Genomic DNA, 55,302 nt, shown 5'->3' with positions numbered 1-55,302 from the left:
GGTACGGCGACATCGTGCCGGGATCGACGTTGAGATAGGGATCGAACTTGCGGATGCGCACGCGATAGCCGCGCGCTTGAAGGAGAGCCGCGAGGCTCGCCGCCATCAAACCCTTGCCGAGCGAGGAGACCACGCCGCCGGTGATAAAGATAAACCGCGCCATGGGAGAAAAGGCCTAGCGTCATCATGGGTCGCGCGACAAGCGCGCGACTCCAATATCGTTACAAAAAAGTGGCGAAGGGGCCCGCGCTTACTGCGCGAGCGGGACCGCGCTGTTCCCGGCCGGTGCGCCGGGTGCGGGTGCCGTCGTCGGCTGGGGCGCCGGCGGGGCGAGCTGACCGGCTGCCGGGGGCGTCCGGGCCAGGCTGGGATCGATCTTGGCCGTGCTGTGGCCCATCGAGGCAATCACCGCGAGCAGGATCGCCAGGCCGACGAACAAGGTCGCGAGGACCGAGGTGGCGCGCGTCAGGAAATCCGCCGCGCCCCGTGCCGACATCAGTCCGGAGGGGCTGCCGCCCATGCCAAGCCCGCCGCCTTCCGAGCGCTGCATCAGGATCACGGTCACCAGGCTGGCGGCGATGATCGCGTGGACGACGAGGAGGAACTTGAACATGAAAAGGCGCAACCTGTGGCTTGGGAAGGCGGGCACATAGGCGAGCCGGCGCTTCCGATCAACCGCCAGAGGGAACGCCGTGCCGGACATTTCGCTTCCGCACTGAAACCAGCCGCGATTATGAACGTTATGTGTCCAGGTGCCCCAACGTGCGGGGCCTGGGCAAATCGTGGAATTTTTCGTGGCCACACTACCTGATCGATCGCTGGGCGGCTGGATGCGGACGCTGGTGGATTATGTGCGATCGGGCGAGCCCGATCTGACCAATCGGCAGATGGCGCTGTTGCTGGTGGTATATCTCAATCCGGGGCCGCATACGGTGCGCGGGCTCGCTCGTGTGCTGAACGTTTCCAAGCCGGTTGTGACGCGCGCCTTGAACAGGCTCGGTTCGCTCGGCTATCTGCGCCGACAGCGCGACGAAACCGACAAGCGCAACATATTCGTCGCGCGCACGTCTGAAGGGGCAGAATTTCTTGAAGAGTTTGGCCAGTTTATCGGCGACGCCGAGCAGCCAGTCGCCAGGCGGGCCTCCGCGTAGGAGCTTCGCGCTTCTCGGCCCGTCCGCCGTCCTGGATCCGCGGCATGACGCCGTAAGGCGCGACGTGGCGGACATCCGCCTCGCCGACCGCGTTTTCGCGCCTCATTATGCTGCGCCCATGCCGCGCCGAATCGCGAGCCAGGCGTTGCTGCTCGCCACCGATGCGGACGATGCGCCGATCCTTGCCGAACTTCGCTCAGGCGAGGTTTTCGAGGTCCTGGATCTCGCCGGCGGCAAGGCCTGGGGGATCGCGGTCGGTCACAATCTGGTTGGTTATATCGACGCAGCGGCGCTAGAGCCGATCAAATGACGGCAAAGGTCTTTATCGATGGTGCTGCTGGCACCACCGGCCTCGAGATTCGGGAGCGGCTGACCGGTCGTGACGATATCGAGCTGCTGAGCCTGAGCGAGTCGCGCCGCAAGGACGCGAAGGCGCGGGCCAAATTGCTCAACGACGCGGATTTCGTGATTCTGTGCCTGCCCGACGACGCGGCGCGCGAAGCGGTCGCGCTGATCGAGAATGACCATACGCGCGTCATCGACGCCTCGACCGCCCACCGCACCGGTGACGGCTGGATCTATGGTTTTCCGGAGCTGGAACCAGGTCAGATGGCCGCGATCGCGGAGGCGAAGCGTGTCTCCAACCCGGGCTGCTACCCCACCGGTTTTCTCGCGCTCGTCCGCCCGCTGGTGCGCGCGGGGCTGATTCCGGTCGACTGGCCGATCACCGTCAATGCCGTTTCCGGCTATTCGGGCGGTGGCAAGTCGATGATTGCGGAGTTCGAGGGCTCCAATCCGCCACCCGCCGCGCGGCCCTATGCGCTCGGCCTCGCCCACAAGCATGTGCCGGAGATGCAGAAGCATGCGCGCATGGAGCACCCGCCGATCTTCATGCCCTCAGTGGCCAACACCTATCGTGGCATGATCGTCGAGGTGCCCCTGCCCCTCCACATGTTCGTAAGGCGCCCCACGCTCGTCGCCCTCGAGACGACCTTGCGCGAGGCCTATAAGGATTCGCCGATCGTGCGGGTCGTCGATGCTGACGTGGATACCGTCGCGATCGAGGACGATGCCGGTACCGACCGGCTGACCCTGCGCGTCTGCGGCAATGCCGAGACCGGTCAGACCCGCCTGATCGCGACACTCGACAATCTCGGCAAGGGCGCCGCCGGCGCGGCGGTCCAGAACCTCAATATCATGGCGGGATTCGATCCCGTGGCCGGATTGACGCTTTAATCGTCAAGGGCGACTGCGTATTGGCCTTGGCCCGGCGCACCCACGTCTGTTAGTCGCACGGGCGACATCGCCATCCAGGAGACATTATGCGCGATCCGGTAGGCAAGCTGCTGCTGTTCGGCGCGACGGGAGACCTCGCGCAACGCATGTTGCTGCCGTCGCTGTACGGGCTGCATGCCGACGGGCTGCTGCCCGAAGGCCTGACGATCACCGGCACGGCCCGGTCGGAGCATGACGATGCGAGCTATCGCAAATTCGCCAAGCACGCGCTCGACGAATTCCTGCCCGAGGACCGCAAGGACGAGAAGGCCATCAAGACCTTCCTCGAACGCCTCGGCTATCAGGCACTCGATGCGACCGACCTCGCGCATTATAATCTGCTGGCGAAGAAGGTCGGCGATGTCGCGGGCGGCCTCGCCATCTTCCTGTCGACGGCGCCTTCGCTGTTCGAACCGGTGATCCGCGGGCTCGAAGCGGCCGGACTCGCCGGCGACACCGTCCGCATCGGCCTGGAAAAGCCGCTGGGGTATGATCTGGCGTCGAGCCGAGAGATCAACGACACGGTCGCGAGCGCCTTTCCGGAGAACCGCACCTTCCGTATCGACCATTATCTCGGCAAGGAGACGGTCCAGAACATCCTGGCGCTGCGTTTCGGCAACAGCTTCTTCGAGCCGGTATGGAATGCCCAGGGCATCGACAACGTCCAGATCACGATCTCGGAAACGGTCGGGCTGGAAGATCGCGCCGGCTATTACGACACCGCGGGCGCGCTGCGCGACATGGTCGCCAACCATATGCTTCAGCTGCTCGCGCTGATCGCGATGGAGCCCCCTGCCCGCTTCGACGGCACCGCGATCCGCGACGAGAAGGCGAAGGTGTTCCGGTCGCTCCGCAAGATGAAGCCCGAGGATGTGCCCCATGTCACCGTCACCGGCCAGTACACCAAGGGCGCGGTCAACGGCGAGATCGTGAAGGGCTATATCGAGGAACTGGGCAAGCCCTCGACCACCGAGACCTTCGTCGCGATCAAGGCGCATGTCGACAATTGGCGTTGGCAGGGCGTGCCCTTCTATCTCCGCACCGGCAAGCGCATGCCGAACCGCCATTCGGAGATCGCGATCCAGTTCAAGGCGGTACCGCATTCGATGTTCGCCAGCCGCGGCGGCCTGCTCCAGCCCAACATGCTGATCATCCGGCTTCAGCCCGAGGAATATGTCCAGCTGCTGGTGATGGCGAAGGAGCCGGGCCTCGACCGCGAGGGCATCCGCCTGCGCGAGGTGCCGCTGAACCTCAGCCTCGACGCCGAATTCGCCGGCACCCGCCGCCGCATCGCCTATGAAAGGCTGCTGCTCGACCTGATCGAGGGCGATCCGACCCTGTTCGTCCGCCGCGACGAGGTGGAAGCGCAATGGGAGTGGATCGACGCGATCCGCGCCGGCTGGGTAGCGAACGACGTGAAGCCGAAAGGCTATGGCGCCGGCACCTGGGGCCCTTCGGCCGCAATCGCGCTGACCGAACGCGACGGGGTGACCTGGCAGGACGATTGAGCGACCGGATATGGACCGAATAAACACCTGTCCGTTCGTGCTGAGTAGGGGCTGAGCTTGTCGAAGACCCGTATCGAAGCATAAGCGCTTGGGGCGCTGTCCTTCGATACGCCATTTCGACAAGCTCAATGGCTACTCAGGACGAACGGCATATCGAATCAAGGACGAGACATGAGCGAAGAAATCGAATGGTGGGATTATGACGACGCGGCCGAAATGGCCGCTGCCGTCGCGGGCGATATCGGCTTCGTGATCGAAAGCGCGATCGACGCGCGCGGCGGATGCGTCATCGCGCTCGCCGGCGGCAAGACCCCGCTGCCGATCTACGAGAAGCTCGCCGCGACCAAGCTCGACTGGAAGCGCGTGACGATCATCCCGACCGACGAGCGTATCGTGCCGCTGGGCGATCCGCTGTCCAACATCACCGCGATCGGCAAGACCTTCCTGCCCAAGGGTGCCCGGGTCATCCCGATCGTCAGCGAAGCCGCGAAGGATTATCGCGCCGCCGGCAAGGCGGCCGATGCCAGGCTCGCCGACCATCACTGGCCGCTCGATCTCTGCCTGCTCGGCGTCGGCGAGGACGGCCATACCGCTTCGATCTTCCCCGGCCCCGATTTCGAGGAAGCCATCAACGGCCCGCGCGAGCGCCGCGCGCTCGGCGTGATGCCCGATCCGATGCCCGCCGACGCCCCCGTCGCGCGTATCACCCTCAGCCGCGCCGCGATCGTCTCGGCCAAGGCGCTGATGATCGCCGTCACCGGCGACAAGAAGCGCAAGGTGATCGAGCAGGCGATCAAGCAGGGCCCTTCGTCCAGCTACCCGATCGGCCGCGTGCTCGCTGACGCCGAGCTGCCGGTCGACATCCATTGGAGCCCTGCATGACCCTTCATGCCGATGTGAGCGCGGTTACCGACCGGATCATCGCCCGGTCGAAGCCGACCCGCGACGCCTATCTGGCGCTGATCCGGCGCGAACGCGACAACCATATCCACCGCCCCGCKCTCGGCTGCGCCAACCTCGCGCACGGCTATGCCGGCACCGAGGAGGACCGCGACACGATGAAGGCCGGCGGCGGCATGAACATCGGCATCGTCACCGCTTACAATGACATGCTCTCGGCGCACGCGACCTATTATCGCTATCCGGAGCAGATGAAGGTCTGGGCACGCGAGGCCGGCGCCACGGCGCAGGTCGCAGGCGGCGTGCCCGCGATGTGCGACGGCGTGACCCAGGGCTATCCGGGCATGGAGCTGTCGCTGTTCAGCCGCGACACCATCGCATTGTCGACCGCGGTGGCGCTCAGCCACGGCATGTTCGAGGGCGCGGCGCTGCTCGGCATCTGCGACAAGATCGTGCCCGGCCTGTTGATGGGCGCGCTGCGCTTCGGGCATCTGCCGATGATCCTGATCCCCGGCGGCCCGATGCGCTCCGGCCTCGCCAACAAGGCGAAGGCCGCGGTGCGCGAGCAGTTCGCCGAGGGCAAGGCGACGCGCGAGGATCTGCTCGAGGCGGAGATCTCCGCCTATCACTCGAAGGGCACCTGCACCTTCTACGGCACGGCCAATTCGAACCAGATGATGATGGAGGTAATGGGCCTCCACATGCCCGGCGCCGCCTTCGCCAACCCGGGCACCAAGCTGCGCCAGGAACTGACCCGCGCCGCCGTCCATCGGCTCGCCGGGATCGGCTGGGACGGTGCCGATTATCGCCCGCTCGGCGAATGCGTCGATGAAAAGGCCATCGTCAATGCAGCCGTCGGGCTGCTCGCGACCGGCGGATCGACCAATCACCTGATCCACCTCCCCGCCATCGCGGCGGCGGCGGGCATCGTGATCGACTGGGAGGATTTCGACCGCCTCTCCCGCGCGGTGCCGCTGATCGCCCGCGTCTATCCCAATGGCTCGGCCGATGTGAACGGCTTCGAGGATGCGGGCGGCATGCCCTATGTCATCCGCGAGCTGCTTGACGGGGGAATGCTTCACCGGGACTTGATGACCGTCGCCGGGGATGACATGACAACGTACGCCAAACGCCCGGCCATCGAGGATGAGGCGCTGGTTTGGGGGGACGCCGGTGCCAGTGGTGACGAAACGATTCTCCGCCCGGTCACTGCGCCGTTCGCGCCCGAGGGCGGCTTTCGTATCCTCACCGGCAATCTCGGCCGGGCCTGTATCAAGGTGAGCGCCGTCGACCGCGATCGCTGGACGATAGAGGCGCCGTGCCGCGTCTTTGCCGACCAGTCCGAGGTCCAGACTGCGTTCAAGGCGGGCGAGCTCGACCGCGATGTCGTCGTGGTGGTACGCTTCCAGGGCCCGCGCGCGAACGGCATGCCCGAGCTGCACAAGCTTACCCCGCCGCTCGGCGTGCTTCAGAATCGCGGCTTCCGCGTCGCGCTCGTTACCGACGGGCGCATGTCCGGGGCGAGCGGCAAGGTGCCATGCGCGATCCATTGCTCGCCCGAGGCGCTCGGCCAGGGCCCGCTCGCGAAGCTGCGCGACGGCGACGTCATCCGCATGTCGGCCGATACCGGCGAACTCGCCGCGCTGGTCGATCCGGCGGAATGGGCCGCACGGTCCTTTGTCGAGGCGCCACCGGCGGCCGAGGGCATGGGCCGCGAATTGTTCGGCCTGTTCCGCGGCCGGGCGAACGAAGCCGAAAAGGGCGCATCGGCCATATTGGCCGCAATGGGGTGGTAAGCATGGAAGTTGTGGCGGTCGATATCGGCGGAACGCATGTGCGCTTCGCCATCGCCGAGGTTGCGGACGGCCGCGTCGTCACCCTTGGCGAACCCGAGACGCTCAAGACCGCCGAATATGCCAGCCTGCAGACCGCCTGGCAGGCGTTCGGCGCTTCGCTCGACCGGCCCCTGCCTCGGTCCGCCGCGATCGCGGTCGCATCGCCGATCGGCGGCGAGATCATCAAGCTGACCAACAATCCCTGGATCATTCGGCCGGCGCTGGTGCAGGAGCGGCTCGAGGTCGACACCTTCTCCCTGATCAACGATTTCGGCGCGATCGGCCATGCGGTGGCGCAGGTCGGCCCGGACTATTTCCAGCATCTCTGCGGGCCCGATACCGCGCTGCCCGATCACGGCTCGATCACCGTCTGCGGGCCGGGCACCGGCCTGGGCGTCGCGCAAGTCCTGCGCGTGCGACACGGCTATCATGTGATCGAGACCGAGGGCGGCCATATGGACTTCGCGCCGCTCGACAATCTGGAAGACGCCCTGCTGAAGCGCCTGCGCAAGGCCTATAATCGCGTGTCGGTCGAACGGATCGTGGCCGGCCCCGGCATCGTCGCGATCTATGAAACGCTGGGCGAGATCGAAGGCCGCGCGCTGCAGCGGCTCGACGACAAGCAGATCTGGAGCCTCGCGCTCGACGATGGCGACAGTCTGGCCCTCGCCGCGCTCGATCGCTTCTGCCTCAGCCTGGGCGCGGTCGCCGGCGATCTGGCGCTGGCGCACGGCCCGAAGGGCGTGGTGATCGCGGGCGGACTCGGCCTCAGGCTCAAGGATCGGCTGCTTCAATCGGGCTTCGAGCAACGATTCACCGCAAAGGGCCGTTTCCAGTCGCTGATGAAGTCGATACCGGTAAAGCTCATCACCCATCCCCAGCCCGGCCTGTTCGGCGCCGCGGCCGCCTTTGCCCAGGAGCATGCCCGATGAGCGGTATCGAGACGATCATGCGGACGAGCCCCGTCATTCCGGTGCTCGTGATCGAGGACGCCGCCACGGCCCGGCCGCTCGCCGAGGCGCTGGTCGCCGGCGGCCTCAAGGTGCTCGAAGTGACGATGCGCACCGCCGCCGCGATCGACGCGATTCGCGAGATGAAGCAGGTGCCGGGCGCGATCGTCGGCGCCGGCACGGTGGTCACGACCGAGCAGTTCGAGCAGGTGATGGACGCGGGCGCCGAGTTCATCGTCTCGCCCGGCCTGACCGAGCGGCTCGCCCAGCCGATCATCGCCAGCGGCGTGCCCTATCTGCCGGGCATCGCGACGGCGGGCGACATCATGCGCGGGCTGGATCTGGGGCTGGAGCATTTCAAATTCTTCCCGGCCGAAACCTCGGGCGGGATCAAGGCACTCAAGGCCCTCGCCGCGCCCTTCTACCAGTGCACATTCTGCCCCACCGGCGGCATTACCGAAGCGAGCGCACCCGACTGGCTCGCGTTTGGACCCGTGCTGTGCGTCGGCGGCAGCTGGGTGACCGGCGGCACCATGGCCGAGGTCGAAGCCAAGGCACGCGCCGCAGCGGCGCTGGCGCGATAGGAGCGCCTATCTCCGAATCGTACGCGCACGCACCGGACCGCTCAGCACGGGAGCGGGACTTTTCCATGATTGAATCGACGACAGCGCGGCGTCACATCTCGCCGCGCGCGCGCCTGATCGCATACCATTTCTGGACGTTCGCATTGTGCTGCTGGAGCGTGTCGGCGAACACATGGCCGCCCGTCCCGTCGGCGACGAAATAGAGCGCGTTGGACTGTTCCGGATCGAGCACCGCGTCGATCGACGCGCGGCCGGGATTGCAGATCGGGCCCGCGGGAAGGCCCGCCATCGCGTAGGTATTGTAGCCGTTATTGGCCTGGAGTTCCGAGCGGAGGATTCGCCGGCCGAGCGGCCGCCCCTTCGTGACCGGATAGATCACGGTCGGATCCGCCTGGAGCGGCATGCCGCGCTTCAGCCGGTTGGAATAGACCGCGGCGACCAGGCGCCGCTCGCTGGGTTTGCCGGTTTCCTTCTCGACGATCGAGGCGAGGATCAGCGCCTGCCGCGGCGTGCTCACCGCGATACCCGGCTTGCGTTTCTCCCAGGCGCCAGCGAGGTAGCGAGTCATCGCCGTCTGCATGCGCCCGAGCATGAAGGCCTTGGTGTAGCCGCGCTCGAAGCTGTAGCTGTCGGGCAGCACGCTGCCTTCCTCCGGCACGGCGACCACACCCTGCAGCCCGGACGTCTTGTCCAGCGCGTCCTTGACCATCACTGACGGCCATCCCTCCGGCACCGTCACGAAGCGCTGCAGCGTCTTCCCGCCCTGGAGCACCTTCAGGATATCCGACTGGCTGAGACGCGGCGGAAGGCGATATTCGCCCGCCTTGATCGGATCGTCCGAGCCGAGGAAGCGCGCGAACAGGCGGAATTGCCGGGCGGACCGAATCGCCCCCGCCTTTTCCAGCTGAGTCGAAGCGGTCGCCAGGCTGGTGCCGGATGCGATCTGCACCGTGGTGGTCCGCGCCAGCGGCCCCGGCCCGGCCCATCGCTGCAGCCCGATGAACCCCGCGATGACCGCCGCTAGGACGATCAGCAGGCCGAGACAGCCGAGCCTGCGCACGACTCCCTAGACGGCCCGCATGACGAGGCTGGCATTGGTGCCGCCAAAGCCGAAGCTGTTGTTGAGCACTGCCTTGATCGACCGCTTCTTGGCGACATGCGGCACCAGGTCGACGCCGGCGCAATTCTCGCTGGGATTGTCGAGATTGAGCGTCGGCGGCGCGATCTGGTCGCGCAGCGCGAGGATGCAGAAGATGCTCTCCACCGCGCCGGCACCGCCGAGCAGATGCCCGATCGCCGACTTGGTCGAGCTCATCGACAAGGTATCGATATTGTTGCCGAACAAACGGCGCACCGCGTTCAACTCAAGCTCGTCGCCGAGCGGCGTCGAGGTGCCATGCGCGTTGATGTAATCGATGTCCGACAGCGCGAGACCCGATTTGCGCATCGCCATTTCCATCGAGCGGAACGCGCCCGATCCTTCGGGATGCGGCGCAGTGACGTGATAGGCGTCGCCCGACAGGCCATAGCCGATCACCTCGGCATAGATTTTCGCGCCGCGCGCCTTGGCCCGCTCATATTCCTCGAGCACGACCACGCCGGCGCCTTCGCCCATCACGAACCCGTCGCGATCCACGTCATAGGGGCGGCTACCCTTTTCGGGCGAGTCGTTGAAGTTGGTCGACAGCGCGCGCGCCTGGGCGAAGCCAGCGATGCCGAGCGGGCAGATCGCGCCCTCGGCGCCGCCCGCGAGCATCACGTCCGCATCGTCCATCGCGATCATTCGCGCGGCGTCGCCGATCGAATGCGCGCCGGTCGAGCAGGCGGTGACGACGGCGTGATTGGGGCCCATCAGGCCATATTTGATCTGTACCTGACCCGTGATCAGGTTGATCAGGCGGCCGTGCACGAAATGCGGTGACACGCGGCGCGGGCCCTTTTCATGGAGCACAATCGATTCGCTGGCGATGCCCGGCAGGCCGCCGATTCCAGCACCGATCGAGCAGCCCGCGCGGAAGCGCTCTTCCTCGGTCATGTCGGTCAGGCCGGCGTCCTCGAGCGCCTGGCCGGCCGCATCGATGCCGTAGATGATGAAGGGATCGACCTGGCGCTGCACCTTGTGATCGACACGCTTGCCGGGGTCGAAGCCATATTCATGCTCCGGCGGCTTCACTTCGCAGGCGATGCGACAGGCATAGTCGGTCGCGTCGAAACGCGTGATCGTGCCCGCGCCCGATTTGGAGGCGATGATGTTCGCCCATGCGGTTTCCACATCGGCACCCAGCGGTGTCACGAGCCCGAGCCCGGTTACGACAACACGGCGCATGGCCATCTCCGTTCTTCATTCGTCAAATTGGGTTCGTCAAATAGGAACGGCCCCCCGCCCCTGTTGGTTGCCCTGGGACGGGGAGCCGTTCATGCATTCCTGCCCGAAAAGGGCCAGGCGGGGCGCCGGAGCGCCTTCCGCCAGATCAGTCCCATCAGATCAATCTTTGTGCTCGTCGATGAAGGTGATCGCGTCCTTGACGGTCGTGATCTTCTCCGCGGCGTCATCGGGGATTTCGACTTCGAATTCTTCCTCGAAGGCCATCACCAGCTCAACGATATCGAGGCTGTCCGCGCCCAGATCGTCGATGAAGCTGGCGTCTTCGGTGACCTTGTCGGCTTCGACGCCGAGATGCTCGACGACGATCTTCTTAACCCGGTCTGCGGTCTCGCTCATTGTTATCGTCCCTCTATCGCTGGGGGTTTCATTTCCTGAACGCACGTAGAACGCGCTTGGTGCCCTTGCAAGGGGGAGCAGCCCCGGGAAAGAGCACCGACCGCGATCAGATCATCGCCATGCCGCCATTTACGTGCAGTGTCTGACCAGTAACATAGCCGGCCTCGCGGCTGGCGAGATAGACCACCGCCGCGCCGATATCCGCGCCTTCGCCCATATGGCCGGCCGGGATTCGGCCGTTCAACGCATCCTTCTGCGCATCCGGGAGGATGTCGGTCATGGCCGTGCGGATAAAACCCGGCGCCACGCAATTGACGGTGATGCCGCGGCTGGCGAGTTCCTGCGCCAGGGCCTTGGACATGCCGACCAGCCCCGCCTTCGACGCGGCATAATTGGCCTGACCGGGGTTGCCGGTCGTGCCGACCACCGAGGTGACCGAGATGATCCGGCCGAACCGCGCCTTCATCATCGGCCGCGCGGCGGCGCGCGCGATGCGGAACGCCGCCTCCAGGTTGACGCGGATCACCTGATCCCATTCGTCGTCCTTCATGCGCATGACGAGATTGTCGCGGGTGACGCCGGCATTGTTGACGACGATATCGAGCTTGCCCAGCGCCTCGACCGCGCTCGGCACCAGCGCGTCGACCGCGGCGCCATCGGAAAGGTCGCATGGCAGCGCGACATGATCGCCGCCGAGACTGTCCCTGAACGATTCGAGCTTCGCCGCATTGGACCCGGAGACCGCGAGCCGCGCCCCCTGCCCCGCCAGCGCCTGCGCGATCGCCGAGCCGATCCCTCCGGAAGCGCCAGTCACCAGCGCGGTCATGCCTGTCAGGTCGAACATTCCATGCTCCTAAAATTTATTGGTTCACGCGGAGACGCGGAGACGCAGAGGGGGTGTAGTCGTTGACGATCCGCCGCAGCCCTTCTTTCAGCGTCGCGGCCCCGAAGTTGATGAGCAGCCCGACGGGCTGCTTGGTCAGACGCAAATAGGTCAGCAGCTGCTTGCCATGGGCGGGCGATAGATTCTCCACGGATTTGATCTCGATGAGCAAGCGCTCGTCGACAATCAGATCAATCCTAAAAGCCGCATCAAAGCGAAGCCCCTCATATTCGATATCTATGGGACGCTGTCGCGCTACAGCGTAACCCATGGCGGCAAGCTTACCGGCCATGACGGCCTCATACACACTTTCAAGCAGCCCCGGCCCAAGATCGCGGTGCAAGCGCAAAGCGATATCGACCACATCACCACTGATCTGATCGATATCCATCATATAATCCTCTCTGCGCCTCCGCGTCTCCGCGCGAACAAATCAAGCTACAGTGCTTTCGCCAAAGCCTCGATATCGTCCATCGAGATCACGCTCGAGGCATCCACATCGGCCGCGATGCGCTTGACCATCGGCGCCAGGACTTTGCCGCCGAATTCGATGAAACGCTCCACGCCCGTGTCCGACATCGCCAGCACCGATTCCCGCCAGCGCACCATGCCCGTGACCTGCTCGACCAGCAGCCGGCGGATCGAGTCGACATCGCCCACCGCCGTCGCGGTGACGTTGGCGAAGACCGGCACCAGCGGCGAATCGATCCGCGCCTCGGCCAACGCCTTTTCCATCGCATCGGCGGCGGGCTGCATCAGCGGGCAGTGGAACGGCGCCGACACCGGCAGCACTATCGCGCGCTTGGCGCCATATTCCTTCGCGATCGCGACGGCCCGCTCGATCGCGCCGCGATGGCCCGAAATCACCACCTGCGACGGATCATTGTCGTTCGCGACGGTGCACACCTCGCCCTCGGCCGCGGCATTGGCGATGATCCGCGCCTTTTCGAGATCGGCACCGAGCAATGCCGCCATCGCACCCACACCGACCGGCACCGCCGCCTGCATCGCCAGCCCACGATGCTTGAGCAGCAGCGCGGTTGTCGGCAGGTCGATCGCCCCTGCCGCGCACAAAGCGCTATATTCGCCGAGCGAATGGCCCGCGACATAATCGGCCTTGTCGGCCAGGCGGATGCCGCCTTCCTTTTCCAGCACGCGCAACGTGGCGATGGCATTGGCCATGATCGCCGGCTGGGCATTCTCGGTAAGCTGCAGCTCATCCTCGGGACCTTCGCTCATCAGCTTGAAGAGATGCTGGCCCAGCGCCTCGTCGACTTCCTCGAACACCGCGCGGGCGACGGCGCTGGCTTCGGCAAGGAGGCGGCCCATGCCGACCGCCTGGCTGCCCTGCCCGGGAAAGATGAATGCACGCATGGCCGGCTCCTGTGAGATCAGGCGGGTGGGACTAGAAAGCTGAACGGACTTAGGCAAGCCGCGACACTTCGCGACCATTTCGGCCGCTTTCCGGCACGGGCCTGCGACAACCGACTCCTAGATAGGTGTTCGACGCCAAGCGAGGCGCCTGACAACACCGAGGAGTGAGTATCATGAAGAAGTTCATCCTGAGCGCGATCGCCGTCTCGATGGTCGCAAGCCCGCTGGCCGCCACTGCTGCGTCGGCCGGCCAGTATCAGCCCCAGCGCCAGACCGAGCAGCGCCACGAGACGATAGTCCGTCATCAACCGGGCAGGACCGTGGTCGTCCAGCGCGACGTCCGCGACAACCGGTCCGACTATCGCAACGGCCACCAGAACAGCTATCGCAGCAACTGGCGCAAGGGTGAGCGCTTCGACTATCGCCAGGCACGCAATTACCGCGTGATCAACGACTATCGCGGCCGTCACCTGAAGGCCCCGCCCCGCGGCTACCGCTATGTCCAGTCGGGCAATGACGCGCTGCTGGTCGGCATCTCGAGCGGCGTGATCGCGGCCATCCTGGCCGGCGCGCTCCGCTAACACCGCACGGATCGGGCGGAAGGCTTGCCTTTCGCCCGATTTCCGCTAAGGGACCGCCATCGGGGTGGGAAGCGCCAGCTTTCCGCCCCGGTTGCATTGAGAGACGATAGCCGGAGGGGCGTTGCGCATGGTGCGTACGTCAGCGATCGGCCAAGAGAAGAGAAAGCAGCATGGCTCTATACGAGCATGTGTTCCTTGCGCGCCAGGATCTGGCACAGGCGCAGGTGGACACGCTGGCGGAGAACGCCACCAAGATCATCGAGGACAACAAGGGCAAGGTCGTGAAGACCGAGTCCTGGGGCCTGCGCAGCCTCGCGTACAAGATCGCGAAGAACCGCAAGGCGCATTACGTGATGCTCGAAATCGACGCGCCGGCCGGCGTGGTCGCCGAGCTGGAGCGCCAGACCCAGATCAACGAAGACATCATCCGCTACATGACAGTCAAGGTCGACGCTCTCGAAGAGGGTCCGACCGTGATGATGCGCAAGAGCGATCGTGACCGTGAGCGTCGTGGTGACCGCGAGGGCCGTGGCGACCGTCCGGACCGTGGTGACCGGCCCGAGCGCCCGCGTCGCGACTTCGACGGCGAATAAGGAGCATATAGACAATGGCACGCCCATTTTTCCGCCGCCGCAAGAGCTGCCCGTTCTCCGCCAAGGATGCCCCCCGGATCGACTATAAGGACGTCCGGTTGCTGCAGGGCTTCGTGTCCGAGCGTGGCAAGATCGTCCCGAGCCGCATCACCTCGGTGAGCGGCAAGAAGCAGCGCGAGCTCGCCCAGGCGATCAAGCGCGCCCGTCATCTGGGCCTGCTGCCCTACATCGTTAAGTAAGGAGCCGGACTCATGGATGTGATCCTGCTGGAACGAGTTGAGAAGCTCGGCAACATCGGCGACGTGGTGAAGGTGAAGGACGGTTTCGCCCGTAACTTCCTGCTGCCGAACAAGAAGGCGCTTCGCTCGAACGAAGCCAACCGCAAGGTCTTCGAGAAGAACCGCGAGAAGATCGTGGCCGACAACGCCGCACGTCGCGGCGAAGCCGAGACCGAAGCGAAGACGATCGACGGCATCACGCTGACGCTGATCCGCCAGTCGTCCAACACCGGCCAGCTTTATGGCTCGGTCGCGGTGCGCGATCTGCTCGAACTGCTCGAGAGCGAAGGCCATAAGGTGCCGAAGTCGGCGATCGTGCTGAACAAGCCGATCAAGGCCATCGGCGTCTATGACGTCAAGGTCTCGCTGCACGCCGAAGTCGCCGTGACCATCAAGGTCAATGTCGCACGCTCGCCTGAAGAGGCCGAGATGCAGGCGAAGGGCGTCGACGTGATGACCGCGATGTTCGAAAAGGACGAAGCCGGCTTTGTCGAGGATTACGATCCGAACGCAGAGCCGGGCGCGACCGCCGAGGTCCAGTCCGAGCCGGCAGCCGAAGCGGAAGAATCGGCCCAGGGCTGAACGACTGCCAAGGTTAGCATAGAAAAAGGGCCGTCCGGAGTAATCCGGGCGGCCCTTTTGCTTTGTCCCGCCCTGAAGCGGGGTATCGGAGTTATTTGGGCGTTACGGCGCTGCGACGCACGCACCCACCACCGCGACCAGCGGGATCAGGGCGAGAAAGATCGGAACGACGGATTTCATGGCCTGTTTCGCTTCGTGTTCGTGGAACTTGAAAGGAAAAATGCGCACGGGCGCCAAAGGTTTCAACAGGATGAACGGGAATATTTTTACGACGAAGCGGAACTTTCCAGCGGCGAACTGAATCGCCGGACGCTTCATTCGCCAGGCTGGACTTCGTAACGCGTTGAGATCCGTCACAATGATGCGATGGATGCCGGGGCGCGTGCGGAATGGGAATTGGTCGGACCGTCGCGTCGCTTGGCCTGGGGTGGCTCGCTCTTGTCGCGGCTGACCGGCCCCCGTCGCTCGAGGCGGCGGTGCTCGACGAACTAAACTATGTCCGCGCCAATCCGCAGCGATATGCCGACGAACTGCGCGACTATCGCGCGCTGTTCGACGGCCGCGTGGTGCGCTTGCCGGGCGATCCGGTCGGCGAGGTGACGCGCGAGGGGATATATGCAGTGGACGAGGCCATCGCCTTTCTCGACCGGCAGAAGCCATTGCCGCCGCTCGAACGTGGCGAGCTGCTCGAGCGTGCCGCGCGCGACTTCGCCGAGGAACAGGGCGAGACCGGCCGCAACGGGCATCGCTCAGCCAATGGCGCCATGCCGGGCGACCGGGTGAAGCGCCGTGGCGGCGACATCTTCGTCAGCGAGACCATTTCCTACGGCTATGACGAGCACCACGCCGTGGTCCGCCAGCTCGTCATCGACGACGGCGTGCCCGGCCGCGGCCACCGCGCCCTGATCTTCGCGACGGGCAACCGCTTCGCGGGCGTCGGCTGCGGGGCGCATCCGACGGTGCGCTACCTGTGCGTGATCGATTATAGTGCCACCGCCAATGGCGGGCCACAGCTGCCGACCTTCGTCGCCTCCGGCCACTGATTCCCGCGCTGCGACGCGCCCGTCCTACAGTAGTCCAGCCTTCGCCAGCCCCGCATCGACCGCCCGCTGGCTCGCCTCGCCCGGCCATGTCATCGGCAGGCGCAGCGCCTGCGGGAAGCCCGGGCGCACGCGGCTCAGCGCATATTTGACTGGTCCCGGCGACGCGTCGGTGAACAGCGATACGTGCAGCTGGAACAGGCGATCCTGGTAATCGAGCGCCTTGGCATACTCGCCGGCCTGGCACGCCGCCTGGAATTCGGCGCACAGCTTCGGCGCGACATTCGCCGTCACCGAGATGCAGCCCCTGCCCCCGGTCGCGTTGAACGCCAGCGCCATGTCGTCGTTGCCCGAGATCTGGCAGAAATCGGGGCCGCAGGCATCGCGCTGCGCGGAGACGCGCTGGATGATGCCCGTCGCGTCCTTGACGCCGACCACGCTGGGAAAGGCCTTTGCGATACGCCCCATCGTCTCGACCGCGATGTCGGTAACGGTGCGGCCCGGCACATTGTACAATATGATCGGCAGGTTGCAGCTGTTGGCCACGGCCTCGAAATGCCGGAAGATGCCCTCCTGGTTGGGGCGGTTGTAATAAGGCGGGACCATCAGCGCGGCATCGGCGCCGGCGTCCTTCGCGGCCTTGATGTTCTGGATCGCGACGCGCGTGTCGTTGGAGCCCGCGCCGGCGATCACCGGCACCCGCCCCGCCGCCTGCTCGACGCAGACCCGCACGGCGTGGAAATGCTCCTCGGCCGACAGAGTCGCGGCCTCGCCGGTGGTGCCGCAGGGCACGACCGCGGCCGACCCTTGCTCGATCTGCCAGTCGATGAAATCGCGATACGCACTCTCGGCGAAGGCGCCGTCTTCCTCGAACGGCGTGACGAGCGCCGGGATCGATCCCGAAAACATGGTTGATCTGCTCCTGGGCGGCGGTGATTCCGTCGCATTTTCGTAATTTGTTCAGCGACAAATAAGGTCCGCTGCCATATCCTGTCCACATGATACCGTCATTGATCAAGTCGGGATTGCTGTTCGCCGGTGTTTCGGGCCTGGCGATGACCTCCGGGGCAGCGCAGGATCAACTCGGCTGGGGCCGCGCCCAGCAGGTGCTGGAGGGATCGGCCGCCGCGAACAGCGCGCTCTCCGCCACGATCACTGAATGGAAATCGCTGCAGGACAGTTCGAGCTATCCGTTCGACACCTATGCGCGCTTCCTGCTCGCCCATCCCGGCTGGCCCGGCGAGATGGCGATGCGGCGCAGCGCGGAGAATGCGCTGTCCGCCGGCACCTGGTCGCCGGGCACTGCCGTCACCTATTTCCGCCGCTATGCGCCGCTCACCGGCGCGGGCAGGACTCGCTTCGCCGAGGCGCTGGCCGCGACCGGCGCGCGCCGAGAGGCGACCCTTGCCGCCAGAAAGGCCTGGGTATCCGGATCGCTCTCCGCGCTGGACGAGGCGAAGCTGATCGGCGGCTTTTCCGGCGCTCTGACCCCGGCCGACCATGACGCCCGCATGGACATGCTGCTCTGGCAGGGCTCGATCCCGTCGGCGCAGCGCCAGCTGGCACTGGTCAGCCCGTCGAAGCGCCCGCTGTTCGAGGCGCGCCTGGCCCTTCGCACCAATGCGGCCAATGCCGCCACGCTCGCCGCCGATGCCAGCGCCATGGGCGCGGGCGACCCCGGCTATCTGGCCGACCGTGCCGCCTGGTTCCGCACCAACAATGCCTCGCCCAGCGCGCGCAGCCTGCTCGCGCGGCGCCCGGCGCTCACCGCGCGCCCGGGGAGCCCGGAAAAATGGTTCGAAGCGCTGCTGACCAACGCACGCGGCGCGGCGGCCGATGCGCAATATTCCACGGCGTTCGACATCGCGCGCCAGCTCGACGACGCCTATCCGGCCGGCACCGACATCAGCGAACAGCCTTATGGCGAGCGCGACGACTATACGAGCCTCGCCTGGCTCGCCGGCCAGACCGCGATGAGCCAGCTCGGGCGGCCCGCCGACGCGATCGGCATGTTCACCCGCTATGCCGGTGCCTCGAAGACCCCGACCACTCAGTCGAAGGGTTTCTACTGGGCTGGGCGGGCGGCGGAAGCGGCCGGTCGCCGCCAGGAAGCCAACGGCTATTATGCGCGCGCTGCGGGTTTTCGCGACCTGTTCTACGGCCAGCTGGCGACCGAGCGGCTCGGCCTGGCGCTGACGCCGCCGGGCAGTCCGTTGATGAAGCCGGTCGATCCGCAGCTCCGCGCGGCCTTTTACGGCCGCGAGACGGTGCGCGCGGCGCAATATCTCGGCTCGGTGGGCTCGTGGCAGGATCAGACCGCCTTTGTCCGCCAGATCGCGATCGACGCCAAGACCGACAGCGATCATGTCCTGGCGAGCGAGCTGTCGCGGACCCTGGGCCGCCCCGATCTCGGCGTGATGGTGGGCCGCAGCGCCCTGCAGAACGGCCTCAGCGAATATAGCACGCTGGGCTTCCCCAATGTGCGCGTGCCGGCCTCCAGCCAGGACAGCTGGACGATCATCCACGCCATCGCGCGGCAGGAAAGCCAGTTCGATCGCGCGGCGGTCAGCCATGCCGGCGCGCGCGGGCTGATGCAGCTCATGCCCGGCACCGCGCGCGAGACGGCGGGCAAGCTGGGCATGTCCTATGATCCGGGCTCGCTGACCAGCGACACCGACTACAACATCATGCTCGGCTCGAGCTATTTCGAGCGGATCTACCGGCTCTATGGCAGCTATCCGCTGGCGGTGGCGGCGTATAATGCCGGCCCGGGCAATGTGAACAAATGGCTGAGGGCGAACGGCGATCCGCGCACGCCCGGCGTCGACATGATCGACTGGATCGAGGCCATCCCGATCTACGAGACCAAGAATTACGTCCAGCGCGTGCTGGAGAATGCGGTGGTCTATGATCTGATGAACCCGTCGCGCTCGCGCAGCAGCGGGACGAAACGGATCAGCTGGTATCTCGGGAAGAGCACGGCGGGCTGAGCAGGTCCGTCACCCCGGACTTGTGCCGGGGTCCATCGTGCCGCACACCTATCGTTCGCCGCGCCTGCGGATCAGTGGATGCCGGAACAAGTCCGGCATGACGGAAGACCATGGACCGCCCCAACTACATCACCCCCGCCGGCTACAAGACGCTGAGCGCCGAATATACGACATTGCTGAGCGACGAACGCCCCAGGCTGGTCGAGGTGATCTCCTGGGCGGCCGGCAATGGCGACCGCTCCGAGAATGGCGATTACATCTACGGCCGCAAACGCCTGCGCGAGATCGACCGGCGGCTCGGGTGGCTAGCCAGGCGGATGAAGGCAGCGGTGGTGATCGACCCGACCGCCCAGCCCGACCGCGCGCGCGTCTGGTTCGGCGCCACCGTGACGATTGCCGATGAGGACGATGTCGAACGCGTGCTGACCCTGGTGGGCGACGATGAGACCGACGCGGCGATTGGCCGGATCGGCTGGAATGCCCCTCTCGCCCGCGCCCTGCGCGGATCAGCGGTCGGCGATCTGCGCCGGGTCGTCCTGCCCGCGGGCGAGCGCGAATATGAGGTGATCGCCATCTCCTACCCGGCAACCTAGCGTTTCCGGCGGGCCGATTGACGGCACTCGCCCATCATGAAACGATCGGGCAACGAAACGACCCGAGAGGAACCGTCATGCCGATCCCCGCGACCTGGTCTTCCCAGCTTCTCAGCCTCCTGCGCATCGTTGCCGGGCTGGGTTTCCTCCAGCACGGCGTCTCGAAATTCTTCGGCATTCCGCCCTTCCCGATGCCGCTCAATCCATTGCTGACCACAGCCGGCGTGCTCGAACTGGTCGGCGGCACGCTGATCGTGATCGGGCTCTTCACCCGCCCCGTCGCGTTCGTCCTGTCCGGCATGTGCGCGGTCGCCTATTTCATGGCGCATCTCCCACAGGGCTTCTTCCCGGCCGCCAATGGCGGTGAACCGGCGATGCTCTATTGCTTCATCTTCCTCTACCTCGCAGCTGCCGGTGGCGGCGTGTGGAGCGCTGACGCGGCCCGCACCAGGGCGTGATCACCCCCTGGGGGGTGCGGGGCAAGCCCCGTTCCCGGCGAGCGCCTGTTCGAGCAGCGGCCTGACCTTGGCCGGCGGCAGATGCGCCATCTCGATCAACGGCATCGTCGTGCCGATCTTCTGCGCGAGCAGATAGCCGAGATAATAGCCGAAGCGTGGCGGGAACGGCCCCTTGCTCGGCCGGTTGAAGAAGAAGGGCGCGAAGTCCGCCTGCTCGGTGGCGTCGAACTTGGCGCGGGCCAGGCACATCGCCTCCCCGAGCCGGGGATTGACGGCGGCGGGCAGCGGTTCGGGGATGGTGAGCAGCAGCTGGCGCTCGCTCGCCCCCGGGTTCATCCGCGACGCGACATAGACCGCCATGCCTTCCTGCCATAACGAGCACCACAGCGCGTCGCAGTCGGGAAACCAGGTGGCGTGATAGAGATGGAACAGCTCGTGATCGAGGAACGGCGCGATCGTCGTCTCGTCATGGATCTTCGCAATGACGTCGGCGCCGAACACCATCACGTTCCGCCCGTTGATGGTCCGCGATCCGCCATCCATCTGGCCGAGCGAATGGACCAGATAGACCGGCATGTTGAGCTTGTAGTCGGGAAAGGTCTTGCGGAAGCGGGTCTGGCCGGTCGTGAACGCCTGGGCGAAGGCATCGGACGCGGCCGTGTATTTCACGCGGATGGTGGGAAATCCGGCCAACGCCGCCGCGACGCTGGCGTCATATTGCGCCTCGGTCCGCCCATTGGGTTGGTAGAAGCCCGGGAACAGGGTGTTGAAGCGGGTGCGGAACAACCGGACGCGTTCCGCTTCCGGCATCGCCGCCGTCTCGTCGACAAACGCCGTGAAGGCCGCGGTGTGGGAGGTGAAGTCCGCGGACGCCGCTACCGGCGCCGCTTTCTCTTGCGGCATCGCGGGTGTCGCGCTCGCCTGCACCGCCAGCGCAGCCGCCATCATCGTCGCAAGGATCACGCTATTCCAGCCCCGCGCAATCGCCGCCGAGGCGCGTGGCAAAACCCGGCGCCCGGGTACCGAGTTCGGCTCCGTCGGCCTTGGCGATGAGATAGGTGACGCGCCGGTCTGGGCCGGTGCCCGCATCGACCGTCCACGCCGCGACCTTGCCGCCCGGCGTCTCGACGGTCTCGCTGCCCGTCACACGCAGCGTGAACGTCCCGAAGCCCTTGTCATATTGATAGAAGGGCAGCGTGTACGCACCACCGTCCCCGAGCGGCAGCGCACCGAAGGTCACGCCCCAGAGATTGCCCTCCCAGACCGGTTCCGGCGCGGCCAGATCGACGGGCACCGCGACATCCTTGTCCATCCGCGATCCGGTGATCCGGCCATCGGCATAGCGCAGCCGGACATGCTCCTTGCCGAGCTTGCGGCTGTCGAAGGCGATCGGCCGCAGATCCTTGCGCGCCAGCACGAAGTGATCGCGCAGATCGAAGGCGCCGTTGGCGACTCGCTGATGGACGACGATGTCCCATGCCGGCTGCCCCGCCACCTCGGTCTGGCGAATGCTCTGCCATGTCGCGCCGATCACCGACGCGCCCGCCGGCGTCTCGCGCACGATCGCGTAACAGGCAGTGCCGGCCTTCAGCCTGTCGCCGTCAGGGAGCGCGGCGACTGCCAGCAACATCGCTACTATCATTCCTGCGTTTCCTTTGCGATCAGGCCGTATTGTTCGCGCAATACACCACGCGCAGCCGTTCGCAAAGACGGCGGCAGCGCTCTCAGAAGCCAGCGCTAACCATCTCGAAAATCAGTCATCTCACGCCGGAATCTGCTGGAATCGCGGCGAATGAGGGCGTGCCGGGCTATTGGCCGGATCGGGCGCTGTTAGGGTTTGCGCTGGCCGGGCGGGGGTCGCACGGTCGTGTAAAGCGAGAAACGACAAATGAGCGCGACACAGAGAATGATCGTGAGTGGGAAGGTGCAGGGCGTTGGGTATCGCAACTGGACGATCTGGACGGCGAATGCACTGGGCGTGACCGGCTGGGTGCGCAACGTCCAGGACGGCCGGGTCGAGATCATGGCATCGGGCGAGGACACGGCGCTGAATGCTCTGGTCGAGGCGTGCCGCCAGGGACCGCAACTCGCCCGCGTCGACGATGTCGAGGTTCAGGCGGTTGGGGAAATCCATCTCAAGGGCTTCAACAAGCGCCTCGGCATCCAGGCATAGCGGAGCGGGTCAGCCCTCGGCGATATCCTCGTTCCACAGCGCCGGATGCTCGGCGATGAAACGTGCCATCAGGTCGATGCAGCGGGGATCGTCCACCACCTCCACGCGCACGCCGCGCTCGCGCAGGAAATCCTCATTGCCGCCGAAATTCCGGTTCTCGGCGATCACGACATGGGGAATGCCGAACTGCACGATCGTGCCAGCGCACATCATGCACGGGCTGAGCGAGGTATAGAGGATGGTGTCGCGATAATGCGGCCGGCGGCCGGCATTGCGCAGGCAGTCCATCTCGCCATGCGCGATCGGGTCGCCCTGCTGGACTCGCCGGTTATAGCCTTCGCCGATGATCCGCCCGTCGCTGACCAGCACCGATCCGATCGGTAGCCCGCCTTCTGACAGGCCCTGCGCCGCGAGATCGAAGCAGCGGGTGACGAAGGGGACATGGAGATCGCTCATCGGCGCAGGCTATCGCTCTCAACGCGTCCGGTCGAGAGCGATGAACGGGCTATCTTGGAACTGCGAGGATCGCCGCGACATCGTCCAGATGCGCCAGCTGGTCGCCATTGTACCGTTGGTCGCTACTAACGTCCGCAATTGCCCATGAAGGCGCAGGCAGGCCCCTCAGCGCGGCATCGGCCAACTCGATCTCGGCCAGCTCCAGCCCCTCCAGAACGCCCTCGAACAGGTCGATACCGAAGGTCCCGTGCGGTGTTATGACGGGATAGCGCCGCTTGCTCAGGATCCTGGCAGGCAGCGAGACGAACACGTCATATTCGGCCTCGCTCAGATAGGCCGTCACGATCGGCCGCGCGAGAGGGTCGGCAGCCTCGTATTTCTTGGTCAGCTTGTGCACGACCTGTCCGGTCGCGCTGTCGGACATCCGGCGCAATCGCAGCCGCGTATCCGTGACATAACGATCCTCGATCCGGACGAACGGCAAGCCGGCCAGTTCAGGCCGGCTTGCGCGATCGACGAGGAAGCGGCGCTCCCGCTCGATATGCGCGTATTTCGGCGAGCGAGCTTCGTCGCCGCCGCCGCGCATTACCGGGTCAGCTTCTTGTACGCCAGACGCGTCGGCCGGTCGGCCGCGTCGCCCAGGCGGCGGCGCTTGTCCGCCTCATAGCTCTCGAAATTGCCCTCGAACCATTCGACATGGCTGTCGCCCTCGAAAGCGAGAATGTGGGTCGCGAGGCGATCGAGGAAGAAGCGGTCATGGCTGATCACCACAGCGCAGCCGGCGAAGCTCTCCAGCGCCTCTTCGAGCGCGCGCAGCGTCTCGACGTCGAGATCGTTGGTCGGTTCGTCGAGCAGCAGGACGTTGCCGCCCTCCTTCAGCATCTTGGCGAGATGGACGCGGTTGCGCTCACCGCCGGATAGCTGGCCGACCTTTTTCTGCTGGTCCTGGCCCTTGAAGTTGAACGCGCCGACATAGGCCCGCGTGCCGAGCTCCTGCTTGCCGAAGCGGAACACCTCGAGCTTGTCCGAAATCTCTTCCCAGACATTCTTGTTGGGATCGAGATCGTCGCGGCTCTGGTCGACATAGCCGAGCTTGACCGTCTGGCCGACCTCGATGGTGCCGCCATCGGGCTGCTCTTGCCCGGTGATCAGCTTGAACAGCGTCGACTTGCCCGCGCCGTTCGGCCCGATCACGCCGACGATGCCGCCCGGCGGCAGCACGAAATCGAGATTCTCGAACAGCAATTTGTCGCCATAAGCCTTGGTCAGGCCCTTGGCTTCGATCACCTTGCCGCCGAGCCGTTCCGGCAGCTGGATCAGGATCTGCGCCTTGCCGACCGAGCGGTTCTCCTGCTTCTCCATCAGCTCGTCGAACGCGCGGATACGTGCCTTGGACTTGGTCTGGCGGGCCTTGGGGGTCTGGCGCATCCAGGCGAGCTCGTCGGCGATCGCCTTGGCCTTGCCCTGCTCCTCGCGCTCTTCCTGCTCGAGCCGCTTCACCTTCTTTTCGAGATAGCCCGAATAGTTGGATTCGTAGGTGTAGTAGCGGCCGCGATCGAGCTCGAGCACCCAGTTGACTACGTTATCGAGGAAATAGCGGTCATGGGTCACCAGGATGACGTTGCCGGTATATTCCTTGAGGTAATTCTCCAGCCACTGGACGCTTTCCGCGTCGAGATGGTTGGTCGGCTCGTCGAGCAGCAGGATATCCGGCTTTTCGAGCAGCAGCTTGCACAAGGCGACACGGCGCTTCTCGCCGCCCGACAAATTGGTGACCGGGCTGTCGCCAGGCGGGCAACGCAGGGCCTCCATGGCCTGCTCCAGCTGGCTGTCGAGCGCCCAGCCATCGGCTGCGTCGATCTTTTCCTGCAGCTCGCCCATCTCGGCCATCAGCGCATCGAAATCGGTGTCGTCCTTGGGGTCGCCCATCTCGGCGCTGATCGCGTTGAAGCGCTCGACCATCGTCGCGACGGGCCCGGCGCCCAGCTTGACGTTCTCCAGCACCGTCTTGGTCGGGTCGAGTTGCGGCTCCTGCGGCAGATAACCGACCTTGATGCCTTCAGCGGCCCAGGCCTCGCCCGTGTAGTCGGAATCGATGCCACCCATGATCTTCATGAGCGTCGACTTGCCCGACCCGTTGGGGCCGATGATCGCGATCTTCGCGTCACCAAGGAACTGGAGGTGGATATTGTTGAGCACCGGCTTGGCGGCACCCGGGAAGGTCTTGGTCAGACCCTTCATCACATAGCTGTACTGCACGGCCATCGCCGATTGGCTCCGTCTTCTGAATGCGGGGAATTCGCTGGCGCATGTAGTGATTGCGAGGGCGATTGGCAAACCGGATCACCATCAAAAATCCGCTGGCGCGCCGCTTGTGGAAACACCGGCCTTGCTTCTAAGCGACGAAGCAACGGCCCTGCGGCTTTTCAGGGCGAACGGAGGACCCGATCGTGCGTAATCTCTCCCTTTTTGCAGCCCTTGCCGCCTCCGCCCTCGCTTTCCCGGCCATGGCGCAACAGGTCCCGCTCGATCCGGCCATCGGGAAACTGCGCGACGCAGCGCTGAAGGACGATGTCGCCTGGGACATCGTCGAGGGCCTGACCACCGAGATCGGGCCGCGCCCGGATGGATCGCCGCAACAGGCCAGGGCACGCGATTGGGGCGCGGCCAAGCTCAGGAGCCTCGGCTTCAAGAACGTCCGTATCGAGACCTATCAGCTCGATACCTGGGTGCGCGGGCTGGAGAGCGCCGAGGTGGTTTCGCCCTTCCCGCAGCCGCTGCGCCTCACCGCGCTCGGCAATTCGGGCGCCACGCCGCCCGAGGGCCTGACCCTGCCGATCATGTTCTTCCCCAGCATCGACGATCTGCGCGCAGCGCCGGACGGCAGCCTGAAAGGCAAGATCGCCTTCGTCTCCAACACCATGCAGCGCACGATGGACGGCTCCAGCTATGGCAGCCAGGGTGCCGCGCGGCGCCAGGGGCCGAACATCGCCGCGAAAAAGGGAGCGAGCGCGATCGTCATCCGGTCGATCGGTACCGATCACGGCCGCGGGCCGCATGCCGGCGTCACCAATTTCGAAGCCGGCGTCGCGCCGATCCCCGCCGCTGCCCTGTCGGTGGCGGATGCGGCGAATCTCGAACGCATGGTCAAGCGCGGCAAGCCCGTCACGCTCCATCTGCTGCTCACGCCGAAGCGGGTCGGCATGCGCGAGTCCGGCAACGTCATCGCGGAAGTGCCGGGCACCGATCCGAATGCCGGAATCGTCCTGATCGGCGGCCATCTCGACAGCTGGGATCTCGGCACCGGCGCGATCGACGATGCCTCGGGCGTCGGCATCACCACGGCAGCGGCGAAGATGCTGCTGGATTCGGGCAACCGCCCGCGCCGCACGATCCGCGTCGTCTGGTTCGGCGACGAGGAAACCGGCGGCTTCGGCGGCGAGGCCTATGCCAAGGCGCATGCCGGCGAACGCCATGCGATCGCGACCGAATCCGATTTCGGCGCTGACCGGGTCTGGCGGTTCGAGACCAACCTGCCCGACAGCGCGAAACCGGTCGCTGACCGGCTGGCGGCGGCGCTAACCCCGATCGGCGTGATCCGCGGCCAGGGTGTCGCCAATGGCGGCACCGATGTCGAACCCGTGCTCGCGACGGGCGTCGCCGGGATCGACCTCAACCAGGATGGCCTGCGCTATTTCGACTATCATCACACGCCCGAGGACACGCTGGACGTGATCGATATCGAGCAACTACGCCAGAATGTCGCCGCATGGACCGCGATGCTTGCCGTGGTTGCGAACGCGCCAGAGGAGATTGGTGCGGTTCCGGTCAAGAAATGACGGAAAACCGTGATCGAAGCTTTCTGCCAGATGAATTGCGATTGACGCACCTGCAACGTCCGCTATGAAAAGCGGCTCGTGGTAGCAATCGGGCTGGCCGCGAAGTTTTGCTATGCTTGGGAGCATCCGCATGAAGAAGATCGCCTTTGTTCTCGCCGCCGCCGGCCTGATGTCGCTCGCCGCCTGCACGAAGCCCACTCCTGCCGAGAACAACGCGGAAGCAGTGGCCGACAACCTGGACGCAGCTGCCGACAATCTTGACGCGATCGCCGACAACACGTCGAACGCTGTTGCTGCCGACGTTCTCGAGAACGCCGCCGACAACCTGCACGACGCTGCTGACAACGTCACGGCGAACGTAAAGTAATCGGCTCGGCCGGGCTTCGGCCCGGTCAGTTGTTTCGAGAGGGCGTCCCTTCGGGGGCGCCCTTTTCGTTTGCGGCCTCCCGGCGGCGCCAGTCCGGCGCATTCGCCGCTTTGCGGCGCCGTTCGGCAATGGGAAACAGCACGCCGAGACGTCCGGCAGCGAGTCCATGCGAGACCCTGTGTCAGGATTGAATCATGGCCGGGGCGGAACTCCAGCACCTCGCGGCCGGGAGATATGGGACACCAGCATGTCCCATATCTCCTGTCCCCTCCGCGATGAAGGATATGGAATAATATCTTTTTATATCAAAATATTATGAAAGGTTCTTCGAGCTCTTTCGAGCGCTGAGCGACGGCCCCCTCACTCGCGTTGCACGGCCTAAAGGGTTGATGACACCTTCCACAGATCGATCCCGCCCTCTCCCGCATATTGATCGATCTCGCGCAATTCGGCCTCGTCGAATCCAAGCCGATTGACCGCATCGAGCGAATCATCGAGCTGTTGCACCGTCCGCGCCCCGACCAGCGCCGAGGTGACGCGCGGATCGCGCAGCACCCAGGCGATCGCCATCTGCGCCAATGTCTGGCCGCGCCGTTCGGCGATCGTGTTCAGGGCGCGAATTCGCCCGAGATTGTCCTCCGACAGCATGCGCTGGCCGAGCGACCCTGCCTTGCTCGCACGCGCGTCCGCAGGAACGCCGCCGAGATATTTGTTGCTCAGCATGCCCTGGGCGAGCGGCGAAAAGGCGATGCAGCCGGTGCCCAGTTCCTCAAGCGTGTCGAGCAGCCCGTTCTCGATCCAGCGGTTGAGCATCGAATAGCTCGGCTGATGGATCAGCAGCGGCACCCGCTCCTCGCGCAGGATCGCCGCGGCCTTGCGCGTCAGCTCGGGCGAATAGGAGGAGATGCCGACATAGAGCGCCTTGCCCTGGCGATGGAGGTGGGCGAGCGCGCCCATCGTCTCCTCGAGCGGGGTCTTCGGGTCGACGCGGTGCGAATAGAAAATGTCGACATAATCGAGCCCCATGCGCTTGAGGCTCTGGTCGCAGCTTGCGATCAGATATTTGCGCGATCCGCCGACATCGCCATACGGCCCGGGCCACATGTCCCATCCGGCCTTGGAGGAAATGACGAGCTCGTCGCGATGCCCGGCGAAATCGGTGGCGAGCACCCGGCCGAAATTTTCCTCGGCCGATCCGTAAGGCGGGCCGTAATTATTCGCGAGATCGAAATGAGTGACGCCCCGGTCGAACGCGCGGCGCAGCATCGCCCTGCCCGTCTCGAACACGTCCTCGCCGCCGAAATTCTGCCACAGGCCAAGCGAGATCGCCGGCAGGTCGAGCCCGCTCCGGCCACACCGGCGATAGGGCATGCGTCCGTCATAGCGGGCGGGATCGGCGGTATAGGGCGTGGGATAGGGCACCATGAACTCCTGTGGGTCGAATCGGGGCATTCAGCGCCGGGCGGCGCGGTCGCTATACCATCTCGCTCGCCGGTCGAACGCTGTTTGCGCGCCGGTTATGGCCGGTATGCGCAGTGGCGGGCAAGATAGGCGGCATGACCGGGCATGGTCTCGGCCGATTGCCTGAACAGTCCGGCCAGGCGGAGGAAATTCTGCTGCGCGCGCGGAATGTCGATCGCATCGGCCAGCGGATCCCATGACGCGGGGAGCACGCCCCGCCCGATCAGCACCGCGAGCCAATCCGCCGGACCAAAACCGTCCGCGTCGCGCGGCCGCAGCCGCCCCCGGCCACTGAACAGCTCGATCCGTCGCGTCAGGCTATCGGGCATCGCGCGCGCTTCGCCGCCAATCCGCAGGACCGGCTTTCCCTGTTCGAGCGCGACACGATGAAGCAACGCAAGATCGCGCTGCTCCTCGATCGACGCAGTCATGACTCGGTCGAACTCATCCGCTTCCGCCACGGCGGCGCCCAGGTCGGGAAACAGCGACAGGAGCGTGACGATGCCGTTGCCGGCGCTATCCAGCTCGCCGGCCTCGATCGGCTCGATCGACGCCGCGGCGGCACCCAGGGCAACGCAATTGGCGGCCCAGAACCGCTGCCTTCGTCCCCTGCGATGGATCGTGAAGCGCGGTTCGCCTTCGCCCCGGCCCAGGGTCGCAAGTGCCTCGTCATCCCCAATCTGGTCTGGAGCGTAACCAAGGCTGCGCCAGGTCCGGTGCTGCAAGGGCAACTGCCGCGACCAACCTGACCGGTGCGCGACTGCATTCGACAGCGGGGGCAGGTCCGGCAAAGCCGCCGCGTCGACCACAACGTCGCGGCTGCCGGGAAACCAGCTGCTCCAGTTCTCGAATCCAACATCCAGCGCTTCCATCAATGCCGCGCGCATGCCGGTGCCATCGACGAAGAAATCGCCCTCGATCGAGCGCCCGTCCCGCAGCGTGACCCCGGCGATCAGCCCGCTCGCGCCGTCGCGACCGACCGAGCCGATCTCTCCGGCCGCGCACGCCACCCCCTGGGCCAGCGCCAGTGATTTGAGATGCGCGGCGTACAGCGCCGTATCGAGATGATAGCCATAATCCATCATCGCCCGCTTGTCGGCGGCGGGCCGCGCGAAACGTCCCATGGTCGCGGCGATCGCGGCGAGATTATAGTCGTCGAGATCAACCTGCTGACCCGCCGCCCGCGCGCGCAACCACAGCTGGTAAAAGGCGACCCCGCCGACATCGAGCCCGACATCGCCAAAGGCGTGCAGATATCCGTCCGGTCGCGCGGGATCGGCGAAGCGGGTGCCCAGCCGCATCGTCCCGCCGCACCGCGCCAGCATCTCATGTTCGTCCAGGCCGATCAGCGCGTGAAAATCCCTGAACGCGGGCAGCGTCGCCTGAGTGGCGGCGTCATCGACCGGGCAATCGATCACTGTCACGCGCATCATCGGCGTGAAGCGCGCCAGCGCGGCGGCCGTCATCCAGCCGACAACGCCGCCCCCGGCAATGACAATGCTGCGCAACCGCTGCGGCTCGCCCATCTCAGCGCGGCCGGTAATTGAGGAAGATATTGGCGGTCAGCCGTCCGGCGCGCGGGTCGGCGACAAGCGGCTTTTCTTCACGGATATGCCCCGAGTGAAGCAGGCAGCTGCGATAGATCGCCATCCGGTTGAACACCGCGTCGCAACCACCGATCCGGGCGTAGTGGCCGGTGTCGTCGCCGACATAATGCTGCGGCGGCGCTTCCTCGGCCAGCTCGCGCGCGCGCACCGCGTCATAGGTCACGGCGCATGCCTCATCGATCGTCTCATAGCCGGTCGCGCGGTGGCGGTAGAAGGAGGTGCCGCCATAATCCGGATCGCACAGATAATGCAGCAGCGCGAACTGCAGCGGATAGACCGTGTCGATATGCGGCGTGCGCTGGTGCACCGTCAGCTGCTCGGGCGGGGTCGTCGTCAGCGAGAAGCTGCATTCGGCATTGGACAATGTGACATCGTCCAGGCCGAACGCGCGCTCGATCAACGGGCTGAGCGCGCGCACCACGCCTTCGACATAGTTGAGCGGCGCGGGCGCGCGAACGCCGGGATAGCCGCCCTCCGGGTTGCCCGCCGGGGTGAACGCCACCTCCCAGGTCGCATAGTCGATCAGCGCGGCCGGAGCGTTGAGCAGCCCGTCCACGATCAGCACCGGCTCCCGCACATTGCCCACGCGATCGAGTCTCACCGTGGGGCGCGGGTTGACACTCAGGTCATAGGTCGGGGCCGTCACGGGCGTCATCGCGATCTCATCCGCAAGGTCTATGGCGCTTGCCGAGCTCCGGCAAGCATCGGCCGGGGCCGAAAAAAGGGGCTCCAATCCCGTTGGATTGAAGCCCCAAGATTCTCCGCCGGTGGCGTTGCCTCCCCCAGCGGAGGCATTGCCGACGGCGGGCCCCCTACCCTCCGAACTTCGCCCGTAGCGAGAAGATGATGCGCCGGTCATTCATGAACCACGACCGTGGCCTGGTAATGAGATCGTTGTTGATCACCTGGGTGGTCCTGAGCGTCGAGTTGAGCAGGTTCACGCCCTGGAAGCCCATCTTGATGTTCGGCGTGACATTGTAGAACGCCGACGCGTCGAGCTGCCCGGTCGATTCGTTGAACACCGGCGCGAAGGGCACGATCACGTCGCGTACGGTCAGCAGATAGCGCGAGCGCCAGGAATAGGCGGCGCGGAGCTCCCACCCGCCCGCCTGATAGAAGGGCGCAATATTGAAGGTGTATTTCGACAGACCCTGCAATGGCAGCTTGCTGGTATCGACATTGGCGATGCGGCCCGCCGCGACGTCCGGATCGGTGCCGGAAAGCGTGCTCTGCCGCACACCCTTCGAATCGACATAGGTGAAGTTGGCCGCAAGGCCGAGGCCGCTGAGGAAGCCGGGCAGGAAGGTGTAGGTCTGCTGATACCCCACTTCCACGCCCTTCACGCGCCCGGTCTCGGTCGAGTTGAGCGGCGTCGTCACGATCGCCCCGAAGGTCGCCCCATTGTTGGTGAAGTTGAGCCGGTCCGTGCCGTTGGTCAGCACGCCGCGCAGGTCCTTCTTGAACAGCGAAACCGTCAACTGGCCCACGCTCGAGAAATACCATTCGGCGGTCAGGTCGTAATTGTTGGACCGAATCGGTTTCAGATATGGGTTGCCGACGTTGAACAGCGCCCTCGGCCCGCCATTGTTGACGATCGTCGCATCGGTCGTGTCGAGGAGGATGTTGTAGAAGGCGCGCGTCAGGCCGAAATCAGGCGGCGCGATCCCCTGGTTGAACGCGGCGCGGAACTGCAATCCGCCGCCCGCATCCAGCTTGACGTTCACGCTGGGCAGCCAATATTCGTACGAGAGCTTGGCGTTGATCGGTGTGAGTGCGCCGTTCTGGAACGCGTTGGCGGCAGCCAGTACAGCCGGCCCAAGCGCGCAGAACGGCGTTGGCGGCTGATTGTTCTGCGGCGGTGTGCAGGTGAAGCTCCGTTGTGGGAAGGAGTAGTAACCGCTCGCCTCGCGCGAGGTTCGCGAATAGCGCAGGCCGAGGTTACCGCTCAGGTTGAGGCCGCCATTGCCGAGCCGGTTGCCGAAGCGGATCATGGCGTAGGCGGCATTGTTGCGTTCATGCACCGGATTGATTTCGCCCGGCAGGAACGGCGTTCCGGCGACCACGCCGCAGCGCTGGGCCAGCGGCACCCAGTTTTGCGGGCAGCCATTGGCCAGCCGGTCACGCCATTCGTCACCGATCGCGAGACCGGCGGCACCAGCCGCCTGATAGTTCCTGATCAGCTCGTCGGGGACGAACAGGCGGCCCGCGCCCGTCGGCAGGTTGACGGTGCTGCGGAAGAAATTCGAGAAGAGATAAGGCTCGCTCGGTCCCGGCGCGCCACCGGCGGTGTTCGGGTTGCCGTTGACTGGCTCGTCGAGCCACACCGGCCCGGTCCCGCCCCAGATCTCGCTGAGCACGCCCCAGTTATAGGACGAGAAGCGCGCGGTGTTTTCGCGATCGGAGAAGCGATAACCGGCACGGATCGAACTCAGCCAGCTGTCCTCGGGGAAGCTGTAATCGAGGTCGATGCGCGCGGCGTCCTCATTGCCGTCGCTTTCCTCGATATGGTCCATCGCGGAACGATAGAAGCTGTTGTACGGATCCAGATAGCTGCTGTGCTGCGGATTCATGTACAGCGAGCCGGCATTGCTGAGCGGCAGGAACTTCACCGTCGCCGGGTTGTCCCCATCCATATGGATTTCGGCATTCTGGAAGGTCGACGCCCAGATGCCGAAATCGGTGTTGGTCACGCGCGACTTGGTGTGCTGGTAATCCAGGTTGACGCCGAGCCGATCGGTTACCTTCCATTTGAAATTGGCGCCGTAATCGTCGGTCAGATAGCGCTGGTTCACCGAGCGGGTGATGTTGTTGCTCTGCAGGCCGTTGAGCGGCGTGCGGACATTGTCGGCCGCCCCCCATTGGTCGGCACGGTAGCCGTTCGGCGCGGTGATCGTGCCGTCCGTGAAGATGTTCTGGCTGTCGAAGCTGAAGCTGGTGCCCGGCAAAGGTTGTGAATCGCCATTGCTGGTGACGTTGTCCGTCGCGATCTCGACCGCATGCTCGGTCCAGGTCTCGCGCGAATCCGACCGCAGGAACTGGAAGGTCGCGGTCATCGATTCGTCATTGCTGCGCCACTGCGCCGCCGCCGAATAGCCGTAGCGGATGCGCTGGGTATCCGTGCTGCGGATCGCGGCGCCGCGCGGGATATAGACCACCGTGTCGCCCGGGCCCGCCGGCAGCTGACCGAAGGTGCCGTTGGCGTGGCGGGTGCGCGCGCCCCAGTTGGAAATCTGCAGGCCGTCCGAGCGCGAGAGGAGTTCAGATCGCACGAAGCTGCCCATCAGGCCGAACTCGCCGGCGCCGGTCTGCCATCGATCGCTGGCCAGCACGGAGACCGTCGGCGCCGAGCGGTGCGTGAAATCGCCGTAATTGACCTCGAGCGATCCCGCCAGCAACAGGCCCTTGGCATCGAACGGCACGCGCGTGCGGAGGTTGACGGTGCCGGCGATGCCGCCCTCGACCATGTCGGCCGATGGGCTCTTGAACACGTCGACGCCCGCGAGCAGTTCGGACGGAACGTCGGCATAGCTGAGGCCGCGCCCGTTATTGGCGGTGAAGGTGTCGCGTCCGTTCAGTTCGGAGCGGGTATAGGTCAGGCCGCGGACGACCACGCCGGACCCTTCGACTGAAAAGTGATCGGGATCGACGCCCGCCGCGAAGCGGCTGATCGCGACGCCCGGCACGCGCTGCAGCGCCTCGGTGACCGAGCGGTCGGGGAGCGCGCCGATATCCTCCGACGAGATCGAGTCGCTGACGATTTCCGCATTCTGCTTCAGCGCCTGTGCCGTCTTGAGGCTCTGGCGGATGCCGGTGACGACGATATCCGTCTCATCCTTCGACGGCGTGTCCGACGTTGTCTGTCCGGACGCGTCCTGAGCGCCAGAGGCGGGCTGAGCTGAATCCGTAACTTTGGGAGCCACTTCGGCTGCCCAGGCCGGCGTCGCCATCGAGAAAGCGCAAAGCGCTACCATCGACACGCCACTTCTCAGCGAACGGCCGATTCCGCCGCGATTCGCGATTCCATCAATGCGCGCAAGGTCACTCATCAGACCGTCCCCCTCCTGTGTTACCGCTACCAATTTTTGGTGCGATTTATTCTTGGCTATCTTCGTAGCTGCGGTCATGATGCCGTATCGGACATAAAAAGCAATAGGCGCCGCCGCAAAAAAAGTCTCACGTGAGACATTTATGACAGATATGTGATCGGAAACGCTCATTGTCTGCGGTGAGGCACAGGGAGGGGCGATGATCGACGCACAGGCGGCAAGGGCCGACTCGGACAGGCGACTCCGTCGACTGGTCATCGTCGGCGGCGGAACCGCCGGCTGGATGACCGCGGCATCGCTTGGATGGGCCTTGTCGGCGCTTCCGATCGAGGTCGTGCTGGTCGAGTCGGAGGAGATCGGCACCGTCGGTGTCGGCGAGGCGACCGTCCCGCATATCCGCTTCTTCAACCAGCGCCTCGGCATCGACGAAGCCGATTTCATGCGGCGGACCAACGCCACCTTCAAGCTGGGCATCGAGTTCCGCGACTGGGCGCGGATCGGCGACAGCTATATCCACCCGTTCGGCGATTATGGCCGCGATATCGCCGGCCTGCCCTTCCACCAGCACTGGCTGCGGCTCACCCGCGCCGGGCGCACGGACAAGCCGCTAGAGGCTTTCTCCCTCCCCATCCTGGCAGCGCGCGCGGACCGGTTCGCCCCGCCCTCCCCCGATCCGTCGACGATCGAATCGACCTTCTCCTACGCCTATCAATTCGATGCCGGCCTCTATGCCGCCTATCTGCGCCGCTATGCCGAACAGCGTGGTGTGCGGCGGGTCGAAGGCAAGGTGATGTCGGTCGACCAGGACGGCGAAACCGGGTTCATTCGTTCGGTCACGCTGGAAAGCGGCGAAGAGCTGGCCGGCGACCTGTTCGTCGATTGCTCGGGCTTTCGCGGCCTGTTGATCGAGGGCGCGCTCAAGGCCGGCTATGAGAGCTGGACTCACTGGCTGCCCTGCGACGCGGCGCTCGCGGTGCCGTGCGAGCATGGCGGCCCGCTCACCCCTTATACCCGGGCGACGGCGCGCGATGCCGGCTGGCAATGGCGCATTCCACTCCAGCACCGCGTCGGCAACGGCCATGTCTTCAGCACCGCTTTCACCGATGTGGAATCGGCGCGCGATCTGCTGATGGCGAATCTGGAGGGCGCGGCGCTGGCCGAGCCCAAATTGCTGCGTTTCGCCACGGGCAAGCGCAAGATGCAGTGGCTCGGCAATGTCGTCGCGATCGGCCTGTCCTCTGGCTTCCTCGAACCGCTGGAATCGACCAGCATCCACCTGATCCAGCTCGCCATCACCAAGCTGATCGAGCTGCTGCCGCTCGACGGCTGGGATCCGCTCGACGCCGCCGAATTCAACCGCTCGATGGCGGTCGAATATGAGCGAGTCCGCGACTTCCTGATCCTGCATTATTGCGCGACCGAGCGGACCGACACCGACTTCTGGAACCATTGCCGGACGATGAGCCTGCCCGACTCGCTCCAGTACAAGATGGCCGCCTTCCGCGAGCGCGGCGTGGTCGTGAAATATCGCGAGGGCATGTTCCTCGAGCCGAGCTGGCTCGCCGTCTATTACGGCCAGCGGATCGAACCGGACCGGGTCAGCCCGCTGGTCGAGGCACTGCCGATCGACGAAGTCGCCGCCCGCGCGGAGGCGATGGCGGTCGCTTTCCGCAGCGCCGCCGAGGCGATGCCCGATCACGCTTCCTATCTCCGCCAGCTCTCTGGCCTTGCCGATCCGGTGCGCGCATGATCGGGGGCGAGATGCGCACCATCGCAATCCTCGGTGGCACCGTGGCAGGCTGGATGGCCGCCGCCACCCTCGCCCGCCGCCTGCCGCGCCGGCACTACCGCGTCCTCGTCGTCGAAACCGATCGCGACGGTGACGGCCTGGGCGATTTCGGCACGACATTGACAGCGTTGCCGTCGATCAGGCCCTTCCACGACTCCCTTGGCATAGACGAAAATCTCATCCTGCGCGCCACGCGCGGCAGCTTCGCCCTTGGCGGTGCCTTTGCCGGTTGGGCCGAACCGGACTCGGCCTATTTCCTGCCCTTCGGCGCCGTCGGCGCGCCGCTCGGCCCGGTCGCTTTCCACCAGTTGCTGACCCGGTTGCGGCAGCATGGGCGCACCGTCCGGGCGGCGGACTATTCGATCGCGGCGATCGCGGCGCAGGCCGGCCGCTTCGCCCGCCCCTCGACCGACCAGCGCGCCATCATCTCGCAGTACGCCTATGGCCTGCATCTCGACGCCTGGGGCTATCTCGCGGCCATGCGCGCGACCGCGGAGGCGCACGGCGCGCGCGCTGCTGCGGCGCCGTTCCGTCAGGCGCTGCTGGGGGCTTCGGGCGAGATCGCGTCGCTCGAACTCGCCAATGGCGACTCGCTCGCCGCCCTGCTGTTCGTCGATGCGACCGGCACCGACGCGCTGCTGAGCCGGGGAACCCTCGGCGTCGGTTTTCAGAGCTGGCGACACTGGCTCCCCTGCGACCGCGCAATGGCCGCGCGCCTCGCCGATCCATCCGACCCCCCACCGCTCGGCCATGTCGAGGCGCTGCCGACCGGCTGGCGCAGCACCACGCCACTTGCCGGCGAGACGGGACGCCTGCTCTGCTGGAGCGACGCCTTCGGCGATGCGGGCGGCGCGACGGCCCTTGGCGTCGAAGGGGGCGAACCGCCGCACATGGTCTCGTTCGAGAATGGCCGCAGCGCTGCGCCCTGGTATCACAACTGCGTCGCGATCGGCGCTGCCGCCTGTGTGCTCGAACCACTGCATCCGGTCGCGCTCCACCTCGTGCAGAGCGCGCTTGCCCGGCTTGTCACCTTGTTCCCCGATACGGCGGAAGCGCCGATCGAAGCGGCCGAATATAATCGCATGACGATCAACGAGACCGAAAGCGCCCGCGACTTCCTGATCGCGCAATATGCCACCAACGGACGCCTCGGCGATCCCTTCTGGAATGCGGTCCGCTCGGTCCGCCCGCCCGACCGCCTCGCCTACAAGCTCGCCCAGTTCGCCAGCGCCGGGCGCATGCCGATGTATGACGACGACATGTTCGAAGATGCCGACTGGATTGCCCTGCTCGACGCCCAGGGCCTCCACCCGCGCCGCCACGATGCACTGGCGGGCAGCGTGCCGATCGAGCGCATCGACCAGCATCTCGCCCGGCTGCGCGAGGCGATCATCGCAGGGGTGAAGACGATGCCGTCACACGGCGACTATCTCCGCCGCGCCTATGCCGCCCCGCCGCGCGGCGCTGCCGCATGACCGCGCCCACGCCCATCCGCAGCGTCGTCATCGTCGGGGGCGGCACCGCCGGCTGGATGGCCGCCGCCGCGCTGTCGCGCCTCGTCCGTACCGGCGTATCGGTCACGCTGGTCGAATCCGATGCGATCGCCACGGTCGGCGTCGGCGAGGCGACGATCCCGCCGATCCGCAACTTCAACGGCCTGCTCGGCATCGACGAGAACGACTTCCTGTCCAAGACCCAGGGCACGATCAAGCTCGGCATCGATTTCATCGACTGGACGCGCGAGGGCCATCGTTACACGCACCCGTTCGGCGAGTTCGGCTTCGACATCGAGGGCGTGAAGTTCCACCATTTCTGGCGAAAACTCTACGCCGCGGGCCAGGCAAGCTGGATCGAGGACTATAATCTCTGCGCCACCGCACAGAAACTCGGACGCTACACCACCCCCGTCGCCGATCCGGCCTCGGTGCTCTCGCGCCTGACCTATGCCTATCAGTTCGATGCGTCGCTCTATGCCGCCTATCTGCGCGCCTATGCCGAGGCGCGCGGCGTGGTGCGCACGGAGGGCAAGGTCGTCGAGGTCGCGTTGCGTGGCGAGGACGGGCATGTCGAGGCGATCCAGCTCGAGGGCGACCGCCGGATCGAAGGCGAGTTGTTCGTCGATTGCACCGGCTTTCGCGCCCTGCTGATCGAGGACGCGCTGCAGACGGGCTTCGAATCCTGGAAGCACTGGCTGCAATGCGACCGTGCAATTGCGGTGCCGACCGCGAACACGAGCCACGCGACCACCCCTTACACGCGCGCGACCGCGCGCCGCGCGGGCTGGCAATGGCGCATTCCGTTGCAGCACCGCGTCGGCAACGGCTTCGTCTATTGCAGCGACGATATCGGCGATGACGAAGCGACCGGAACGCTGCTCGCCCATCTCGACGGCCCGACGCTCCGCGATCCGATGCTGATCCGGTTCGAGGCCGGCCGGCGCAAGCTCGCCTGGAACCGCAACGTGGTCGCGCTGGGCCTGGCCTCGGGTTTCGTCGAGCCACTCGAATCGACCAGTATCCACATGATCCAGACCGGCGTCTCGAAGCTGATGGCGCTGTTCCCCGACCGGGGCTTCTCGCCGGTCGAGCGCGACGAATATAACCGCCAGAGCCAGCTCCAGATGGAGCAGGTCCGCGACTTCGTGATCCTGCACTATCACGCCAATGAGCGGACCGACGGCGATCTGTGGCGGCGCGTGCGCGAGATGGAGGTGCCGGAGACGCTTCGGCGCAAGATCGACCTGTTCAGGGGCCGTGGCCGGTTCTTCCGCTACGATGACGAGCTGTTCGCTGAATCGAGCTGGGTCGCGGTATTGCTCGGTCAGAACGTCATGCCCGCCGGCTGGGATCCGCTTGCCGACGCGGTCGACCCGGCGCTCGTCCGCCAGCGGCTCGACCGCATCCGCGAGGTATTCCGCCGCGCCGCCGAGGCGATGCCGCGCCATGAGGACTGGATCGCGCGCAACTGCCCCGCTCCCACCGCCGTTCCGTCGAGAAAGACCGCATGACCGACAACCGCATCCGCAAGATCGTCATCGTGGGCGGCGGCACCGCCGGCTGGATGGCGGCGGCGACCTTCGCCAAGCTGCTGAGCACTGACTATACCGAGATCACGCTGATCGAATCCGACGCGATCGGCATCGTCGGGGTGGGCGAGGCGACGATCCCGCAAATGGCGATCTTCAACCGCATGCTCGGCATCGACGAGGACGAGTTCCTCCGCGAGACGCGCGGCACGTTCAAGCTCGGCATCGAATTCGTCGACTGGGGACGGATCGGGCACACCTATTTCCACCCCTTCGGCAAGTTCGGCGTGGATATGGCGGGGGTATCGTTCCACGCGCATTGGCTGCGCGCGCATCATGCGGGCGATCCCCGGCCGATCGAGCAATATTCGCTTCAGGCGCTTGCCGGCGAGCGGGCGAAGTTCATGCGCTCGATCGACAATGGCAAGAACTCGCCGCTGAGCGAGATCGCTTATGCCTATCATTTCGATACCGCGCTCTACGGCCCCTATCTGCGGCGCTATTCGGAAGCGCGCGGGGTCGTGCGGCAGGAAGGGAAGATCGTCGATGTCGCCCTGCGCGGCAGCGACGGCTTCATCGAGGCGGTCGTGCTGGAGGACGGCACCCGCATCGAGGGCGATCTGTTCATCGACTGCTCCGGTTTCCGCGGGCTGCTGATCGAGCAGGCGCTGGACGGCGGCTACGAGGACTGGTCGCATTGGCTGCCCTGCAACCGCGCCGTCGCGGTGCCCTGCGCGCATGGATCGCATTTCAGCCCCTATACCCGCTCGACCGCGCACAGCGCCGGCTGGCAATGGCGCATCCCGCTGCAGCACCGCATCGGCAACGGCCATGTCTTTTCGACCGATTATATGAGCGAGGACGAAGCGACCGCGATCCTGCTCGCCAATCTCGACGGGGAAGCGCTGGCCGAGCCGCGTGCCATCCCGTTTCAGAGCGGCCACCGGCAGAAGATGTGGATCAGGAACTGCGTCGCGCTTGGCCTTGCCTCGGGCTTCATGGAGCCGCTCGAATCGACCAGCATCTGGCTGGTGCAGAGCGGACTCGCCCGCCTGATGGGCATGTTCCCCGATCGCGGCTTCGCGCAGGGTACGATCGATCGTTACAACCGCATCCTGCTGAACGAATATCGCCAGATCCGTGACTTCATCATCCTTCATTATCACGCCACCGCGCGCGACGATTCGCCTTTCTGGGATTATTGCCGGACGATGGAGATTCCCGAACGCCTCAACGAGAAGATGCGCTGTTTCGAGGAATATGGCCGCACCTTCCGCGACGATGACGAATTGTTCAACGAGACGAGCTGGTTCGCGGTGATGAACGGCCAGGGCATGAAGGCCGCCACGCACGATCCGGTCGCCGACACGCTGAGTCCGGAAGTGCTGGAAGCGCGGCTGACCAACATCCGCGAGACCATCGCAGCCTCGGTCGGCTATATGCCGGGCCACCGCGCGTTCATCGACCGCCACTGCGCGGCGGTCTGAGATGCGAGCCGGGCTCCGTGCGGCGATCCTTGCAGCCCTGGCGCTTGCCGTCGCGGCCCCGTCGCGGTCGGCCGATACACCGACGACGGCGATTCACCTCAACCAGCTCGGTTTCGACCCTGTCGCGCCCAAGCGCGCGATCGTCGCCGATCCGGCAACCGCGCCCCTGCCCTGGCGCCTGATCGACGCCGGCGGCGCCACCGTGGCTCAAGGCAGGAGCCAGGTCACCGGCGATGATGCCGCGTCGCGCGATCATGTCCATGAGGTCGATTTCAGCGGGGTCGGCATGCCCGGCACCTATCGCCTGAAGGTCGGCGACGTCGAAAGCCGCCCCTTCCGCATCGCGCGCGGCCTCTACGCCCCGCTCAAATATGCCGCGCTCAACTATTTCTACCAGACCCGCGCCGGCATCGCGATCGAGGCGCGCTATGCCGGCGGCGCTTCATGGGCGCGCCCTGCGGGCCATCCGAGGGAAATCGCCCCCTGTTTCTCGGGCAAGGACGAGAAGGGCAATGACTGGCCCGGCTGCGACTATAGCCTCGACGTGACTGGCGGCTGGTACGACGCCGGCGACCACGGCAAATATGTCGTCAACGGCGGTATCGCGCTGTGGACGCTGCAAAATGTCGCAGAGCGCGAAGCGGCGAAGAAGGGTCCCTCGGCCTTTGCCGATGGCAAGGCAAAGCTGCCCGAGGCCGGCAATGGAGTAAACGACCTGCTCGACGAGGCGCGCTGGCAGATGCGCTTCCTGCTCGCCATGCAGGTGCCCGACGGCAAGCATCTCCGCGTCCCCGTCGGCCCGCAGCCACCCGGCGCGGCGTTGGTCTTCACCGATATCGATGCCTCGGGCATGGCGCACCACAAGGTCGCCGACCGGGCCTGGACCGGGCTGCCGATGCGGCCGGCGGACGATCCGCAGCCGCGCCTGCTCTATCCGCCCAGCACCGGCGCTACACTCAACCTCGCCGCCACCGCCGCGCAATGCGCCCGGATCTGGCGGAGGATCGATCCGGCCTTCGCTGCCCGTTGCCTGAGCGCGAGCGAACGCGCCTTCAATGCGGCCCTGCGCAACCCGGAAGTCTATGCGCCCGACACCTTCACCGGCAGCGGCGGCTATGGCGATCGCACCCTGGCCGATGAATTCTACTGGGCCGCGGCCGAACTGTTCGTGACGACCGGAAAATCCGCTTACCGCGAGGCAATCACACATATGGCGCAATTCTCTGCGCCCATGACCGAACCCGGCTGGCCCAGCACGGCAGCGCTCGGCACGATCACGCTGGCCACTATCCCCAATTCGCTGTCGGCGAAGGAGCTGGAATCGCAGCGCGGCCTGATCGTCGACGCGGCGCGGCGCTTCCTCGCGGAGGAAGAACGGTCGGGCTATCGCATTCCTTATGCCAGCACGGCCTACCCCTGGGGCTCCAATGCGACCATCCTCAATCGCGCGATCATCCTGGCGCTGGCTGCGGACTTCAGCGGCGAGGCGCCCTTGCGCGGCGCCGTGGTCGACGCGATCGACTATGTGCTCGGCCGCAACCCGCTCGACCAGAGTTATGTCAGCGGCTTCGGCGCCAATCCGATGCGCCACCCGCACCATCGCTTCTGGGCACCGTCGCTCGATCCGAAACTGCCTGGCCCGCCGCCGGGCGTGCTGTCGGGCGGCCCAAACTCGACCGCGATGGCGGACGATGTCGCGAAAACGATGAAGGGCAAATGCGCGCCGCAACGTTGCTGGCGCGACGACGTCCATGCCTATGCGCTGAACGAAGTGGCGATCAACTGGAACGCACCGTTGTTCTGGGTGGCGGCTTATCTGGATGAGGAACGCTAGATGATCAGAAGGCCAGGCATCGGTCCCGTAACAAGGGCGTTGTTGCTTTTGCCCATCATCGCACTGACCGGGGCCGCGCCCGCGCCTAAATGGCAGCCGATCTTCGACGGCCGGACGCTCGATGGCTGGACGCCGAAGATCACCGGCCGCGCCGTCGGGGAAGATCCGCGCCACATGTTCGTCGTGGAGCATGGCGCGATTCGCGTTTCCTATGCGGGGTATCCGCGGTTCGAGGGCGAGTTCGGCCATCTTTTCTGGAAGACTCCGCTGCATGCCTATCGCCTGCGGTTCGACTATCGCCTGTTCGGCGAGCCCCTTCCGGGCGTGAAGATATGGCAGCAGACCAATAGCGGCCTGATGTTCCACGCCCAGGCACCCGAAACCATGCGGCGCGACCAGGCCTTCCCGGTCAGCCTGGAGATGCAGCTGCTCGCCGTGCCGCGCGCCGTGCGGGAACCGACCGCCAATGTGTGTACGCCGGGCACGACCGTCGAGATCGCGGGGAAGCTGGATCCGCGCCATTGCATCCTGTCGTCCTCGCCGCTGATGCCCAGAGAGCAATGGACTCACGCCGAACTGGAGGTCCTGCCGAGTGGTCAGATCACGCACCGCATCAACGGGAAAATCGTCCTGCGCTACGCCAATCCCCAGCTCGACCCCGACGATGCGGACGCCAAACCGCTCATCGCCGCAGCGGGCGGGGCTTTGACGTTGCGTCGGGGCTATATCGCGCTGCAAAGCGAGGGGAACCAGGTCGAATTCAGGAAGATCGAGCTGCAGTCGCTCGACTGACGATGCCATCCTGGTCGATGACCGTGGTGCCGCCGCGATCTGGCGTATCATTCGAAGATGGCGATCGCCGATCGTCAGTCGATGAGATGCGACAACCAGTGCAGCGTGTTGAGCGCGAATTGCTGATCGTCGTCGATCGTCAGACCGATATGCCTGGCGGCATGGGTCGGGCTCGTCACCACCTGCGCCGAGAACATCGCGGCCTCGCCGGCGATCACCACCCTGCCCTTGCCGACCGTCATCGCCAGCGCCTGAACCCTGCCGCCAACAGCCTTGCCCGGGACGGTCTCGCCCTTCATCAGCCCGCCGGCCTCCACCGGTGTCGCTACCTCCAGGGCATACTTGGGAAGGTCGAGCAGCCCGACTCCGCCCTCCGGGACACCGAGCGATTGTCCCGTGAAGCTGCGTACCTTCCGCACCTCTTCCTTGTCCGATCGGCCGTGGAGGATCGGATGATCGCCGAGATGCGCACCGGCATACTCGATCGCGAAGGTGACTTTGCCATCCTCCTGCGTGGCGACATAGCCCTGTCCCATATCCACGCCGAAGGCACCGGCGAGATCGGCCGCCGCGCCACCGAACGGCGCATGGTCGGCAAGTAGCAGGAGCGATCCGCCGGCCTCCACCCAGTCATGGGTCGCGGCGATCTCCTCGGGCGCAAAGGCCGACGTCCCGGGTGTCTCCGATCGGGCATTGGCGATCACCAGGACATTCACGCCGGCGAGGGTCTCGATGGAAAGCGGAGTCGTGAGGGCGGACACCTTGTAGCCGTCAGCCTCGAGCAGCTTGCCGAACGGCGCGTACCGTCCGTCCAGCGTATGGAAATTCCGGTGTGCGCCGTCGAGCGCGACATGTGGCCCCTGTTCGACATAGGCGGGACTCTCGAGCTTCGGCGCATAGTCAGGGTCCGCCACCTGCTGCGCCGTCGCGGGAGCCGCCAGGCAGAGAAGGAGGGCGCCAGCGGCAAGCACATGTCCAAGCATCGTCGTTGACTACGCCGGTTGCGCGGACGTGACGAGAGGCAAATCCCTATCCCCGCGCGGACAGCATCCCCAGCAGATAGGCGCGAATGCGCTCGTTACGCTCCTTGCCCGGCGCGCCCAGCACGCCGCGCACATGCTCGGGCAGATGATCGCCGGCATGCTCGGCATCCTCGCCGAAGACGAGATGGTCGAACCACGCCTTCCATGCCTTTTTCTCCGCCGGCGGCAAGTCGCGCACGCTCATCAGCGCATGGACCATGGCGACGAAGGGCGTTGCCGACGTGTCATAGGCCCACCAGTAATTGACCAGCACGTTGATCCGGTCGAACGCGCGGACATGATGCCACCAGATCGCCGGGATGAAGAGCATGTCGCCCGGCCCGAGCTCGGCGACCTGGGCATGGCGTAGCGCCTCGGCGAAGCGCGGATAACGCTCCAGGTCGGGCTCGTCCGGATCGACCATGCTCGCCGGCGGCCCCGCCAGCGTGCGGTCGAGCGGCCCGACGTAGAGGTTCGCCACCTGCTCGGGCGGAAACAGGGTGAAGCGCCGCCGCCCCGCCACCACCGCGGCAAGATTGGGCGAGGCATCGTAATGCGTCGCCACGCGCGTCGCGTTGCCGATCCATACCCGCGGCGTCGCCCCGGTCGCCGGCAGGTCCAGCCGGTTCGCCTCCCCCCAGCCAGGCAGATGATCGGGCGCCGCGGCGGCATTGGCATAGATGGCCGGCGGATTCGCCGTCCTCTCCTCCGCCAGCTGCAGCAGCTGCCCCATCAGCGCCGCCAGCGGCACCTGCTGGCGGGTGAAGTTGAAGCCCCGCATATCGTCGCGGTAGAAGAAGCGGCCGGCGATCTCGGGCGGCCCGAGCAGCACCTCGAGCGGCTTGCCGCCCGCGAACCCCGCCACGTAGTCGGCCAGCGCCCGTTCCCCGCGCCTGCCCGCCGCGACCGCCGGCCAGTCGGCCACCTGTCCGCGCAGCACGACCGGCGCATAGCTCGGCGCGATCTCGCGGGCGAAGGTCTCGGCATCGACCGCCGGGCGCTCGGCGACGCGGGTATCGGTGACGGCTTTGACATCGAGGGACATGAGTGTCTCTTAACTCCAGGCGCGAGCGCGCGCCATCGCCTCGCCGCACATAGCTGTTACCGCTAACGCACGGCAGTTCAGGCAGGGCGTGCCGACCTGGAGGGCGGCCGGCGTCGCGGCGCGGCGTCCGACTGGCGCCGGACCAGCGTGAAATCGAGCACGACGTGCTGCTGCTTCTCGTCATTCGCGCGCGGGCGGCGAATCGTCGAGACCAGCATCTCGACCGCCGCGCGCGACATGTCGGCGATCGGCTGGTGGATCGTGGTCAGCTCGGGCCAGATCGCGGTCGCCAGCGTGGTGTCGTCGAAACCGCACACCGTGAGATCGCCGGGCACATCGAGCCCGCGGCGATGCGCCACCGCGACGCAGGCGGCCGCCATATCGTCATTGCTGGCGAAGATCGCGGACGGCGGATCCGCCACGTCGAGCAGCTTCTCCGCCGCATCCAGGCCCGAGCGATAGGTAAACAACCCTTGCACGATCAGCGCCTCGTCCATCGGGATATGCGCCTTGGCCAGCGCATCGCGATAGCCGCGCAACCGCTCGTCGCTGGCGGTCTGTTCGGGATTGCCGATGACGAACCCGATACGATGATGGCCGAGCGAGACGATATGCCCCGTCATCGCATAGGCGGCGGAATATTCGTCGACGCTGACGGCGTTCAGCTCCGCCGCCGGACGGCCGCTGCCGACCAGCACCGCCGGCACGCCCTCGTCGGCGATGGTCTTGATCAGCTTCAGGGAGTCGCACAGCGGCGATGGCAGGATCAGCCCGTCGATCCCGCTGTCGATCAGATGCTTGGCCACCTCGATCTCGTGATCGCCCAGTTCGCATTTCTCGATGATCAGCTRCACGTCGCTGCGGCTTGCCTGGTCGAGGCTGCCGACGAGGAACTCGCTGAGATAGGCGGCGCTGGGATTGCTGTAGAGCAGGCCGATCCGCACCGGCGCCGCGCCGGCAAGACTGCGCGCGGCGGGGTTGGGCGAATAGCTGAGCGCGGCAATAGCGGCATTGACGGCGTCGCGCGTGGTCGGACGAACATTGGCTTCGCCATTGATGACGCGGGAGACGGTCATGGACGAAACCGACGCCATACGGGCAACGTCTCTGATCGTGGGCGCCGTTCTACGGCGGCGGGAGTTCTTCTCGTTCACGGTACTATCGGTCTCCTCGCGCCCGCTAATAGCCTATTATTTCGATTCCGCACCATATGTGCATGCAAGATCGCAGCCGCGTGACGGACAGGCATGCCACCGCGCCGATCGCCACGCCCGCCGCTCCTATTGACAAGGTTGGTCAAACCGCCATCATGATACCGCTATCAGGGCCGGCAAGACCGTGAGGCGGGGCAGCGGAGAAGCAGGATGGGCGGAATATCGCGGCGCGAGGGGCTGATGATGGCCGCCGGGATGGTGCTCACCGCCTGTGCCGGCAGCGGCCCCACTTCGGCCAGCGGCGCCTTGCCGGGCCCCGGCCCGACGCCCGCGTCACCGCCCTCCCCCACACCCACGGCGTCGCCGGCTGTCTCGCTGAACGAGGCCGCCCGCGCGAAAGGCATGCGGTTCGGCTCGGCCTGTGCGTGGAGCGCGCCGGGTGCCGACCGCGGGTCCTTCGCCAACCCGTCCTATGCGGCGCTGCTGGAGGCCGATTGCGGTATCCTCGTCCCCGAGAACGAGATGAAATGGCAGTTCATCCGCCCGAGCGCGACCAGCTTCGACTTCACGCGGTTCGACGCGATGATGGCCTATGCGGAAAGCAAGGGGCTCGCCGTGCGCGGCCACAATCTCCTTTGGCACCAGCCCAAATGGATGCCCGCCTGGGCTGAAAGCCATGACTATGGCCCCAACCCCGCGATCGAGGCCGATCGGCTGCTGACCGAGCATATCCGCACCGTCTGCGCCCGCTACGGCGCGAAGATCGCCAGTTACGACGTGGTCAACGAGGCCGTGAACCCGGCCGATGCCAGCCTGTACGAAACCGCGCTGTCGCGGGCATTGGGCGGCGCGACGGCGACGCTCGACCTCGCCTTCCACACCGCCCGTGTCGCCGCGCCGCACGCGCAGCTCGTCTATAATGATTATATGAGTTGGGAGCCGGGCAATGCGACCCACCGCGCCGGCGTGCTCCGCCTGCTCGAAGGCTTCAAGACGCGCGGCACCCCGGTCGACGCGCTCGGCGTTCAGTCGCATCTCATCACGCAGGGAACGGACACCGCGGGCAGCGTTTCGGCACAGCAGGCCGAGTGGCGGCGTTTCCTCGACCAGGTCGTGGCGATGGGCTACAAGTTGCTGATCACCGAGTTCGACGTGCGCGACAATAATCTGCCCGCCGACATCGCCGTACGAGACCGCGCAGTGGCTGATTACAGCCGCGCTTATCTCGATGTGATGGTCACCTATCCGCAGCTCTCCGACCTTCTCGTCTGGGGCATGTGCGACCGCTACAGCTGGATCGAGGGGTTCGAGCCGCGCGGTGACCGGGCGAAGCGCCGCCCCTGCCCCTATGACAGCGATTTCAAGCCAAAACCGATGCGTACCGCCGTCGCCGAAGCGTTCGCGGCCGCACCGGCGCGAACCTGACACGAGCCGCGAAAGGTGGCCATCAAAGGAGCGGAGGATATGCGACAGGTTTTGACGATCTTTCTTGCCGGCAGCGCAGCGATGCTCGCCCTGCCGGTACTCGCGCAACAGGCGGCGGCACCGGCGGCGAAGAGCGATGCATCCGACGACATCATAAAAAAGGCGGTCAACCAGCCCGGCACCAACTGGCAGGTCTATGGCCCCAACCAGAAGGCCAAAGCGCTGAACGATGGCGGCGTGCCCGGCGGCCAGGTGATCCGCGTGACCGTGTCGGCCAAGGGCGCCAATGCCTGGGACGTCGGCTCCAGCTCGCCGATCCAGAAACCGATCGCGGCGGGCGACACGATCCTGGTCGCGATGTATCTGCGCGCGCCCGAGCTGAAGGACGGCGAGACCGCCTCCATCCCCTATATCGGCGCGAATGGCGTGGCGGCTCCTTACGAGAATCTCGTCGGCAACGGCGTGACGATCAACAAGGACTGGAAGCTCTATTATGCCTCGGGCAAGGCGGCGAAGGCCTTTCCCGGCGGTACCATGCGCGCCACCGCCCATCTCGCGGCGGACAAGCAGGTGATCGATCTCGGGCCGGTGTTCGTGCTCGATTTCGGCCAGAATTACGATCCCGCCAAACTCCCCAAGAACTGAGGAAAAGAAACGATGAAGCGTGCCTGTGGAGCGGCCCTGATGGTCGCATTGTTGACGAATGCAGGCACGCCGATCGCCGCCGCGCCGAAAAAGGCCAGGGTTGCGGCGCCCTCCCCCGACAGCCGCGCCGCCGCGCTGGTCAGGCGGATGACCCGCGCGGAGAAGCTGACCCTAGTGTTCGGTTATTTCGGCACCGATTTCCCGTCGAAGAAATTCCTCACGCCCAAGGAATCCCGCGCGGGTTCGGCCGGCTATATCCCCGGCATCCCGCGCCTCGGCATTCCGCCGCAATGGCAGACCGATGCGGGTGTCGGTGTCGCGACCCAGGGCGGCGCGGCGGTGAAGCGCGAGCGGACCGCCCTGCCCTCGGGCCTCGCCACCGCAGCGAGCTGGAACACCGCACTCGCCTTTGCCGGCGGCGCGATGATCGGCAAGGAAGCGCGCAATTCCGGCTTCAACGTGATGCTGGCGGGCGGCGTCAACCTGATGCGCGAGCCGCGCAACGGCCGGAACTTCGAATATGGCGGGGAGGATCCGCTGCTTGCCGGCACGATGGTCGGCGCGCAGATCGCCGGCATCCAGTCGAACCACATCATCTCGACCGTGAAGCATTATGCGATCAACGATCAGGAGACCGAGCGGTTCGGCGGCAATTCGGTGCTGGGCGAAGCGGCGATGCGCACCTCGGACCTGCTCGCCTTCCAGTTCGCGATCGAGCGGTCGAACCCAGGTTCGGTGATGTGCTCCTACAACCGGGTCAACGGCATTTATGCCTGCGAGCATGATTTCCTGCTCGGCCAGGTGCTGCGCAAGGACTGGAAATGGCCGGGCTTTGTCATGTCCGACTGGGGCGCCACGCATAGCACCGCCAAGGCAGTCAAGGCCGGCCTCGATCAGGAATCGGGCTTCCCGTTCGATGATGCGCCCTTTTTCGGCGAACCGCTCGCCAAGGCCATCGCGAGCGGCGCGGTGAGCGAAGCCGAGCTCGATGCGATGGTCACGCGCATCCTGCGCTCGATGATCGCGCACGGCCTGTTCGAGCATCCTGTCGCCGAAGCCCCGATCGACTATGCCGCGCATGCCGTGGTGACGCGGCAGGATGCCGAGGAAGGCACGGTCCTGCTCAAGAATGCCGGCGCCGTCCTGCCGCTCTCGCCTTCGACGAAGCGTATCGCGGTCATCGGCGGCCATGCCGACAAGGGCGTGCTCGCGGGCGGCGGATCGTCTCTGGTCTATCCGCGTGGCGGCAATGCCGTGCCCGGCCTGAAGCCGACGAGCTGGCCCGGCCCGATCATGTATTACCCATCCTCCCCGCTCGCCGCGATCGCGAAGCTGGCGCCGGGTGCGACGGTACGCTTCGCCGACGGCAGCGATCCCGCCGCAGCCGCGGCGTTGGCCCGCGACAGCGACGTGGCGATCGTCTTCGTCACGCAATGGGCCGGCGAATCCTTCGACGTGCCGCTGACCTTGTCCGACAATCAGGACGCGTTGGTGGAGGCGGTCGCCGGCGCGAACCAGAAAACGGTGGTGGTGATGGAAACGGGCGGCCCGGTCCTCACCCCTTGGATCGACCGCGTCGCGGGCGCCTTGGCCGCCTGGTATCCCGGCACGGAGGGCGGCGCGGCAATCGCCAACCTGTTGTTCGGCAAGGTAAATCCGTCGGGCCGCCTGCCCGCGACCTTCCCGCGCAGCCTCGATCAGCTGCCGCACCCCGCCGAGCCCCACAAGGGCGACGTCACGTACAGCGAGGGCGCGGCGATCGGGTACAAATGGTACGATGCGAAGGCCCTCGACCCGCAATTCGCCTTCGGCCACGGGCTTTCCTACACGAACTTCTCCTTTGCCGGGCTCAGTGCGGCGCCATCGGCCAACGGCATCAACGTGCGCTTCACCGTGCGCAACTCCGGCAAGGTGGCGGGCAAGGCCGTGCCCCAGATCTACGTCGCTGGTGCCGGCTGGGAAGCGCCGAAACGGCTTGGCGGCTTCACCAAGGTCGCGCTGGCGCCGGGCGCCTCGAAGCAAGTGACCTTGCAGGTCGATCCACGCCTGCTCGCGACATGGGACCAGGCCGGGCACCAATGGCGCATCGCGGCGGGAAGTTACGATGTTATACTTGGCGCTTCCTCCCGCGATATTGCACAAAAGACACGGATTCGGCTCCCGGCTCGGGTTTTTCCGGTGGGATGGTCGCCACAGTGAGGTGAGCGGCCAAGTATCGACAAAGGTGCGGGCGTCCCCGTCGAAGCAGCGTTCAAGCACGGCTTTGCGCGGCGGCGATTTATGCGACCCACCTGCGAAGGGCCCCGAATCGCGTCCAACAAATACTGCCTTAGTAAAAATTCGGCATCGGCATCGCAGTGATTTCCCGTGCCAGCCGCCCGAGAACCAGTGACATGGCCATTCGGGCCATCGAAAAAACTCGCAAGTAATGAATTTTGCGAGGGGTGTCCTGAGCACTATCGATTCCGCCGAAGCATGGGATCCTGAACCTCGATAAGGCGGACTATGCGACGTTTGAATCATCGACCTCGAGATCGGACCCTATCGCGTCGCCACCCCGTCGCCGAGGCTCTCGCGTTGCGCAGCCCATGTCAGCAAGGCGTCCAGTGCCGGGCACAGCGCCTGACCCCAATCGGTCAGCCCATATTCGACCTTGGGCGGCACTTGATGGTGTACGATACGCCTGACGATGCCATCCCGCTCCATCTGTCGGAGCTGCTGGATGAGCATCTTCTGCGACACGAGCGGGATCGCTCGCTCTAGTTCCGAGAAACGCAGGACGCGCCCACCGAAAAGGTGAAACAGGACGACCAGCTTCCACCGGCCCTCGAGCAGCTTGAGCGCATTCTCAACGCCTTCGGCGGCCGTTTCGCGGGAATATTGCTGCGACATACTTTTTGGTTAGTACCTTACTTTTTCGTGCGTTCTTGTCATCTGGCAGGGTACGGGCGATGTCGCCGGCCCACAAGTTCAGCCGGAGACCGATCATGAGTTTCGACCTTGGCCTGGAAGGCAAGCGCGCGCTGGTCAGCGGCGGAACCAAAGGCGTTGGCGCGGCGGTTGTGCAAAGCCTGCGCGACGCCGGTGTCGGCGTGATTGCCGCTGCGCGGAGCGTCCCCGAGAGCAACGACGATCTCGACTATATCGCCGCCGATCTCATGACGGCCGAAGGATGCGCCGCTCTCGCGGAAGAGGTGCTGTCGCGGTTCGGGGGCGTGGACATCATCGTCAATGTGCTCGGCGGATCGAGCGCCCCTGCAGGCGGCTTTGCCGCGCTCAGCGATGCCGAATGGCTGAAGGAACTCAACCACAATCTCCTGCCTGCCGTGCGGCTCGACCGGGCGCTGCTCCCATCGATGATCGCGCGGGGTTCGGGCGTGATCATTCATGTGACATCGATCCAGCATGAGCTGCCCCTGCCGGAATCGACCACCGCCTATGCGGCGGCCAAGGCCGCTCTTTCGACCTACAGCAAGAGCCTGTCGAAGGAAGTGACGCCCAAAGGCATCCGCGTGGTCCGTGTGTCGCCCGGCTGGGTCGAGACGGACGCCGCCGTCGCGCTGGCCGAACGGCTCGCGAAGGACGCCGGCACTGACTATGAGGGCGGCAAGAAGATCATCATGGACTCACTGGGCGGTATTCCGCTCGGACGCCCGGCCAAGCCATGCGAAGTCGCCGACCTCATCGCCTTCCTTGCGTCGCCGCGCGCCGGCGCGATCAGCGGCACCGAATATGTCATCGATGGCGGGACGGTGCCGACTGCGTGAAACGCGGCTGGCCGGCATCCGCGCCGAGCGGGATGGCCACGGCACGGCACCAAGGGCCGACGGCGCTCCCGGCGTTCCCGCTCAGACTTGCAGCCTGCGCCCTTCCGCGGCACTCCGCCGCGCCAGGGCGATCAGGTTGAGCCCGGTCAGCGCATCCGCCGGATCGACCGGCGGCGGCGCGCCATCGAGGATCGCGTCGGCCACGCCCTCATAATAACGCCGCCAGTCGCCGCGCACCGAGGGCACCAGCTCGGGCTGGCCCTCGGCGACGGTCAGGGTGCCGAACGCTTCGGGCGCTTCCTCGCCATAACCGGCGTCATTGGCGGTCGCGCCGGCGCGCAGCATCGCTTCCTGCGGATCGAGGCCGAACTTCACGAAGCTACCCTTGCTCCCGTGCAGCGCGAAGCGCGGCCGCGGCGCGACGATCAGAGTCGAAGCGGACAGGATCACCCGGCGTTCGCCATAATGCAGGGTCAGCTCGAAATAATCGTCGACCACCACGTCAGCGCGTTGCGCGGCGATGTCGGCGGTGATCGCCTCCGGCGTGCCGAACAATTGCAGCGCCTGGTCGATCAGGTGCGGCCCCAGATCGGCGAGCATGCCCCCGCCCTGCTCCACCGTCGCTTCGCGCCAGCCGGGCTTGATCGCCGGACGGAACCGGTCCCAGCGCAGCTCGGCCAGCATCACTTCGCCCAGCGCACCACCACCGAGCACATCGAGTACCGTCAGGAAATCCGCGTCCCATCGCCGGTTGTGGAACACCGACAGCACCAGCCCGCGCGCGGCCGCCAGCTCGATCAGCGCGACGCCGTCGGCCGGGTCGACCGCGAAGGGCTTGTCGATCACGACATGCTTGCCCACCTCGAGTCCCGCCCTGGCCAGCGGCGCGTGCAGTTCATTGGGCGTGGCGATCACGATCAGGTCGATCGACGGATCGGCGATCAGCGCTTCCGCGGTCGGCACCACCGCGACACCGGGAAAAGCATCGGCGACCTCGTCCACGCGCGAGGTGACGATGGCCGCGAGCTTCAGCCGCTCGACCGCGTCGATCAACGGCGCATGGAAACTCTTGCCGGCCAGCCCGAACCCGATCACCCCCACCTTGATCATCATGTCTCCTCTCGATCAGCCATGCTGCGTCGACAGGATTTTCGGGTCGCTGGCAAGAGAGTGGAGATAGGCGTGACGCTCGGGCGTGCCCGACCGGAGCTTCGACAGATGGTCGCGCTGCTCCTCGGTCAGGCGGAAACGGACATAGCCGAGCGAGGTCAGGCATTTTTCGAGCGTCGATTTCTGCAGCGCGGCGATCTCGCGGAAACGCTGTTCCGGCCGCGCGCCCTGCACAGCCATGGTGATCGCTTCGACCCCCGACATCGGCTGCAACGCGTTCTCGTTGATGTTCGAGGCGAGATTCTCGATCTGGCTCGACGCCCGCACCAGCGCCTTGGCCGCAGGAGTTTCCGACACGTCGAGATAATAGGCCTGGCGCCCGCACAGCACGGCGTCCTCGCGATACTGGTCGAGCGAGACGCCCGCCTTGCCCCAACTCTCCCGCGGCGCGTGCGCTGCATCGGCGGCGGACGACAGCAGAATGGCGCCAAGGGCAACCGGCAACAGGGCACGACGCATTTCCGCTCTCCCGAACAGGCCCGCAAATTGTATCACCTGGCCATCCTCCCCGCAAATCGGCCGCGACCGCCCCGCGATCTTGCCAGCACGGGCCAGATCGTTATCGCTACCATCAGCGATCGAGCCACGACGGCGCCCGACGCGCGGAGAGGAATCGCGATGCGGATTGGCAGGATGATGAAGATCCGCTGGTGGATCATCGGGCTGGTGATGATCGGTACCATCCTGAACTATCTGACGCGCAGCATCATGGGCGTCGCCGCGCCGACCGCGATGTCCGAACTTCATATCAGCACCGAGCAATATAGCTGGATCACCGGGGGCTTTCAGCTCGGCATCATGCTCCAGCCGATCGCCGGCTATATTCTCGACATGATCGGGCTGAAGACCGGCCTCGCGCTGTTCGCCGCAGCCTGGGGCGTGATCACCATGGCGCATGGCCTCGCCACCGGCTGGGTCAGCCTCGCCGGCCTGCGCGCGCTGCTCGGCTTTGCCGAGGGCACCGCGCATCCCGGCGCGCTGAAGGTCATTTCCGAATGGTTTCCGGCGCGCGAGCGCGGCTTTGCCGGCGGCGTCTACAATATCGGCGCGTCGCTCGGCTCAGTGCTGGCGCCGTTGCTGGTGGCAGGTGCGGTCTATGTGTGGGACTGGCGCGGCGCCTTCATCGTCGCCGGCGTGTTCGCGCTGATCTGGGCCGCCTGCTGGCGCCGCCTCTATCATTCGCCCGAGACCCACCCGACCGTCTCGCCCAAGGAAAGGGCCGAGATCCTCGAAGGCCAGGAAACCTATCTCCGCGCCACCGAGGACAAGCCGCCGCTCAGCCGCCTCCTGCGCCGTCGCAACCTGTGGGGCATCGCGCTGCCCCGTTTCCTCGCCGATCCGGTATGGGGCACGCTGACCCTGTGGATGCCGCTCTATCTCACCACCGTCCGCCATTTCGATCTCGGCCAGATCGCGATGTTCGCCGGCCTGCCCTTCATCGCCGCCGATCTCGGCTGCCTTTTCGGCCCCGCCGTGGTGCTATGGCTGCAACGGCGCGGCGTGAGCCTGATCAACGCGCGGCGCGGCGCCTATACGCTCGGCGCGGTGCTGATGACCGGCATGATGTTCGTCGGCCAGGTCGAAAGCGCCGCCGCCGCAGTCGCTTTGCTCTGCCTCGGCGGGTTCGCGCACCAGACCTTGTCGGTCACCTGCATCACCATGGCGTCCGACCTGTTCCCGCGGAACGAAGTGGGCACCGCGGCGGGCATTGCCGGCACCATGGCCAATCTCGGCGTGCTGATCTTCTCGCTTGCCATGGGCCATTTCGTCGAGACGATCGGCTATGGCCCGTTCTTCGTCGCGCTCGGCATCCTCGACCTGTTCGCCGCCGCCGTGATGTGGATTCTCGTCCGCGCCCCCCAACCCCAGAAGGACCCCGAGCCCGCATGATCCGCAATCCC

The 55,302-nt window shown here is 65.8% G+C and carries 56 protein-coding genes (2 of these 56 only partly in view); 31 read left to right on the top strand and 25 right to left on the bottom strand.

From position 1 onward, the window contains the following. Positions 1-163, bottom strand: the start of a protein-coding gene (locus tag AC1DX5_RS03095) for a CTP synthase (protein ID WP_465173231.1). Its footprint begins 1,472 nt before the window's first position; 163 of the gene's 1,635 nt are visible here — the first part of the coding sequence; its start codon is at positions 161-163; the stop codon falls past the left edge of the window. A gap of 87 nt (positions 164-250) precedes the next feature. After that, positions 251-613 carry a preprotein translocase subunit SecG gene (gene secG / locus AC1DX5_RS03090; protein WP_465173230.1) on the bottom strand — a complete coding sequence of 121 codons (363 nt, stop codon included), beginning with the start codon at positions 611-613 and terminating at the stop codon, positions 251-253. Between the two features lie 217 nt (positions 614-830). On the opposite strand from secG, the gene AC1DX5_RS03085 reads away from it, so the two are divergent. The 8 genes from AC1DX5_RS03085 (at position 831) to eda (ending at position 8,203) form a co-directional block, all read left to right on the top strand. Continuing rightward, positions 831-1,151: a MarR family transcriptional regulator gene (locus tag AC1DX5_RS03085; RefSeq protein ID WP_465173229.1), complete on the top strand. Its 321-nt coding sequence runs from the start codon at positions 831-833 to the stop codon at positions 1,149-1,151. A 64-nt stretch (positions 1,152-1,215) separates the two neighbouring features. Continuing rightward, positions 1,216-1,461, top strand: a complete 246-nt coding sequence (locus AC1DX5_RS03080) for an SH3 domain-containing protein (RefSeq protein WP_478014119.1) — start codon at positions 1,216-1,218, stop codon at positions 1,459-1,461. Continuing rightward, on the top strand, positions 1,458-2,387 hold the full coding sequence (gene argC, locus AC1DX5_RS03075) for an N-acetyl-gamma-glutamyl-phosphate reductase (protein WP_478014118.1): 930 nt from the start codon (positions 1,458-1,460) through the stop codon (positions 2,385-2,387). Before AC1DX5_RS03080 ends, argC begins: the two co-directional genes overlap by 4 nt. A gap of 86 nt (positions 2,388-2,473) precedes the next feature. After that, entirely contained in the window at positions 2,474-3,934 is a 1,461-nt protein-coding gene (zwf, locus tag AC1DX5_RS03070) for a glucose-6-phosphate dehydrogenase (RefSeq protein WP_465173226.1), read from the top strand. 171 nt (positions 3,935-4,105) lie between these two features. Further along, entirely contained in the window at positions 4,106-4,816 is a 711-nt protein-coding gene (gene pgl / locus AC1DX5_RS03065; protein ID WP_465173225.1) for a 6-phosphogluconolactonase, read from the top strand. Beyond that, positions 4,813-6,630 (top strand): phosphogluconate dehydratase, encoded by a 1,818-nt coding sequence (gene edd, locus AC1DX5_RS03060; RefSeq protein ID WP_478014117.1) that lies wholly within the window; start codon positions 4,813-4,815, stop codon positions 6,628-6,630. Before pgl ends, edd begins: the two co-directional genes overlap by 4 nt. Before the next feature lie 2 nt (positions 6,631-6,632). After that, the gene (gene glk / locus AC1DX5_RS03055; protein ID WP_478014116.1) at positions 6,633-7,601 is read left to right on the top strand and encodes a glucokinase; all 969 of its coding nucleotides are present in this window, start codon (positions 6,633-6,635) and stop codon (positions 7,599-7,601) included. After that, positions 7,598-8,203: a bifunctional 4-hydroxy-2-oxoglutarate aldolase/2-dehydro-3-deoxy-phosphogluconate aldolase gene (gene eda / locus AC1DX5_RS03050; protein ID WP_465173222.1), complete on the top strand. Its 606-nt coding sequence runs from the start codon at positions 7,598-7,600 to the stop codon at positions 8,201-8,203. The genes glk and eda overlap by 4 nt, the downstream gene beginning before the upstream one ends. 91 nt (positions 8,204-8,294) lie before the next feature. Here the strand turns inward: eda and mltG are convergent, their stop codons facing one another. From mltG to fabD, 6 genes are all read right to left on the bottom strand, one after another. Further along, complete coding sequence (gene mltG, locus AC1DX5_RS03045; protein ID WP_465173221.1) at positions 8,295-9,263, bottom strand: endolytic transglycosylase MltG; 969 nt, start codon at positions 9,261-9,263, stop codon at positions 8,295-8,297. 6 nt (positions 9,264-9,269) lie between these two features. Next, the gene (gene fabF, locus AC1DX5_RS03040) at positions 9,270-10,529 is read right to left on the bottom strand and encodes a beta-ketoacyl-ACP synthase II (protein ID WP_478014115.1); all 1,260 of its coding nucleotides are present in this window, start codon (positions 10,527-10,529) and stop codon (positions 9,270-9,272) included. Positions 10,530-10,688: 159 nt separating this feature from the next. Continuing rightward, entirely contained in the window at positions 10,689-10,925 is a 237-nt protein-coding gene (locus tag AC1DX5_RS03035; protein WP_272627031.1) for an acyl carrier protein, read from the bottom strand. A gap of 106 nt (positions 10,926-11,031) precedes the next feature. Then, a complete protein-coding gene (gene fabG, locus AC1DX5_RS03030) occupies positions 11,032-11,769 on the bottom strand; it encodes a 3-oxoacyl-[acyl-carrier-protein] reductase (protein ID WP_465173219.1) in 738 nt (245 codons plus the stop codon). 16 nt (positions 11,770-11,785) lie between these two features. Beyond that, positions 11,786-12,202 (bottom strand): GxxExxY protein, encoded by a 417-nt coding sequence (locus AC1DX5_RS03025; RefSeq protein WP_478014114.1) that lies wholly within the window; start codon positions 12,200-12,202, stop codon positions 11,786-11,788. Positions 12,203-12,246: 44 nt separating this feature from the next. Further along, positions 12,247-13,182, bottom strand: coding sequence for an ACP S-malonyltransferase (fabD, locus tag AC1DX5_RS03020; RefSeq protein ID WP_478014113.1), 936 nt, complete (start codon positions 13,180-13,182; stop codon positions 12,247-12,249). 173 nt (positions 13,183-13,355) lie between these two features. On the opposite strand from fabD, the gene AC1DX5_RS03015 reads away from it, so the two are divergent. From AC1DX5_RS03015 to rplI, 4 genes are all read left to right on the top strand, one after another. Next, complete coding sequence (locus tag AC1DX5_RS03015) at positions 13,356-13,763, top strand: RcnB family protein (RefSeq protein ID WP_465173217.1); 408 nt, start codon at positions 13,356-13,358, stop codon at positions 13,761-13,763. 170 nt (positions 13,764-13,933) lie between these two features. Continuing rightward, positions 13,934-14,356 carry a 30S ribosomal protein S6 gene (rpsF, locus tag AC1DX5_RS03010; protein ID WP_465173926.1) on the top strand — a complete coding sequence of 141 codons (423 nt, stop codon included), beginning with the start codon at positions 13,934-13,936 and terminating at the stop codon, positions 14,354-14,356. Between the two features lie 14 nt (positions 14,357-14,370). Continuing rightward, positions 14,371-14,595: a 30S ribosomal protein S18 gene (gene rpsR / locus AC1DX5_RS03005; RefSeq protein ID WP_034158365.1), complete on the top strand. Its 225-nt coding sequence runs from the start codon at positions 14,371-14,373 to the stop codon at positions 14,593-14,595. Between the two features lie 12 nt (positions 14,596-14,607). Further along, positions 14,608-15,216 (top strand): 50S ribosomal protein L9, encoded by a 609-nt coding sequence (gene rplI / locus AC1DX5_RS03000; RefSeq protein WP_465173216.1) that lies wholly within the window; start codon positions 14,608-14,610, stop codon positions 15,214-15,216. Positions 15,217-15,318: 102 nt separating this feature from the next. On the opposite strand, the gene AC1DX5_RS02995 is transcribed toward rplI, so the two are convergent. Beyond that, positions 15,319-15,534, bottom strand: coding sequence for a hypothetical protein (locus tag AC1DX5_RS02995; protein ID WP_478014112.1), 216 nt, complete (start codon positions 15,532-15,534; stop codon positions 15,319-15,321). Positions 15,535-15,605: 71 nt separating this feature from the next. On the opposite strand from AC1DX5_RS02995, the gene AC1DX5_RS02990 reads away from it, so the two are divergent. Beyond that, complete coding sequence (locus AC1DX5_RS02990) at positions 15,606-16,259, top strand: CAP domain-containing protein (protein ID WP_478014110.1); 654 nt, start codon at positions 15,606-15,608, stop codon at positions 16,257-16,259. Positions 16,260-16,283: 24 nt separating this feature from the next. Here AC1DX5_RS02990 and dapA read toward each other — a convergent pair whose 3' ends face one another. Beyond that, positions 16,284-17,165 carry a 4-hydroxy-tetrahydrodipicolinate synthase gene (gene dapA, locus AC1DX5_RS02985; RefSeq protein ID WP_478014109.1) on the bottom strand — a complete coding sequence of 294 codons (882 nt, stop codon included), beginning with the start codon at positions 17,163-17,165 and terminating at the stop codon, positions 16,284-16,286. A gap of 89 nt (positions 17,166-17,254) precedes the next feature. Here dapA and AC1DX5_RS02980 point away from each other — a divergent pair, with 89 nt between their 5' ends. The 3 genes from AC1DX5_RS02980 (at position 17,255) to AC1DX5_RS02970 (ending at position 20,297) form a co-directional block, all read left to right on the top strand. Then, a complete protein-coding gene (locus AC1DX5_RS02980; RefSeq protein ID WP_478014107.1) occupies positions 17,255-19,246 on the top strand; it encodes a lytic transglycosylase domain-containing protein in 1,992 nt (663 codons plus the stop codon). 110 nt (positions 19,247-19,356) lie between these two features. Further along, positions 19,357-19,839: a GreA/GreB family elongation factor gene (locus AC1DX5_RS02975; protein WP_478014106.1), complete on the top strand. Its 483-nt coding sequence runs from the start codon at positions 19,357-19,359 to the stop codon at positions 19,837-19,839. 77 nt (positions 19,840-19,916) lie between these two features. Further along, complete coding sequence (locus AC1DX5_RS02970) at positions 19,917-20,297, top strand: DoxX family protein (RefSeq protein WP_465173210.1); 381 nt, start codon at positions 19,917-19,919, stop codon at positions 20,295-20,297. Here the strand turns inward: AC1DX5_RS02970 and AC1DX5_RS02965 are convergent, their stop codons facing one another. Further along, positions 20,298-21,260, bottom strand: a complete 963-nt coding sequence (locus AC1DX5_RS02965; protein WP_465173209.1) for a hypothetical protein — start codon at positions 21,258-21,260, stop codon at positions 20,298-20,300. A gap of 1 nt (position 21,261) precedes the next feature. Further along, the gene (locus AC1DX5_RS02960) at positions 21,262-21,939 is read right to left on the bottom strand and encodes a DUF3108 domain-containing protein (protein ID WP_465173208.1); all 678 of its coding nucleotides are present in this window, start codon (positions 21,937-21,939) and stop codon (positions 21,262-21,264) included. A gap of 264 nt (positions 21,940-22,203) precedes the next feature. On the opposite strand from AC1DX5_RS02960, the gene AC1DX5_RS02955 reads away from it, so the two are divergent. Then, complete coding sequence (locus AC1DX5_RS02955; protein ID WP_465173207.1) at positions 22,204-22,470, top strand: acylphosphatase; 267 nt, start codon at positions 22,204-22,206, stop codon at positions 22,468-22,470. Between the two features lie 9 nt (positions 22,471-22,479). Here the strand turns inward: AC1DX5_RS02955 and AC1DX5_RS02950 are convergent, their stop codons facing one another. The 3 genes from AC1DX5_RS02950 to ettA are packed head-to-tail and all read right to left on the bottom strand — an operon-like array spanning position 22,480 to position 25,191. Beyond that, the gene (locus AC1DX5_RS02950) at positions 22,480-22,926 is read right to left on the bottom strand and encodes a nucleoside deaminase (protein WP_478014105.1); all 447 of its coding nucleotides are present in this window, start codon (positions 22,924-22,926) and stop codon (positions 22,480-22,482) included. Between the two features lie 49 nt (positions 22,927-22,975). Then, positions 22,976-23,512, bottom strand: a complete 537-nt coding sequence (locus AC1DX5_RS02945) for a CYTH domain-containing protein (RefSeq protein WP_478014103.1) — start codon at positions 23,510-23,512, stop codon at positions 22,976-22,978. Beyond that, the gene (gene ettA / locus AC1DX5_RS02940) at positions 23,512-25,191 is read right to left on the bottom strand and encodes an energy-dependent translational throttle protein EttA (protein ID WP_465173204.1); all 1,680 of its coding nucleotides are present in this window, start codon (positions 25,189-25,191) and stop codon (positions 23,512-23,514) included. Before ettA ends, AC1DX5_RS02945 begins: the two co-directional genes overlap by 1 nt. 242 nt (positions 25,192-25,433) lie before the next feature. Between ettA and AC1DX5_RS02935 the strand changes: the two genes are divergently transcribed. Beyond that, entirely contained in the window at positions 25,434-26,765 is a 1,332-nt protein-coding gene (locus tag AC1DX5_RS02935; RefSeq protein ID WP_465173925.1) for a M20/M25/M40 family metallo-hydrolase, read from the top strand. A gap of 130 nt (positions 26,766-26,895) precedes the next feature. Then, a complete protein-coding gene (locus AC1DX5_RS02930) occupies positions 26,896-27,132 on the top strand; it encodes a hypothetical protein (protein ID WP_465173203.1) in 237 nt (78 codons plus the stop codon). A gap of 378 nt (positions 27,133-27,510) precedes the next feature. On the opposite strand, the gene mgrA is transcribed toward AC1DX5_RS02930, so the two are convergent. From mgrA to AC1DX5_RS02910, 4 genes are all read right to left on the bottom strand, one after another. Next, a complete protein-coding gene (gene mgrA, locus AC1DX5_RS02925; RefSeq protein ID WP_478014343.1) occupies positions 27,511-28,554 on the bottom strand; it encodes an L-glyceraldehyde 3-phosphate reductase in 1,044 nt (347 codons plus the stop codon). 95 nt (positions 28,555-28,649) lie between these two features. Continuing rightward, positions 28,650-30,101, bottom strand: coding sequence for a tryptophan halogenase family protein (locus AC1DX5_RS02920; RefSeq protein WP_478014102.1), 1,452 nt, complete (start codon positions 30,099-30,101; stop codon positions 28,650-28,652). 19 nt (positions 30,102-30,120) lie between these two features. Then, positions 30,121-30,855, bottom strand: coding sequence for a DUF6445 family protein (locus AC1DX5_RS02915; RefSeq protein WP_478014101.1), 735 nt, complete (start codon positions 30,853-30,855; stop codon positions 30,121-30,123). A gap of 157 nt (positions 30,856-31,012) precedes the next feature. Then, complete coding sequence (locus tag AC1DX5_RS02910) at positions 31,013-34,171, bottom strand: TonB-dependent receptor (RefSeq protein ID WP_478014099.1); 3,159 nt, start codon at positions 34,169-34,171, stop codon at positions 31,013-31,015. Between the two features lie 274 nt (positions 34,172-34,445). On the opposite strand from AC1DX5_RS02910, the gene AC1DX5_RS02905 reads away from it, so the two are divergent. Genes AC1DX5_RS02905 through AC1DX5_RS02880 form a run of 6 tightly spaced genes read left to right on the top strand, consistent with a single transcriptional unit; the run spans position 34,446 to position 43,173 of the window. After that, entirely contained in the window at positions 34,446-35,996 is a 1,551-nt protein-coding gene (locus AC1DX5_RS02905; protein WP_465173199.1) for a tryptophan halogenase family protein, read from the top strand. A gap of 11 nt (positions 35,997-36,007) precedes the next feature. Next, a complete protein-coding gene (locus tag AC1DX5_RS02900; protein ID WP_465173198.1) occupies positions 36,008-37,510 on the top strand; it encodes a tryptophan halogenase family protein in 1,503 nt (500 codons plus the stop codon). Then, the gene (locus tag AC1DX5_RS02895; protein ID WP_478014097.1) at positions 37,507-39,042 is read left to right on the top strand and encodes a tryptophan halogenase family protein; all 1,536 of its coding nucleotides are present in this window, start codon (positions 37,507-37,509) and stop codon (positions 39,040-39,042) included. The genes AC1DX5_RS02900 and AC1DX5_RS02895 overlap by 4 nt, the downstream gene beginning before the upstream one ends. After that, positions 39,039-40,547, top strand: a complete 1,509-nt coding sequence (locus AC1DX5_RS02890; protein ID WP_478014095.1) for a tryptophan halogenase family protein — start codon at positions 39,039-39,041, stop codon at positions 40,545-40,547. The genes AC1DX5_RS02895 and AC1DX5_RS02890 overlap by 4 nt, the downstream gene beginning before the upstream one ends. 1 nt (position 40,548) lies before the next feature. Further along, positions 40,549-42,381, top strand: coding sequence for a glycoside hydrolase family 9 protein (locus tag AC1DX5_RS02885; protein ID WP_478014094.1), 1,833 nt, complete (start codon positions 40,549-40,551; stop codon positions 42,379-42,381). A 48-nt stretch (positions 42,382-42,429) separates the two neighbouring features. Next, positions 42,430-43,173: a 3-keto-disaccharide hydrolase gene (locus tag AC1DX5_RS02880; RefSeq protein WP_478014092.1), complete on the top strand. Its 744-nt coding sequence runs from the start codon at positions 42,430-42,432 to the stop codon at positions 43,171-43,173. 74 nt (positions 43,174-43,247) lie between these two features. Here AC1DX5_RS02880 and AC1DX5_RS02875 read toward each other — a convergent pair whose 3' ends face one another. From AC1DX5_RS02875 to AC1DX5_RS02865, 3 genes are all read right to left on the bottom strand, one after another. Further along, entirely contained in the window at positions 43,248-44,087 is an 840-nt protein-coding gene (locus tag AC1DX5_RS02875; protein WP_478014090.1) for a hypothetical protein, read from the bottom strand. Between the two features lie 115 nt (positions 44,088-44,202). Further along, positions 44,203-45,240, bottom strand: a complete 1,038-nt coding sequence (locus AC1DX5_RS02870) for a cupin-like domain-containing protein (RefSeq protein WP_478014088.1) — start codon at positions 45,238-45,240, stop codon at positions 44,203-44,205. Between the two features lie 77 nt (positions 45,241-45,317). After that, on the bottom strand, positions 45,318-46,394 hold the full coding sequence (locus tag AC1DX5_RS02865; RefSeq protein ID WP_478014086.1) for a LacI family DNA-binding transcriptional regulator: 1,077 nt from the start codon (positions 46,392-46,394) through the stop codon (positions 45,318-45,320). Between the two features lie 210 nt (positions 46,395-46,604). On the opposite strand from AC1DX5_RS02865, the gene AC1DX5_RS02860 reads away from it, so the two are divergent. From AC1DX5_RS02860 to AC1DX5_RS02850, 3 genes are read left to right on the top strand one after another with little or no spacing between them, the layout of a single operon-like run. Further along, on the top strand, positions 46,605-47,819 hold the full coding sequence (locus tag AC1DX5_RS02860; RefSeq protein WP_478014084.1) for an endo-1,4-beta-xylanase: 1,215 nt from the start codon (positions 46,605-46,607) through the stop codon (positions 47,817-47,819). 39 nt (positions 47,820-47,858) lie between these two features. After that, positions 47,859-48,464, top strand: coding sequence for a hypothetical protein (locus tag AC1DX5_RS02855; RefSeq protein WP_478014083.1), 606 nt, complete (start codon positions 47,859-47,861; stop codon positions 48,462-48,464). A gap of 39 nt (positions 48,465-48,503) precedes the next feature. Further along, positions 48,504-50,663, top strand: a complete 2,160-nt coding sequence (locus AC1DX5_RS02850) for a beta-glucosidase (RefSeq protein ID WP_478014082.1) — start codon at positions 48,504-48,506, stop codon at positions 50,661-50,663. A 342-nt stretch (positions 50,664-51,005) separates the two neighbouring features. Here the strand turns inward: AC1DX5_RS02850 and AC1DX5_RS02845 are convergent, their stop codons facing one another. Beyond that, a complete protein-coding gene (locus tag AC1DX5_RS02845) occupies positions 51,006-51,356 on the bottom strand; it encodes a winged helix-turn-helix transcriptional regulator (RefSeq protein ID WP_465173188.1) in 351 nt (116 codons plus the stop codon). Between the two features lie 95 nt (positions 51,357-51,451). Here AC1DX5_RS02845 and AC1DX5_RS02840 point away from each other — a divergent pair, with 95 nt between their 5' ends. Continuing rightward, on the top strand, positions 51,452-52,231 hold the full coding sequence (locus AC1DX5_RS02840) for an SDR family oxidoreductase (protein WP_465173187.1): 780 nt from the start codon (positions 51,452-51,454) through the stop codon (positions 52,229-52,231). Between the two features lie 81 nt (positions 52,232-52,312). On the opposite strand, the gene AC1DX5_RS02835 is transcribed toward AC1DX5_RS02840, so the two are convergent. Together AC1DX5_RS02835 and AC1DX5_RS02830 are read right to left on the bottom strand one after the other, a co-directional pair. Next, entirely contained in the window at positions 52,313-53,344 is a 1,032-nt protein-coding gene (locus AC1DX5_RS02835; RefSeq protein ID WP_478014081.1) for an oxidoreductase, read from the bottom strand. Positions 53,345-53,356: 12 nt separating this feature from the next. Continuing rightward, complete coding sequence (locus tag AC1DX5_RS02830; RefSeq protein ID WP_478014080.1) at positions 53,357-53,860, bottom strand: hypothetical protein; 504 nt, start codon at positions 53,858-53,860, stop codon at positions 53,357-53,359. 174 nt (positions 53,861-54,034) lie between these two features. Here AC1DX5_RS02830 and AC1DX5_RS02825 point away from each other — a divergent pair, with 174 nt between their 5' ends. Further along, complete coding sequence (locus AC1DX5_RS02825; protein ID WP_478014079.1) at positions 54,035-55,291, top strand: MFS transporter; 1,257 nt, start codon at positions 54,035-54,037, stop codon at positions 55,289-55,291. Beyond that, positions 55,288-55,302: the beginning of a glycoside hydrolase family 43 protein gene (locus AC1DX5_RS02820; protein WP_478014078.1), read on the top strand. It continues 1,620 nt past the right edge of the window; 15 of the gene's 1,635 nt are visible here — the first part of the coding sequence; the start codon lies at positions 55,288-55,290; the stop codon falls past the right edge of the window. The genes AC1DX5_RS02825 and AC1DX5_RS02820 overlap by 4 nt, the downstream gene beginning before the upstream one ends.

The sequence above is a fragment of the Sphingomonas sp. P2_B6 genome (genome assembly GCF_056404755.1).
This window is presented reverse-complemented; position numbering and strand designations above follow the sequence as displayed.

What these genes read in the sequence shown, in the direction of transcription:
- secG (WP_465173230.1), bottom strand. Translation starts at nt 613, where the DNA reads ATGTTCAAGTTCCTCCTCGTCGTCCACGCGATCATCGCCGCCAGCCTG.
- AC1DX5_RS03085 (WP_465173229.1), top strand. Translation starts at nt 831, where the DNA reads ATGCGGACGCTGGTGGATTATGTGCGATCGGGCGAGCCCGATCTGACC.
- argC (WP_478014118.1), top strand. Translation starts at nt 1,458, where the DNA reads ATGACGGCAAAGGTCTTTATCGATGGTGCTGCTGGCACCACCGGCCTC.
- zwf (WP_465173226.1), top strand. Translation starts at nt 2,474, where the DNA reads ATGCGCGATCCGGTAGGCAAGCTGCTGCTGTTCGGCGCGACGGGAGAC.
- pgl (WP_465173225.1), top strand. Translation starts at nt 4,106, where the DNA reads ATGAGCGAAGAAATCGAATGGTGGGATTATGACGACGCGGCCGAAATG.
- glk (WP_478014116.1), top strand. Translation starts at nt 6,633, where the DNA reads ATGGAAGTTGTGGCGGTCGATATCGGCGGAACGCATGTGCGCTTCGCC.
- eda (WP_465173222.1), top strand. Translation starts at nt 7,598, where the DNA reads ATGAGCGGTATCGAGACGATCATGCGGACGAGCCCCGTCATTCCGGTG.
- fabF (WP_478014115.1), bottom strand. Translation starts at nt 10,529, where the DNA reads ATGCGCCGTGTTGTCGTAACCGGGCTCGGGCTCGTGACACCGCTGGGT.
- AC1DX5_RS03035 (WP_272627031.1), bottom strand. Translation starts at nt 10,925, where the DNA reads ATGAGCGAGACCGCAGACCGGGTTAAGAAGATCGTCGTCGAGCATCTC.
- fabG (WP_465173219.1), bottom strand. Translation starts at nt 11,769, where the DNA reads ATGTTCGACCTGACAGGCATGACCGCGCTGGTGACTGGCGCTTCCGGA.
- AC1DX5_RS03025 (WP_478014114.1), bottom strand. Translation starts at nt 12,202, where the DNA reads ATGATGGATATCGATCAGATCAGTGGTGATGTGGTCGATATCGCTTTG.
- fabD (WP_478014113.1), bottom strand. Translation starts at nt 13,182, where the DNA reads ATGCGTGCATTCATCTTTCCCGGGCAGGGCAGCCAGGCGGTCGGCATG.
- AC1DX5_RS03015 (WP_465173217.1), top strand. Translation starts at nt 13,356, where the DNA reads ATGAAGAAGTTCATCCTGAGCGCGATCGCCGTCTCGATGGTCGCAAGC.
- rpsF (WP_465173926.1), top strand. Translation starts at nt 13,934, where the DNA reads ATGGCTCTATACGAGCATGTGTTCCTTGCGCGCCAGGATCTGGCACAG.
- rpsR (WP_034158365.1), top strand. Translation starts at nt 14,371, where the DNA reads ATGGCACGCCCATTTTTCCGCCGCCGCAAGAGCTGCCCGTTCTCCGCC.
- rplI (WP_465173216.1), top strand. Translation starts at nt 14,608, where the DNA reads ATGGATGTGATCCTGCTGGAACGAGTTGAGAAGCTCGGCAACATCGGC.
- AC1DX5_RS02995 (WP_478014112.1), bottom strand. Translation starts at nt 15,534, where the DNA reads ATGAAGCGTCCGGCGATTCAGTTCGCCGCTGGAAAGTTCCGCTTCGTC.
- AC1DX5_RS02990 (WP_478014110.1), top strand. Translation starts at nt 15,606, where the DNA reads ATGGGAATTGGTCGGACCGTCGCGTCGCTTGGCCTGGGGTGGCTCGCT.
- dapA (WP_478014109.1), bottom strand. Translation starts at nt 17,165, where the DNA reads ATGTTTTCGGGATCGATCCCGGCGCTCGTCACGCCGTTCGAGGAAGAC.
- AC1DX5_RS02980 (WP_478014107.1), top strand. Translation starts at nt 17,255, where the DNA reads ATGATACCGTCATTGATCAAGTCGGGATTGCTGTTCGCCGGTGTTTCG.
- AC1DX5_RS02975 (WP_478014106.1), top strand. Translation starts at nt 19,357, where the DNA reads ATGGACCGCCCCAACTACATCACCCCCGCCGGCTACAAGACGCTGAGC.
- AC1DX5_RS02970 (WP_465173210.1), top strand. Translation starts at nt 19,917, where the DNA reads ATGCCGATCCCCGCGACCTGGTCTTCCCAGCTTCTCAGCCTCCTGCGC.
- AC1DX5_RS02960 (WP_465173208.1), bottom strand. Translation starts at nt 21,939, where the DNA reads ATGATAGTAGCGATGTTGCTGGCAGTCGCCGCGCTCCCTGACGGCGAC.
- AC1DX5_RS02955 (WP_465173207.1), top strand. Translation starts at nt 22,204, where the DNA reads ATGATCGTGAGTGGGAAGGTGCAGGGCGTTGGGTATCGCAACTGGACG.
- AC1DX5_RS02950 (WP_478014105.1), bottom strand. Translation starts at nt 22,926, where the DNA reads ATGAGCGATCTCCATGTCCCCTTCGTCACCCGCTGCTTCGATCTCGCG.
- AC1DX5_RS02945 (WP_478014103.1), bottom strand. Translation starts at nt 23,512, where the DNA reads ATGCGCGGCGGCGGCGACGAAGCTCGCTCGCCGAAATACGCGCATATC.
- ettA (WP_465173204.1), bottom strand. Translation starts at nt 25,191, where the DNA reads ATGGCCGTGCAGTACAGCTATGTGATGAAGGGTCTGACCAAGACCTTC.
- AC1DX5_RS02935 (WP_465173925.1), top strand. Translation starts at nt 25,434, where the DNA reads ATGGCGCAACAGGTCCCGCTCGATCCGGCCATCGGGAAACTGCGCGAC.
- AC1DX5_RS02930 (WP_465173203.1), top strand. Translation starts at nt 26,896, where the DNA reads ATGAAGAAGATCGCCTTTGTTCTCGCCGCCGCCGGCCTGATGTCGCTC.
- AC1DX5_RS02915 (WP_478014101.1), bottom strand. Translation starts at nt 30,855, where the DNA reads ATGACGCCCGTGACGGCCCCGACCTATGACCTGAGTGTCAACCCGCGC.
- AC1DX5_RS02910 (WP_478014099.1), bottom strand. Translation starts at nt 34,171, where the DNA reads ATGGTAGCGCTTTGCGCTTTCTCGATGGCGACGCCGGCCTGGGCAGCC.
- AC1DX5_RS02905 (WP_465173199.1), top strand. Translation starts at nt 34,446, where the DNA reads ATGATCGACGCACAGGCGGCAAGGGCCGACTCGGACAGGCGACTCCGT.
- AC1DX5_RS02900 (WP_465173198.1), top strand. Translation starts at nt 36,008, where the DNA reads ATGCGCACCATCGCAATCCTCGGTGGCACCGTGGCAGGCTGGATGGCC.
- AC1DX5_RS02895 (WP_478014097.1), top strand. Translation starts at nt 37,507, where the DNA reads ATGACCGCGCCCACGCCCATCCGCAGCGTCGTCATCGTCGGGGGCGGC.
- AC1DX5_RS02890 (WP_478014095.1), top strand. Translation starts at nt 39,039, where the DNA reads ATGACCGACAACCGCATCCGCAAGATCGTCATCGTGGGCGGCGGCACC.
- AC1DX5_RS02885 (WP_478014094.1), top strand. Translation starts at nt 40,549, where the DNA reads ATGCGAGCCGGGCTCCGTGCGGCGATCCTTGCAGCCCTGGCGCTTGCC.
- AC1DX5_RS02870 (WP_478014088.1), bottom strand. Translation starts at nt 45,240, where the DNA reads ATGTCCCTCGATGTCAAAGCCGTCACCGATACCCGCGTCGCCGAGCGC.
- AC1DX5_RS02860 (WP_478014084.1), top strand. Translation starts at nt 46,605, where the DNA reads ATGGGCGGAATATCGCGGCGCGAGGGGCTGATGATGGCCGCCGGGATG.
- AC1DX5_RS02855 (WP_478014083.1), top strand. Translation starts at nt 47,859, where the DNA reads ATGCGACAGGTTTTGACGATCTTTCTTGCCGGCAGCGCAGCGATGCTC.
- AC1DX5_RS02850 (WP_478014082.1), top strand. Translation starts at nt 48,504, where the DNA reads ATGGTCGCATTGTTGACGAATGCAGGCACGCCGATCGCCGCCGCGCCG.
- AC1DX5_RS02845 (WP_465173188.1), bottom strand. Translation starts at nt 51,356, where the DNA reads ATGTCGCAGCAATATTCCCGCGAAACGGCCGCCGAAGGCGTTGAGAAT.
- AC1DX5_RS02840 (WP_465173187.1), top strand. Translation starts at nt 51,452, where the DNA reads ATGAGTTTCGACCTTGGCCTGGAAGGCAAGCGCGCGCTGGTCAGCGGC.
- AC1DX5_RS02835 (WP_478014081.1), bottom strand. Translation starts at nt 53,344, where the DNA reads ATGATGATCAAGGTGGGGGTGATCGGGTTCGGGCTGGCCGGCAAGAGT.
- AC1DX5_RS02830 (WP_478014080.1), bottom strand. Translation starts at nt 53,860, where the DNA reads ATGCGTCGTGCCCTGTTGCCGGTTGCCCTTGGCGCCATTCTGCTGTCG.
- AC1DX5_RS02825 (WP_478014079.1), top strand. Translation starts at nt 54,035, where the DNA reads ATGATGAAGATCCGCTGGTGGATCATCGGGCTGGTGATGATCGGTACC.